Source organism: Paenibacillus glycanilyticus NBRC 16618 (assembly GCF_004000805.1).
GTDB classification, from domain to species: domain Bacteria; phylum Bacillota; class Bacilli; order Paenibacillales; family Paenibacillaceae; genus Pristimantibacillus; species Pristimantibacillus glycanilyticus.
In genome coordinates this window covers 57,672-115,342 of record NZ_BILY01000009.1, presented here as the reverse complement: position 1 = coordinate 115,342, position 57,671 = coordinate 57,672, and the positions used below count along the sequence as shown (strand labels likewise).

Genomic DNA, 57,671 nt, shown 5'->3' with positions numbered 1-57,671 from the left:
TCATAGAGCGTGCTCTGCTTAGGATGCTTAAACCCTTTATTTTTTTTGCGATCGGATAATGTGCCGTATATGGCTCCACGGTCGGATCCATACATTCGTTTAATGTCTTCCGGGGTCCATAAATCTTTGGTAACAATGTTATCACGCAATCCATCCAGCCCCATTTTTTCTAATTTCATCAGCACCAATTCGGCAAAACGCTCATAGTCCTGCTGTGTAAGAGGTTGATCCTGAATATAGGGAATATGGGGCAATACTTTCAAATTTTCATACCCTTCGCGGGTCTGCGCGGGATCCGTTTTATTGACGTTCACCAGATAGATGATCGGGTCATCCGGCAGCTCATGGCGGTGAAATATTTTATTCATTTGCTGCTTCATATTTTCTGCAAAGAAAAAATTGTGATGGGCGAGCTGCGGGTATGTTTTTTTTACGCCGAGGTGCATGATTAGGCCCGAACTTGCCGGTTCATATTTCTTTTTCAATTGATGGATAAAAGGCTTCTCTTCCTGAAGTAGACGCTCATAGAACGGAATGACTTCCATATTGGAAATGTAGTAGTCTGCCGAGAGTTCTGTCCCGTCTTCTAATAAGGCACTGGTGATTTGTCCATCCTTCTTCTTTAGATGGACAATTCGTTTACCCGTATGAATAGCTACGCCTGTTTCTTCTGCCAGCTTCACTAAACCGCTGGCGAGCAAGTGCATCCCGCCAGGAACATACCACAATCCTTGCTTATGCTGCATATAAATCATCATGTTTAGTACGGCCGGCGCATCATAAGGAGAAGAGCCAACGTATTTGATGAAATAAGAAAGCATATCTCGCAGATCGCGATTGCTTATTCGTTTTGCAATAGACTTATGTACCGTGGAGAACAAATCAAAGTTCTTGAGAGCATTAAAGACGCCATTATATTTCGCGATATCTTTGGTATTATCAGCCCCATGCTTGAAGTATCCTTGCTCCGTCATCTCGTACAGCTTTTTGGAGTATCGGAGCAGATTCTCGTACTCGGACATATCATGCTCACTCAGAGTCTGATTCTTCGCTTTCATTTCTTCGATATCTTCATAGAGATCGATGATATTGCCATTCGGAAAAAAAGATCGCCACTGATGGTTCAGCTTTACAGTTGGAACGTAATCCGTCATCTTTTTACCGCTTAATGCAAATAATTTTTCAAAGATGTGCGGCATTGTGAGAATGGAAGGGCCAAGATCAAAGCCGAAACCATCTTGCTCAAGCCGATTCAGTTTACCGCCTATATGATTGTTTTGTTCGTATAAAGAAACGTTATAGCCGCTTTGTCTCAAAGATATGGCAGCGGATAACCCGCCAAGCCCGCCGCCGATAATCAATACGCTTTTTTCATTTGACAATTCAAACAACACCTTTCAGACAATTTGGGAGCGGTTGCCCACGGCAGCGCTAATCATGGTCATTTTTTCCTTCGATACATAGTTGCGCTTGGAGAAACAGTCATAATCATTGCCTCTGACAGCATCCAATATGCCTCTGTACACGCCTACAGACAAAAAGAGAGGCACCCTGCTGTCAGCATCAAATAGATTTATGCTCTTATAGAAATCGTCGTACAAGGAATCGGCATGTTTAGCCAAACTCTCCCACAGATTAACAAAACTCTCGGTAATGAGACCATGTCGTAGATCCGACTGTGTATACCGGAAGCGCTCCATTTCTTCTTCGGGCAAATAAATTCGTTGCTTCTTTTGGAAATCCTCGCCGACATCACGCAAAATATTTGTGATTTGCATGGCGATGCCAAGTTCAATCGCAGATAGACGCAAATCGGCAGAAGCTTTGGAAGCCAAGACTGGCAAAAGCATTAAACCTACCGAGCCGGCAACATAATAACTGTATCTTTCAAGTTCTTCCATCGTTCTAGGGATAGAAAAATTTAAATCCATCCACTGTCCGGTTAACTGGTCGTAGAATGCTTGAATGTCCATCTCATAGTTGGTAAAAACCAGCCTGAGCGCTCGCCACAGGGGATGATCCACCTCTGCCCGATCCCTGAATAAATCGAGTTCTTGTTTTAATTGTTGCAGCGACTCGAGCTTTTCCGAATGTGGTCGATCTGAATCTGCACAATCGTCTGCCGTTCTGCAAAAAGCATAAATAGCATAGACGGCATTGGCTTTTTCCGGCGGCAGCTGCGAAAATGCGTAATAAAAGCTTTTAGAATGTTTTTTAATAATTGATTCGCAATAAGCAAAGTCCGCTCTCATTTGCTCTGAGACCATAAACCTCTCCCCTTCTTACCCTACAGGCACCTAATCGTTTCTTTATGTGCAAGAAACACCGCTCGACGAACAAATATGTCGCATTATTCAGACGATTATTGCTAGATTAGAGCGATCTCGCCATAGATAAGTAAATGGCACAATTATGTATATTTTTTCGTGCTTTTATACCTCACTTATGTAAAAAAGAAGATTGGTACCTCTAAGCTCCAGAATATTCGAGGCACCAATTCCGAACATGTTGTTTCTACTCCAGGTCAACTTGCTCAAAAACAAATCTTATTCCCGCTTTAAAACCTTGCTAAGAACCACTCTCCGATACTGTTGGCTTGCGAGCAAGTAAAAGTCGATCAACCCAGTTTCCCCATTCGCCCTGATTGCCTCCCGGCTGGCACCAGGAGTTATAAGGCTCGTTAACACCTTCGAATCCTCTTCCGCCCAGCGAGAAGGATAGGTTTGCGAACCTCTCTCTTAACTTGTCGATAAGAGCTAACGTATCGGATAAAAGTCGTCGATCGGACAGTGAAATTGCAATAACCTCTATGCGTTGATCCTTGATGATCTGTTCGATTCCGCTTTCCGGCGTATCGGGACCGAGGTACAGCACCTCGACTCCACGTTGCCTGAGAAATAAGGAAAACAGCATTAAACCCAAATGATGCTGCTCTTTAGAAGGACAAAAGGCAAGCACTTTAGGTAGCGTCTCATCAAATGGGAAAAGTTGAAAAAAACCATAGCAGCGCTGGGTAACGAATTGCGTAATAAAATGTTCCTGGGCAACCGACGCGCGTCCGGCTTCCCATTCATCACCGACTTTAATAAGTAAAGGGACCAGCACCTTGATAATCATCGTTTCGTAACCGAACATCGAAAATCCCATATCCAGCAACGCCTTTGCTTGCTGGGATCGGAAAGCGCTTAGGAGGTCATACAGATTCTTAACCGTTTGTTCATGATTATCATGTTTATCACCGGCCACAGTTGAGTCGTACGTCTCAAGCCTGAAAAGATTGCTCTTCCGGCTCTTTTTCAACGTGACAGCCTGACTGATCGACATACCACGTTCCTCTGTCATTGCTTTGAGCCAGCGCAAGTCTTCGACATCCTGTTCGGTAAACAGCCGGTAACCGGTATCCGTTCTGGTCGGGGTTACAGCTCCATATCTCTGTTCCCAAGCACGAAGGGTGACAGCAGGGATATCCAGCATCGCTGAGACTTGCTTAATTGTAAACATGATGGATACTTCCTTTCTGTTCTTAATGCGCCTAAACCTAAGGTAAAACTTTGCTTTAATGTTTTCATAACCTATACAGTCATTATACAAAAATATATAGGGTTTGTCTAAACATTCCTTCCACATCTATAAACGGAACAGCAGCAGTCATAGGCGTGAAAATAAAGTCCTAGACTGCTGCTGTTTTTTAACTAACGTTCTTTTTAGTTTAACTAAATAACGTGATATCCCTCAGATATTAACTGCCAAATTCCTTCTTTAAAGGGGGCATCTTAAAAGTGCCCAAGAATAAAAAAATACGCATCCTGGAATCTGTGTCGGATTCATTTTTACTGCAAACAAAGTGGCTTTAATAGTGGTGCGAATAACTTTATAACCAAAGAGCAAACTGAGATCTAACTTGCTCGGCAATCCACTGATTGACCTCGTTTAGTTCGGCTACCGCTTGCTTTGTAAACGGAAGCTGCGGCATGTAGCCCGGCGGTCCAAACTCAGGCGTGAGTGACATCGAAGCGTTGCCCGCAGCAGCCATTGCTTCCGCGATTTGTCCCCACCAAGTCAGAAACCTCGAGGTTTCATAAGCATACTCCGGCGCTGCGGGATGCGAAACCTGCGGACCCTCCGCGTGGCCTACCCTTCCATGTACATGAGTAGCTCGCTTGATGGCCAACCGCATAGTATCCTCCTGATCCTCCAGCATCGATTCGCATACATTGCACCAATGGCTGAAGTCCGCGGTTATACGAAGCTCGGGAAACTTTTTCAGCAGCCGGGCCGTTGACCAAGGAGAGAACATCGCCCGTGCCCGATGCGTTTCGTGCCCAATAGGGAGCTTGTATTGCTGCTCTACCTTCAAGGCAGCTTCGAAGAAACGGTCTGTTTCGGCCTCCGGCATCCAATCTTTGGCACTATGGGAAACGATAAGCTGGGGATTAAATTCGGTTACCCGTTTCACTTGTTCCGCGAAGGAAGCAATGTGCTCCTCTGCTGTCACGATCTGGGCAATGTAATCCAGCTCGTATGTCTCGAGCAAACCTTTGAACGCTGCTTCATCCGCTACAGGCGGAAGCGGAGCTTCAATCCCGTCATACCCTTCTTCTTTCGCTTGCTGGAGCTGGCTTGCGTACGTACCGGGCATCCCCCATAGTGCTTTATACAGCTTTAACTGCATCGTATACGAATCCCCTTATCGTCTAAATTGGAATTATTCGTTAACAAACAGGCTGCCAGCTATGTTTTTCCCGCGTGCCAGCCAAATTTTGAAGCCAGGATTCTTCTCTGGAATAACGTAAGCTTCTGTGGAGAAATAACGCATCGTGTAGCCGCATCTTCGGAATTCGCTCGTGTTCGCCTTCGCACCGTGAATAATTCTCGAGTCGTGAAGAGAGCATTCGCCTGGCTCCAGCTCGAAATAAACGGCTTTGGACTCATCGATATTTTTAATCTGGCTATTGAAAATATTGCTGTCTTCGCTCACCGATTCGTATTCGGAGAATCCGTTCGTGTGCGTGCCCGGAATAACGCGCATGCAGCCGTTTTCTTGATTGCTTCGGTCGATAGCCAGCCATACGGTAACAATCTTGTCTAACCTGTCCATTCTGCCTTTCCAATAAGCAGAGTCCTCATGCCATGGCGTCTGCTTGCCTACAAGCGGCTCCTTCGCGATGAAATGGCTGGACCACAAGCCGATATTTGGACCAATTAACGGCTCAACTAGATCAAGTACTTCATCGCTGAGCAAAAACTTCAGCAGGCGCTCATCGCGGAAATGCGGGGTATCCAGCTCGCTGTTGAGCTTCTTTCCAACCGCTGCCCACTGTTCTTCGAAGATGCCCGACAACTCTTGCATTTTTTCTGGTGAGAACAATGGTTTCTTCTGAAGTAGAAAACCGTTTTTCTCGTAATGGAATACTTCTTCTTGGGTAAGCTGTTGAGCAGTCATTATAAAATCGCTCCTTAGCGTCGTTTTCTTTACACCTCTATCATAATTTCTATCCAATAATCCCTCTACATTTTGCTTAGGCAAAACCATGCATATCTTCGGATTAGGCAATAAATGATTTATAACCGGATGTCCATAGGGTATTGTAGTAGCAGATACAAAACAGAAGGAAGGGAACGACTTTAATTCCATGATTACGCCTGAACGATTACTAAATGAAAACTATCTTGCCAGCTCCTCCCCCTTTCGGATCTTCCACCATACGATCAATGAGAAAATCGATACGCATTGGCATGAGTTTTTTGAAATTGCTTTTGTTCTCTCCGGATCCGGCGTTCATACGTTGAATGGCGTCCCGACAAGACTTGAACGAGGGATGCTGTTTCTAATGACGCCTGCCGACTTCCATGAGATTATCCCAGATCCTGGCGAAACGATATATCTGTACGATCTCATCTTTCTGGAATCCGTCATTAACAATGAATTGCTGGAGTTAATCTTTGCTGCGGATACGGCGTATATCCATCAATTCCATGGCAAGGAAGCCGATCAACTGGAAGAAATCTGCAAGCGGATATGGGATGAAAGCGTGCATGCTGACGTTGGCTATCGCATTATCATGCAAGGCGCTCTTGAGCGTCTGCTTATTGATCTGGCGAGAGCCTGCAAGCGAGCGGCGAGCTCCGCCCCCCTTGTGAATCATCCGATATCAAACGTCTTGCATCCTTCCGTGCGACGAACGCTCGTCTATATGCATCATCATTTCAGGGAACAGCTGACGCTAGCTAAAGTTGCCAATTATGCAGGCATATCGCCTACGTATTTCAGCGAATGCTTTCATAAGCAGGTTGGCGTTCCATATCAGGTTTATCTGCAGCAGCTGCGGCTGAAATTCGCGCAGTCGCTCCTCGCCTCCACTTCACTTACGATTACGGAGGTATGTTTTGCGGCAGGCTTCAACACGGTGCCCCATTTCGAGAAGATATTCAAGCAAGCCTACCAGCAGACGCCAAGCCAATACCGCAAGACGCAAGGAAATGCTTAATAGCGTGCCTCTAGACACGCACTCAACAAAAAACAGACCTCCTGATGAAAGGAAGCCTGTGTTGGCCAGCCTTGATCCGATGGAATTTAGGAACAAGGCCGCTTAGTACATCATTTTATCGTGCATAGTTACTTAATTTCTTTGTTCACAAGATTAATATGATTCAGACCCGATCCATTCGTACCATCAAAGATGAATTCAAGTTGATATTTGCCACGAACGTAGGTGATTTTCTTCTGTACGGTTTTGCCGGACTTAATCAGGACGGACTCATTGGGAGTACCCCAGTGTTGAGTAAGCATCTTGACGGTAATCCCACCTAGGTTGGTCTCACGCTCAACATTTGTTCCGAAATATCGCATTTCCTTAATTTTACCTAGCTTATAGCTAATTGCATACCCAGGATGCCCCATTTCGGCGTGATAAACATCGAAGCCATCGGAGTCTTTAGCAGGGGATTCAGCTTGTCCAATTGCCTTGATAACAGATGCATGCGTAGTTAAACCAATCGTAAACCCATGGAAATTAGGGAACTGACCGTTAAGGGCCGGCTTATAGAAGCTCATCAGCGTTTGGTAAGCTTTTGTATGTGCGTCGACAGGAGCAGCAGTTTGAGTAGCGGCCGCATGGGATGGGACGGTTGCCACAGCTGTTAAAGCTAAAGTTCCGGCGGCAACTGTAGCCACCGCAATTTTTTTCATGGATTTATAAACTTTCATTATTTTCTACCTCCTTGGGATGTCGGGGGTGCTCCCCGTTCATGTTGCAATAGCTATACGACACAGTCACAACCGAAGTCGCTCAGCAGCTGCTCTATTATCTCCTCGATTTCTGCTTCTGCTGGCCTAACTTGTTGATACTCCGGATACGTTCTATGTATTAATCATGCAAAAAACATGTTTCAAAAGTATATACAAGATGTAATTTATTTGTAACATTAATCTGGTAGCAAGTATGACCTGTTCCGTTTATACCGAACTCAGTATTTGTAGTTAAGAATTGACGTTAGACTGCCCCTTAGAAACGGAACAGCAGCAGTCATGGACGTGAAAATAAAGTCCTAGACTGCTGCTGTTTTTTTAAACTAACGTTCTCCGTCCCCTCACAATCCCCTCTCTTTCAAAATCATACACATAACCTTAATGATGAATATGTTTAATAAGCTTCATTTTTCACCAGCACAAACAAAAGACGGCCGCGAGGGCCGACTCTTGTAACGTTTAATTCCAGCAATTATGAACGTCCATAGCTGAGGTTGTTTGCCCCCGATCCGCTATCTTGCAGCGACTCAAGTAGCTTCGCCAACAACGGGTTTTCTTTCTTCTCCAGTTTGAACGCAGCATAGATGATGTTTTCTACAGAGAGTTCAGGGAACAATACCCGGCATCTTTGGCGGCGGACAGCGTCCTCAATAAGATAGGCAGGCAAAACACTTATCCCCATCCCATGCTCCACGGCTGACAGAATACCTCTTAAGTCAGGTATGATATGCGTTGCTTGCAACTCCGGCCGCTTGCCGAAATGTTCCCGCCAAAACCGTCTGATAATAGGGAGCTCAAGTCCATAGCTTAACCAATTACATGACGCCAGCCAACCTTCGATCCCGCTGATCTCGTCCACATCGACTTCACAATCCGCCGGTGCCGTAACGAAGAACCGCTCAATCTCCAGCCTTGCATATTCAATCCCGGAGATCTGGGGATTTTGCGTAGTAATAATGATATCAAGCTCGTCTTTTTGGAGATCGTCCAAAAGAAACTCCGCGATACCGAAGCGAACAATAAACCGAAGCTCCAACCCGTTTAGCCTCGAAGCGGCCTGATAGGTGAAATACTCTGCCGGAGCGCCGATCCGCACTACAGGTGCCGCCCCTTCAGGTGCGGCATATTTCACTTCCAGCGAGATGCTCTCCAAATTTTCGATATGCGGCACAATTCTGGTATATAATTCCTTACCTTTGTTCGTCGGAATCATTTTGCGTGGAGCTCGGATAAACAGCGGCCCCCCGACATCCGCTTCCAAAGCGGCCAAATGTTGGCTCATAGCAGGCTGGGTCATCATGCGGGCTTGTGCAGCCGCTGAAACAGAACGATGTTTATAAATACTGACAAAACTCCGGTACCACTCGAAATCAATCATCCTTGCAGGTCCAGTTTGCGCAAACGGTGTATTGTGCGTGACTCCAGCAAAGGCTCAATCGTTTTGCGGTATGCCTGATAATGCACACTTTGAAGATGGTCTTGCACGGCTGCCTCATCCTTCCATGTTTCATAGAAGGCGAATTGTCCCGGCAGATCGTGCGATTCGTGCACAATGTACTCAACATTGCCCGCTTCAGCCCTTGAAGGAGCAGCGACCTTTTTAAGCGAGGACCGAAGCTCGTCCTCTTTCCCGGACTTCGCCTTTAGCAGGGCCATAATTGTAACTGCAGACATATAACGCACTCCTCGTCTCCATAACTTATTTGACTTACAGTGACCGGGTTAAGATCTCTCTAACGTCATCTTTTTGCAGAGGTACATAGCCGCCGATCATAGTCGCTACCATAGCACGCTCGGCCATCAGCTCAATCTCTTTGTTGTCGATTCCGTAATCAGATAATGCGGCAGGCGCACCGATTGATGTCCAGAACTTTCTTAAAGCCTGAACCGTTTCGGAAGCCATTTCCGCAGTCGACTTCCCTTCAGCATGCAAACCAAAAACACGGACGCCTAGCTGTGCAGCCTTTTCAGGGTTGCGCTTGGACACATAATCCATCCAGTGCGGGAACAGAATGGCAAGTCCTCCGCCATGCGGAATATCGTGGACCGCAGAAACGGCATGTTCTATCATATGGGTGGCCCAATCAGTTTTTACCCCCATGGATAACGTACCGTTTAATGCAAACGTACCGTTTAGCAGCATGACTTCCCTGTATTCGTAATTGTTCAGGTCATTCACAAGCTTAGGTGCGGTCTCAATGACAGTCCGCAGAATAGATTCGCCGAAACGCTCCTGCAAAGGCGCATTGGAAGAGGCATGAAAATATTGCTCGAACACATGGGACATGATATCGACAATGCCGTATACCGTCTGGTCTCTTGGTACGGAGAACGTCAACTCGGGATCAAGAATACTGAATTTAGGATTCACGTGAATCGAACCAAAGGAACGTTTGTCGTTTTCTTCCCAATTCGTAATAACAGATCCCCCATTCATTTCGGAACCGGTAGCAGCAAGTGTCAACACGGTTCCGATCGGAACCGCCGATGACGGAACCGGGGCCTTCCGGGTTACGATATCCCATACATTTCCTTCATAAGGCACGCCCGCCGCAATAGCCTTGGCGCAGTCAATTACACTACCACCTCCTACGGCTAGAATAAACTCCAGTTTGCGTTTTCGGATGAGCTCAATTCCTTTTTTTACAGTGGTCAGGCGAGGATTTGGTTCAACGCCCCCCAGTTCTGCTACTTCCGCATTCATGCCCTTTAGCAAAGACATAACTTGATCATATAGACCGCTCTTCTTGATGCTGCCTCCTCCATAAAGAAACAGAATTCTAGAGCCGTACGCAGCGATTTCATCAGGCAATGCACTTAGCTGGCCTTTGCCAAACAATAATTTGGTTGGATTATGATATTGAAAACATTCCATGTTTTACACTTCCTGTCTTTTCGAGTTACTTTATTATTTTAGTTTTGTTACGATTTTCCCTTGCACATGCCTCTCTGATAAGGCGGCCAGTGCTTGAGGCACTTCTTCCAGGGATATGATTCTGGATAGCATTGGCGAAAGCTTCTTCTGTTCTAGCAAAGAGAGCATTTCATGACCGATTACTGCCAGATCGGTTTCCGAAATAGGATCATTATGATGATGGGCTGCATTCAATGCAATTTCATGATAGGAAATGGTCTTCGTAAATGGTTTGATTCGAGTATAATCCGGGGTACCGGCTATGTGGGCTATATGCCCGTTATATGCAATCAAGTCCAGTGAGGCGGTTGCATTATCTCTGCCGACCGGATCCACAACCGCATCCACTCCGCGTCCCCGGGTCAGCTCCATAACCCTGTCATATACATTTTCTGTTTGATAATCAATTACATGGTCCGCGCCTAAAGCCTTAACGGCTTCAAAATTTCGCGCGGATGCTGTAGACAACACTGTTAATCCGGCCAGCTTCGCAAGCTGAATCGCAAATCCTCCGACCCCGCCAGCCCCTGCATGAATAAGAATAGTGCGGATGACCTGCAATGGCAGCTTTCGATGCAGCACCTGGTAAGCCGTGTACCCGGCCGTAGGCAGCGCAGCAGCTTCCTCAAAGGAGACCCCTTCTGGAATCCGGGAGACGGTATGTGCTGTAGTCACAGCATATTCGGCATAAGCACCTTTTTTGTTGAGATCCCCATGATAAACGACCCTATCGCCTTTATTCCAACCTGTTACGCCTTCCCCGATTTCATGGATGATACCCGCCGCATCAAGCCCTAATATATGAGGATAACTCCAGTTCGGGTTGCCTCCTGCCGCGGTTTTGTAATCGACCGGGTTTAACCCGGCCGCATGGACCTCCACGACGATTTCCCCTTTTCCAGCTGATGGCAACGGAATCCACTGATTTTTACCGTGCAGCAGTAAAGCTTTCATGTCCTGTTCTCCTCTCTGTAACTCTTAACCCAAATGTCGGATGACTTCTTTAGCAACACTCTCCGTCGATTGAGGGTTCTGCCCGGTAATCAGATTCCCATCTATTTGCACGTTATTGCTCCAATTCGGTGCTGTCACTACATTCGCGCCGAGCTCCCGCAGCCGGCTTTCCAACAGGAACGGCATGTATGGATCCAGCGTCGTTTCTCTTTCTTCTTCATCGGTAAAAGCGGCAACCGTTTTTCCGGCTACCAGAGCAGAGCCGTCCGACAGAGTAACACCGACAAGGCCAGCGGGGCCATGGCATACAGCCGCTACGATTTTACCCGATTCATACAGGCTACGGATCATAAATTGTAGAAGCATGTTGTCAGGCAGGTCAAACATGGTTCCGTGTCCGCCCGGCAAAAAGATGGCGTCATACTTACTAATTTCCTGAACTTGGTCCAGACGGACCGTATCCTTCAAATAGTTCGCCGTGCCCAGCATCTCTTGGGATACCCCATTCAAGCTACGGTCGTCGATAGGCGCCTGTCCGCCAAGAGGGCTTGCTACCGTAACTTCATAGCCTTTATTCATAAACTCAAGATAAGCTTCGCCAAACTCGGACAGCCACAGACCCGTATCTTTATCGTCATTCATTTTGTCTGCGGTTGTAACAACCATCAAAATATGTTTCGTCATCATGAATTTCCTCCTGGTATCTAATAATAAAAATAATAAAAAAAGGTGATTTCCGACCTAATATCGCCTTGCCACGCGGCATTCATACATATCCTCATTAATCATGTGGAGGGATGACCGGTTCATCCACATTTACTTATGGCCGTTAAAGACGAGTATTATGTTACACCCGTTATCATCCATAAACAAATAATGAAATAGTCATCTTCCTATAAAAAAAATTATAGCTCGATGTATTAAAGAAACCGAACAGTTTTATCAGCCGTTCGGTTTGCCACTTTATACTATTAGAAGTATCTTAGCTATACATTGATATTAATTTAACACTGTTATAATGTAGAATCATTTTAAACTCATCAAGTGTTGCTATTTCTTTTGATATTAAAGATAAGTTAGTTACGATTACCGCAGTTATTTTTGATAAATTCTCGTAAATATCACCATAATTATCTTCAGTAAGCAGATGCCAATCAGTTATATGAATACCTAGGAAACTCGCAAAAGCCATGATTCTAAGTCTCTGTTCTTCAATACTCTCGTGACCTGATTCTCTTGTTATAGCCATAGCATTCATTTTATACAAATCCCCTTTTAGAATCCCATGTAATTACTTATAAACCAATGCACCAGGTTTTTATAAGAAAACGGTAGCCCCTAGGGGCTACCGCTTCCGTATTATCGACCGATTCAACAATCTCATCATCCTTTAACAGCTGATCCAACTGTCAATGCATTCTCAACCTGCTCGCTAAATAGTATATAAAGCAATAGTGTGGGCAAGCTAGCTATTGTCATTGCCGCTCCCATTGCGCCCCAGTCTGTAGTAAATTGTCCTTGAAAAAACAATAAGCCAAGCGGAAGCGTTTTTAGTGACTCCTTCGAAATCAGCATCATCGCAATAGGAAATTCGTTCCACGCCGCAAGAAAAACGAAGATGATCATGGTAGCGATAGACGGGCGAATAATCGGCAACATTACGCTGAAAAAAGTACGGTATATTGACGCACCGTCAATGCAGGCCGCTTCTTCCAAATCAACTGGCACTCCTCTAAAGAACCCATAAAATACGAGTGTAGCAAACGATAGATTGAAAGCAATATACGGAACGATTAGTGTCAAATAGGAATTGGCTAAATGAAAGTCTCGCATTAGAATCGCAAGCGGAATCATAATGACTTGCACAGGCACGAACATACCTATAGTCATGTACGTACGCGCCGCACCACTGAACCGCCATCTCATTCGGGCGACTGCATAGGCAAACAGAACGGCCATGCTTAAGCTAAATACGACTGTTACTACGGAGACGATCACACTGTTCATGAAATATTGAGGTACATTAAAGCTGGTCCACGCGGTCTTGTAATTTTCAAAACGAGGGTGCAATGGAAATCCAAAAGGATTGGTAACGAATATTTCATTATTGTTTTTTAGCGAATACGAAATCATCCAAAATAACGGATAGATGGAAAGCAACGCATACAGCCAGATTAATACATTAGTTAGGGGGTGTTTCATTCTAAGCTTCATGGATGTCGGCTCCTTTCCTAGTAGACAATGGGATCACGCGCAATAAGCTTATTTATAATAAGTGTAACCACCAGACATTCAATGACTAGAAATGCCGCCGATGCACTACCGTAACCGAATTCACCAACTCGGAATGCTGAACGAAACATCATATAAGTAAGTGTGTACGTTGTCGTCCCCGGCCCTCCGCTTGTCATAATATACATATTGGCGAAAGCATTTAAGCCACCAGTAAATGCTAATATTAAGCAGAATTTATACGTTTCACCTAGAAGAGGCATCGTAATGCTCAGATGTGCCTTCATCTTACTTGCTCCATCAATACGGGCCGCTTCCATATAACTCTCAGGAATGGATTTAACACCTGCCAGCAACAAAGCGAAATGATATCCCATGTACTGCCAAGCATTAACCGCTGCCAATGCAAAGATTGCCGTATTTTTATTGGACAGCCAATCTTGTCGATAGTGAAGTCCAAGCATTTCAAACAATTTATTTATGAGACCATATTCACCGTTATACATGGCTAGCCATAATTGACAGACTACTGTAATGGAAAGGACAACTGGGATGAATACCGTGATGCGAACGAACTTCCTTCCGCGCATAGCCACTTCGGCAACTGCAAACGCGAGCATCGTACCGATTGTAATCTGAACGATCGCAATAATGACTGCGAACACGGCGCTGTTATATAAAGAAGTATAGAAAATATGATCGTGAAACAGTCTTATATAGTTATCGAAATAAATAAAACTCGCTTCGGACAAACCATCCCAGTCGAAAAAGCTTCTATAAAAAACCTGTACGACTGGATAAAATACAACAACTGTATATAGAAGTAGGGCTGGCAAAATAAAAAGAAGTATTGCCGTCTTGTTCCCCAAGTATTTTCGCATGTTTTCACTTCCTTCTTATGTTGAAAAACACCATTTACAGTCTTAATCATTACTTATAAAAGAAAAAACCCACACCCTTACGAATCGGCATGGGTTTTCCGTTACTCGCAATTCTTTCTATTGTTACTTAGAAGGTATCGCGCTACTGATATCGCTGATGAAGTCATCCGCTGAATAGGTACCTGTCATTAAGCTTTGTGAAGCGTCCTCGATGGCAGCTTTGAATTTCGGATTGCTTAGACCCCATGAAAAGGATGTCGTTTTCATGCTTGGAATATCGGCAGCCAATTGTTCCATTACCGGCGGGAACTTATTAATGATTGGCTTGTCAACCTTAAGCGCTACCATTGGAGTTCCTTTTTGGGTGAACTTGAATTCTGCGTATTTCTCAGCCATAAATGCAGCGACTTTTGCCGCCAGTTCTACATTTTTGCTAGAGGGGTTTACTGCATATCCTCCCGGACCGCCGCCGCCGCTAAAAGTCAGCTTTGCATTCTCATAGGTTGCAGCATCCGGAGCAGGTACGTACATAAAACCAAGTTTCTCACCAAGCGCTTCCGTGGAAGCCGCGATCTCCCATTGGCCATTCAAAAACATAGCCGCTTTCCCTTCATGGAACAAAGCAGCAGCCTGGTCGTAGTTAAGATTTGTAGCGCCTTTTGGAAGCATACCTGCTTTAACAAGCTTTACGATCTCTTCCGCTGCTTGTTTGAATGCCGGATCGCTTGCTTTGGCTTCACCTTTGTCCAGTTTAGTAATGCCAGCTGCATCCGATCGAGAAGCAAACATATCAAAGAGAGCAACAGTAGGCCATTTCTCTTTAGCAAATAAGGCCATTGGCGTTATCCCATTTGCATTAAAGGTTTTGACAGCGGCCATCATCTCGTCATAAGTCGTTGGCACTTTCACGTTATTTTTCTCGAAAATCTCTTTATTGTAGAACAACATAGCAACTTCATTGCCGGCATACTGGAAAGCATAGGTGTGACCATCATCCGTGACGAGTGTATTCATTGCACTTGGCAATACCTTGTCCTTAAAACCTAACTGCTCTACGTAACTGTCAAGTTGCAAAATGTTATTTGATTTCTTGAATGTATTAATTAAATCCAATCCCACTTGAAAAATATCTGGCAAATTCCCTGTCGCCGCATAAGTCTTCAGCTTTTGTCCGTCATCCTGGGCTTGAATGTCCAAATCAAGCTCCACATTAGGCATCTCTTTCTTCAACTCGGCGACTGCATAGTCGTAAGGTCCCTTAGTATCCTCATCTGAGTACTGCGCGTAAATGCGAAGCTTGACTGGTTCTGCACTACTGCCTTTTCCATTATCCGAGGTTCCCTCTGTGGCTTTTTCACCTGAATTTGCCGCACTGCTGTCTTTGTTATTGCTTCCGCACGCGGCTAAACTCATTACCATAGTCGCGGCAATTAGTGCAAGCGCCCACTTTTTCATAATGAATATCCTCCCCTTCATACTTACGTGAGTTATGATTTTTATTATAAGATGCAAATAACAGCCCGATAATGGAAAAAACGATGGCGTTTTGTACTATCCGCGCATCGTTTATTTCATTTTCGCTTGGTTCTCATATTCTTTTGGTGTAAAGCCAAAAAACTTTTTGAAGCTCTTACTGAAATAACTCCCGTCATTATAGCCAATCGTCTCTGCGATGTCAGCAAGCTTACGGTTGCCGCCGCTAAGCAGCTCCTTGGCCTTGTTCATCCGAGTATACGTAATATAATCCGTAACCGTCATTCCAATTTCTTTCTTGAAGACTGCCCGCAAATAGCTAGCATTAATGTAAGCATGCTGCGCCACCATATCAACACCAAGCTCAGGATCGCCGTACTTCCCTTCTATGAAGGCTTTGGCAGATTGAGCAATAATAGAGGATCTCGTTTTTTTATAACGTCGCGTATATTCTACTGATTTCTTATACAAAGACATCATCCATCGCTCTGCCTCGTCAATAGAGGCAAGTTGGCGAATTTCGCTGTAAGGAAAGAAATGTTCACCAAAGCAGTCCTCAATGGGATGGCCCGCTTCCGTCACGTACCCCAGACAAATCGAAACCAAGTTCATGCAGATTACATAGGTATAATCAATCGTTAACTTTTCATCACGAATGTATTGAAATAACTCGCCTAGCTTCTCATTCATTTGTTCATCTTCTTGTGCTCGAAGCAGCCTCTGCAGTTCTTCACCTATTTCTGGGGGATAGCGAGTGTTGCTCCCTCCGGAAACATGTTGCCCATATTCAATGACACGATCGTTGCCAAGAATGAATTTGTTCTGTAACGCAATTAACGCCTCATCATAGGAGTTGCGAATACCATCGACATGATCATACAAATTGCCTATTCCTATTGTAATCGTAAAGTGCAGATACCGTTTTATTAGCAAACATAGCTTTTCGAACGGCTCCAATCGACGAAGAGAGATAGCAGTTTCTCCCGAGGCTCGCTGATCTTGTGCATTTGCATCTAATCTTATTCCGTGCTCTTCGGACTGGCCGTAAAGGCATACAATTCTTCCCTCCGGGCCATTAAAAATGACAGGATTGCCTCCAGATTCCTCCATAGCCTCTACGAGAATATTTGTTACCGCATATTTCCAGAGCAGACGCTCGCTGACCTCGCTCCATTTACGATCCATGTCGTCGATTTCAATACATGCAACTGCATAGGCAGGTGCTTCAAGCCTCAACTGGTAGGAAGCCAGCAGTTTTTTCAGTGAGTCTTCTCGCTCCGCAAGTTCTCCGGTAATAAGACGAAGCAGTAAGCTTTCACGCATAAGCGTCATATGTTGCTGGAGTGTTAACTGTTCTTCCCGCTGCTTCGAATGCTTTTCCTGCAGTTTGAGTAAAGTTAACATCAACTCATCTTTGGAAAATGGTTTCAGGATATAATCCTCTACTCCTATCTTTACTGCTCGCCGTGCATAATCGAACTCGTTATGCCCTGTAATTAGAACAATACTTACATGAGGATGGTCTATCCTCAAACGTTCGGCTAATTCTAATCCATCCATAAATGGCATTGTAATATCCACAAGCGCAATATCTGGCGGTGTAGCTTTAACCAGCTCCAAAGCTTCTACCCCATTTTTTGCTTCTCCACTAATCCGAAAACCATATAATTCCCAGTCAAACACTGTTTTAAGATACTCACGGAATATCCATTCATCATCTGCTATTAATACTTGAAGCATGTCCCTAGACTCCTTTATCTCGTTGTTCAGCTTCATTTATATTTTAGTCTTGTTCCCTTTGCTGTCCCGCATAACTATTCGGTAATCGTACAATGATTTCCGTCCCTTGGGCCTGCTTACTCTTAATTGTAAGGCCATAACTATCGCCGAAATACAACTTGATGCGGCTGTTCACACTACGTAACCCAAACGAGCTTCCACCGCTTTCTGCTTCTGAATTGGAAAAAGACGAATCAATGCCCTGAACCATTTCATCCTGAAGGAGAGATGCGATTCTAGCAGCAGGGATTCCAACTCCGTCATCCCTAACTATAAGAACGAGCTCATCTCCTTGGCATCCTCCAGTTACCGAAAGATGTCCAAATTCACCTTTTGTTTTGAGTCCATGGTATATCGCATTTTCAACCAATGGCTGAAGTATCAGTTTGAGAACCGTACATTTTAATGCTTCTGGTTGAACATCAATGTGGTAATCAAACACATCAGCATACCTGATTCGCTGAATGGCAAGGTAATCGCGTATGCCTTGAAGCTCGTCCTGTAGTATGATTTCTTCTCTTCCCTTACTCAACATAATTCGATAGTAATCAGCCAGTGACTTTGTAGTACGCTGAACATCCTTGATGCGTCCAATCTCCGAGAGAGCATAGATAACATCAAGTGTATTGTATAGGAAATGGGGTTTGATCTGAGATTGAATAAGGGCAAGCTCGTATTCACGTTTCTTCTTTTGCTCAAAACGAACATTATCTAGAAGCTGATTAATCCGTTCGATCATTGTATTAAAACCGGAGGCCAATAAGCCCAGCTCATCATTTGTACGAACAGACAGCCTAAGACTAAGATTTCCCTCCTTAACGAGCTTCATATTCTTGGTCAGTAACACAATCGGCCTTGCTATTAAGCGATTCAAAATACCCGCGCCCATTAAAGCAAATAGAAAGCAAAACAAACCAATAATTGCAATTATCGTTGTAATTTTTCGGCTATCGGCAGTCAACTTCTCAAAAGGTTCTATCGAAATTAATTTCCACCCGAAATTATCCACCTTTGAACTAATTACGAGTTGTTTGTTTCCTTGAAAACGATCGACGACTGAACCGTTCTCAGTCCTGTTGATCCAAGCACGCAAAGAGGGATCTTCAATAGAATGCAGTAGCTGGCTATGATCGGCAGAAGATACGATAGTTCCAGTTTGATCCGCAAGAAAGTAAGTGCTGTCAGCATCTTTTCCGATACGCTTAAAGATGGACGACAGTGCGCTCTCTTTGACATTCAGTACCAATCGGCCAAGTTCTTGACCCGTGTATATGTTGTTAACTCTTTTTCCGACAGTAAGGACAGGATCCGAATTATTGAGAGTTAAAAAGTCCCGACGTTCCATAGGAAACCAGATATTCTGACCACTTGTATTTTCGATTTTTTTAATTATAGGCATCTCTAAAATGTTTCCCACCGTTGAGCTTTGTTCAATGGCAGAGGAGGTTCCATAAATATTTCCATTGTTATCAATAAACGCAGCACTCTCTACATCCGGAAATACTAGGAGAGCGAAGCTAAGCTGATTCGTTATTAATGTCGATAACTCGAGACTCCGCTCGCCGTTATGTTCACTGTCATATTCACTGTCATATTCACTGTTATATTCGCTGTTAGGTTCGTTTTTTTGATAATCCTGAATGACTCGATTCAAATTGATTGTCAAAATGTTTGCACAGCTCTCAGCATTAGTCAAAATACCATTGATGCGCGTGATTATTAGTGAGGAACTATCGGTGACATTGCCAATAGTCTTCTCTACAATAGCATCCGAATAGATACGGTTTGATAAAAATCCGAGCACTAGTAATGGTATGATTATGAGCGGAATATAAATGGCGATAATTTTAGTACGGATTACTTGATGACGAAGCCAATTAAGATACAGCTTGTTCATAATCATTGATGATGAGCCATCCTTTCTAGCTTAGGTGCCTATTTTATGTACTTGTTTTTTTGTAATAGCTCTAATTCAGCAATCATTATAGCATAAGGGGTCACAGTAAGCTGAAATACAATTCGAATAACTCCTTTAGAAAGATCGTTTAGTTTTAATCGACTTCATGTGGGACAATACGAGGTCTCGTGTTCAGATAATCCGTCGTCAACGTATTGCAGAAATCCGTAAGGCTAGCACCGGTATTTTTCTTGAACATTTTCCCAAATGTATGTACATCCGAGTAACCGACATTTCGAGCAATCTCCCCGATTGAGAGATTTGTTTGAATAGCCAGCTCCTTTGCTTTTTGAATACGGACCCAAGTAAGGTACTGCATTGGCGTCATGCCGAATGTATTTTTGAACTTAAGAATAATGGTATTGCGTGAAAGACCTGAAACCTGCTCCAAGTCCATGTGACTAACATCGCTCATATAGTGGTCGACTAAATAATTTTTAACAAGCACCATCTTCGCCAAAATCGGACCAAGCGTTCCACCTTTGGTCTCTACCTCACGCGTTCCGCTCTTAGCTGCCTCAGCAAGAATCTGCATTAATAGCCCTTGGCATTGCATTTGATTACTTAAGCCGGGAACACCATATAATCGGATTAACTGAGTCAGCTTCCTTTCCACTGACTGTCCAGCGAAATTACCTAGCAAGTGCCGTTCTTGAAATAGTTGATCAAACGGAAAAACAGAAGAACCAAAATGAAATACAATTGATAGGCACACATAAGGTTTCCCCTCAATAGTACGAATGGAATGAGGCTCACCTGGCCGATGAAACAGCAAATCGCCTTGAACGGTATTGTATTCTACCCCGGATACCGGATATTCAGCCGCACCGTTCACAACGTATTGGAGTGCATATTGTCTGAGCACTCTATTTTCAATCATCCATCCTAGTGGAGCATTGAAACTATGAGCCATCGTAATATATGGGGGACAATAGTAGTCTTTCATCCACGGTATTGTATCCGTAGGGTTCATCTCTATTAGGTCAATATTTGATATCGAGTCTGTCATATTAAGTCCTCTTTCTTAAGTGATTTTGGCAACCGATTTATAGGTTTCGTCTAAATACTTTTTGTCTATGAACACTTATTATCATACATGAGACAACTTATAAAACGTAGAGGAAGTGCGAATATAATGAATTCTATCAATGCAATGCCCGTAGCTGATGCAAGAACCCAAAAAGTAATTTCTGACGATCAGGCCCAATTTTTTCGGGAGAATGGATTTCTCGTCATCCGTGGTGTCCTTCAAAAAGATGAACTAACAGCCGTTCAGAGGGACATGCAGGCTCTGCTGGAATTAGGAGCTCAAGGCATATCTACAGATAAAGATTTTCAATATGGAAAAGGATCAAAAACAGGTGAAAGCGTGCTTAAGCGAATTGAGTATGTTATTGACAAAAGTGACTCGGCAAAAGCACTTTTAGCCCACCCATTTATCCTCAATTCGGTTGAAAAACTTCAAGGCAATAACTTTATTCCTACATGGGATTCTATGGTTATTAAAATGCCAAATGAAGGTATCATCGTGCCTTGGCACCGCGATGCAGAACGTCCAGTCGGTTGTACTGATGAACGTCCGATATTCAACATGGACTTTTACTTGGATGACGCAGATTTGAAATCTTGCCTGTGGGTCATCCCTGGCAGCAACAGATGGACGGTTGAAGCTTCCAAAGAGCGCTGCAGCCGCGAAGGCTTCAGCACGGAAGATGCCATTCCGGTTCCTCTAGAAGCTGGTGATGCTATTATTCATGACATCACAGTCGTTCACGGCTCACCTAGCGGCGATGGTAATGCACTGCGCCGTACCGTCTATTTCGAGTTCCGTCCTGGCGAAATTGAGCTGGAGTTTGGCCCGCACAACAAGGATTACCTGAAAGCAAAACAGCAAGTACTTCAGGCATGCATCGAGCTTCGTCAACAAGCCCCTTATGCATGTGAAGAAGAACCATTTGTGTATCGTCCAACAGGTGAATTAGAGATTCGTGAAGCTAAAAAACCATCCACTTTCCGTTATCCTCATGAAGACTTTTGGATCGGTTGATCATCATGGCAGATCAATTTAAACTCAGCCCCATTCACCCAAAGCTGGACATTCAACAGTCCTGGTGGGCTATGAGCGGCGTTGGAACAGATGGACGAGAATGGTCATTGGAGGAAAAGTTCGAGAAGCTAGCTGAGGCGGGTTTTACCGGGATCCATGCCGCCATTCCCCCTGAGCAAGAACAAGAAAAATGGCGCAGGCTCCTAGATTACTATGATTTCAGCTTTGGTACAGGTGGGTTTCCAGGCTCTGTTAAAGAACTCGAGGAAGATGCGGATAAGGCAGTTGCATTCGGTGCGACATATATCAGTTCTCAAGTAAGGGATAGCCTTGTTATCGGTGACGAAGCTGTTTCACTTCTTCGAGATATGAATAAAGCTGCTGCTGACATAGGTATTGCCCATTTTGTTGAAACACACCGTGGACGTATAACCCAAGATCTGTTACGAACATCTGGCTATGTCGATGCACTTCCCGAGCTTCGGCTGACAATTGATTTTTCTCACTACGTATTAGCTGGTGAGATGGACGGTTTTTTGCCGGATTATGAATTTAAAGCGCAGATGCATCTGAATAAGCTTCTTAGCAGAACCTCTTGTATCCATGGGCGTATTTCAAACGGACAACAAATTCAAATTGATTCCGAGTATAACGAAGAAGACCCATTGGTGCAACTTTTTGCATCCTGGTGGAGACAGGGAATGGTATATTGGCTATCTTCTGCTGATCCATATGCCTCCCTTCCATTCGTCTGCGAGTTAGGTCCAACCCCATATGGAATCGGTACCCCAAACAATCATGGACCTCGACAAGACGATGCTACTTCAAGGTGGAATCAATCACTTAAGTTAATGAAGCTCGCTAAATATCAGTGGAAAAAAGCCATTGCTAATCAAATCTAAGTATAAGCTTCTAAAAAAAGGGAAGGTGCGCTCTAAGCACCTTCCCTTTTAATATGAGATTCTCCAATTGTCCTAATCAGCTTGAGGCCAAACCGACTTTAACGACCACATACGAAGCGAACGAAATGTAGCCGTACCTTGCTCGGCAAACAACCTTACCCCTCTGCTGTCCGAACGCGGAAAAATACGCGAGGTCATAACTGCTCTTCCGTCATTAATAAATACCTCTATAGATGACTGATCCAAAAAAACTTGTAATTTGAGAACACTTTCGCCATTCTTAACTTTATAGCTGCAACTGTTTTTGTCACCAATACCGGAACGATTTCTCTCTATCTTGATCGTTTCATATTTTGAATCGTATACAAGGATAGTTTCTTCCTGCCCATCTGCCGAGCTCCGGAGATGAACTCCGATCTTCGCCGCAGTAGTTCTTCTTAAATCCAACTCCACTTGCATTTCTAATCTAGTGCTGAGTATTTCCGGAAGTTCGATAGTTTCGGAATTTAATATAAAATCCTCGTATAAACGTGGCGTGTGTCTAAGCTTCTGCAGTTCAATGATCGGTCGAATGCATAATGAATGATCCGGAAACAAAGAAAGCTCTCTCGGTAGCGTCATAGCGCCTGACCATCCATATTGGGCTGAAGGTGCTTTTGCACCCCACATATCCATCCAACCAATTACAATTCTGCGACCTTTGCCATCCAATAAGGTTTGCGCCGCATAATAATCGGTCCCATAATCGAGATCGACCCATTCCTGTTCCATAAATTTTCCGTTCGCCTCATCGTATTCCCCTAATATGGCAATACAACGATTTTTACATCCTTCCATATCCATGGGAGATACAATTAATATCGCTCGATCATTTATAGTAAACAAATCGGGGCATTCCCACATTGTACCCTTCATACCGCTACTCTCCAGGAGAGTTCCTCTGTAATTCCAATCCGTTAAATTGCTTGATCGATAGATAACAACTTTTCCATTCCCCTCAAATGATGTACCGACTATCATGTACCAATATTCTCCCGAGCGCCATACCTTTGGATCTCGAAACTCCTCTGACCCATCGGGTGGAGGGAATGCAATAACCGGATTATTCATCCATTTCTCGAATTTGATGCCATCCGGACTTGATGCAATGCATTGCACCTGTTTAGGTTTGCGGTTCGGAGCATGCCCCGTGTAAACTAAGGTCAGAACCCCATCGTTATCTATTGCGCTTCCTGAGAAGCAACCTCCTTCATCGTAGGTCTCGCTCGGCGCAAGCGCAATTGGAACGTGTTCCCAATGAACTAAATCTTCACTAATCGCATGTCCCCAATGCATTGGCCCCCATATTGCGCTAAAGGGATGATGTTGGTAGAAAAGATGATACTTGTCCTTAAAGTAGATAAAACCATTAGGGTCATTAATCCAGTTTGCTGGAGCCATAAAATGATAATCAAGTCTAAAGGGGTCTTTTCGGTCTTTTTTTTGTCGTTCATCAATAGCCATTAAAAGGGCGGCATTGGCTTGCCTTACCTGTTTATCGTGACGTAGACTTGAATCGTTCATTATCTTTTAACATCCTCCAGATTACTATTTTTCATTTCTTTTAATAGAGATAAAGGCAACGGGATCCGAATTACTACAGTTGTTCCGATACCAAGGCGGCTGAAAATCGAAACTCCCCAACTTTCCCCATATTGGATACGAATCCGTTGATCGACATTTCGAATCCCGTAACCTGAAGAATACTCATTCTCTTCACTTTTTAACTGCTTCAGCTTTTGTTGGACAGCCTGGGTAATGCCGACGCCGTCATCAATAATTTTTAGAACAACTTCATTCTGTTGCCATTCAGCCACAATGCGTATATGTATCCTTTCATCATACCAGGCATGCTTCAGAACATTTTCTACAAAGGGTTGAAGAATTAATTTCGGAATATGTAGTTCTAGCAAATTTGGATCAATGTCATAATTAACACTGAAACGGTCAGCGTACTTGATCTGTTGAATCTCTATATAAGATTTCACTTGCTGGATTTCCTTGCTCAGTGAGATTAGCATATTCCCTTCATTAAGCGTTAATCGATAAAAGCGAGCCAAGCCCGTTACCATTTTTGTTAACCTAGTGATGTCCCCCATACTGGCAAGACTGTTAATTGAAGACAGGGTATTGTATAAGAAATGAGGACTAATCTGTGCCTGCAGGGCGTTAAGTTCTGCTTCTTTTTTCTGGATGTTACGGATAAAGACCTCGCGAATCAGTTCCTCAATATGATTGGCCATCCTGTTAAAATAAATCGAAATCAAACTGAATTCATCTCTGCCTGGAACCTGAATACGGATATCGAAATTTCCTTCTTGGAAATTTTGAATGCGTGTCACAATTCTTTTAACCTTCCGAGCAAAATATTTAGCGACAATAAGACCAATGAGCGCCATGCCCAGAAAACTTAAAGAACAAATGATTAACATCATATTGCGAATCCGTACAGCTTCCTTCTTTAAGTCAGTTCTCGGTACAACTGCTTCAAGCACCCAATTGGTGTTCGGCAAGTCTTCCTGAATCTGGAGCAAAGGTTTTCTTAATAACTTCACTGTTTGATTGGGGGTTGGATCATAGATCGTCTGACCAGTCGTTTTATCAAGAACCCTTACCACCGTTCCTTCGGTTATTTTATAGGATTGTACGGATTGAAAAAGATCCGAGAGCTTAATAGATAAACGTAAATACCCTATTTGCTTTTTAAAATCGTAAAATGAAATAAGCTTGCGAAGCAGCGAAATGTTCCCCCATTCACGATCCGCCTCGACCTGACGCCAAACGTTGTCTTTATTGCTAACCAACATTTCCTGATACCACGTTCTATTTGCTATTCGATTTAAATTAAGTAAGCTATAGGATTTATCTTGAATCTGCTCCGATGCTTTGTCGTAGACCTCTTTCATCATATTGTTATTTGCATATACATAGACATGCAGATTATTGACGGAGAGCGCAGTGGTTGTCTCCAGGACAGGTAATATGCCCGTTAGAGTGACATCCAGCACATGATAGGGATCATCCTTGACCTGAAGCTGCTGTTGAAAGGTTGTGCTGCTGAACAACTGATTGCCAATTCGATTAAAATCGCGCACATTGTAGGAAACATTATCGCGAATTTGCTCGAGCGTGCGCTTCATATTGGTTTGAGTGGATTCCGTTTTTGAGTTAATTAGACTAGTGTAGGAAAAAGTTCCGACTAAGATATCGGTGCACATGACAAGGATCAAATAAGGAATCATGATTTGGTATGCGAAAGGAAAATAAGACTTCCTTCTTAGGCGTTTAAACCAATTGCAACTCCTCATATTTTATGAAGCCTTCGATAATCGGATGGTGTCATACCGTAATGTTCCTTGAATTGACGATTAAAGTAAATAATATTCTTATACCCTATTCGCTCCGTTATTTCGTAGATTTTTATGGCTGGATCAAGCAGAAGCTCACAGGCTCGCTCTAACCGCATACGCACCAGAAATTCGCTGAAGTTTTCCCCTGTTTCCTCTTTAAACATATATCCTAAGTAATTTGGCGAAAACGCAAATACGCGCGAAACATCCCGTAAAGTTGGTTTATGCTCGATTTGAGTTTTTACGTAATTTTTTATTTGATCGATTGTCTTGCGGTTCTGTCTCTGCTTCTTTGCATAAAGTTTCTCTGAAAGCTCAAAGAATCTTCTCCTCAGCCAAGATTGTATATCATCGATCGTTTCAAATTGGAAGAGAACATCCAGATGTTTATAGTCCCAGTGAAGTAAATCGTATAAATTTTCTTCGGCTTGGCGAAATTTTTCTCCCAGCCTGCTAATCAGATGAATAACGAACTGATAGACAGTTACCCGTGACTCCAACCCCGTCATAAACCGAAATAATTGTTGAATAAGATCATCTATTCTAACTAAATTATATTCGGACATAGCGATGAACAAGGACTCAACCTTTAGTTCTAAATCAATTGCTTCTTGGGAAACATTCCCTTTTACACTTTGCTCTTCTAGAATTCTATTCTTACCTAGAAACATTTTATAGCTAAGCAACTTTCTTGCTGTATCGTAACTTTGAGGCAACCCTTCAATGTGCTCCACTTTTTGCCCAAGTGCGATTGTGACGGTTAAGAGGGTCGATTGTTTAACCTGATTAATGGCTTCTGTCAGCGTATCAATAATTGGATCTACCACTTTTGGAACCGGTATAATAACGGTAAAACGATTCGCAGCAGGTTTAATCAGCTTGACTTGTGTATAATTTAGGTTCCCTACCGCTTGATCTATTATGCCGATTACTTTATTCATAAGAGCCTCTTTCTCAGCTACCGAGAGACGGTTCAATTTCCACTCCACATCATCGATCTCAATCATGATGATCATAAATCCACATTCGTTTCGATGACCGTAAAAAGAAGATCTTATATATGCCTCAGCTTCCTCTCTATGTTGAACAAAGGCTCCTTCCAGCCACTGAATAACTTGTTCGCTTTTCAACAAAGGCAATGCTTCAGCCCACTGGCGCTGTTCATTATTTCTGTAATGAGCCGCATTTAAGTGATCAATTGCTTGCTCCAACAACTGCAATAACTCTGAGTCTTGGAATGGTTTTAGCACATATCCGAATGCACTCATTTGAAGAGCTTGTTTTGCATAATCAAACTCTTCATGACCACTAACAAAGATGATGATAAGTTCGGATTGCTGCGCTTTGGCTTTTCGAGCGAGTTCAAGCCCTGACATAATTGGCATATTGATATCTGTAATCAAGATATCTACCGGTTGTTCCGATAGCTTGTTTAATGCGTGAAAACTACTATTAAATTGCGCGGTTACTTGCATTCCCATATTCCCCCAAGGAATACGTCTTTGCAGCCACTCTAAATCGATGCTTTCATCATCTACCAGCATAACTTTGTAAACCATCTGCCTTCACCTCGGGTATAAACGATAGGGTATACTTGTGTAGCAAGTATACCCTATCGTTTTATAGATATGAATGGTAGGCTCGTTGTCTCTACTGAATGCCCAACTGCTTTTTATTTTCAGCCCAAGTTTTATTCTGATATGCCAGAACTTTATCATAGCCAGCTTTGTTGACTTCATCCATATACTTACTGAATTCCGCTTCGAAAGCAGCGTCATCCTTGGCATAGAAGAGTTTCGTATGTTCCTTTAGAGCAATTTGTTTAATTTGCTGGGAAGCAACGCCCGCTTCGGAATTCGGGTCCATTCCCTGGAAGCTATTAAATTGGTCCGTGTTGATTTCTTTCGCTACAAACTGACCATAAAATTTACTAGCTTTACTATCCCATGTTTCTTTGGATGGATCTTGTGCTGTTTTGGCATTTACAATAATTGTATTATACCAAGAACCAAGCGGACGGAAGTTAAACAGTTTCAAGTCTTGCTTCTCTTTATCCGTTATTGTTTTCGCTTTCTCATTGTCTATAGGAGCACCATTTGTATCGACTTGGTCATATAAAAGCCCAGGAGGTCCAAAGTTCATGATACGCTGCCCTTCTTTGCTTGCCCACCAATCTAGGAACTCAAAGATCCGTTCTGGAGATTTTGCCGAAGTCGTAATCACGTCCAGGTTCCACCCTAGCGTGCCAACTCCTGCATTTTTCACTTTGCTCGCGTCAACGCCCGTTTTATGAATAAGCGGAAGAAAATCATAACCATTGTCGCCTAAAATATTGTTTGCTTCTTTTCCGTTGCCTGCCGCATCGTTAATAGCCATAATCGCAATACGCCCGCTATTAATTTTCTCTTTGAATTGCTCCGCTTTCTGCGTAAACGTGTCTTGAGAAAGCAGCTTCTCACGAAATAGTAAATTTAAAAACTTCCACGTTTCCTTATAAGCGGGATCGTCAAAAAGCGATTCGACTTGGCTTGTTTCCAAATTGACGCGCCCGCCTCCTGTGACATTACTTGTTGGCAAAGCATTACGATTATCGCCCATGCCGGCATAGATATAGTCGACAAGCATCGGGTTACCATCCGTTACATTCCCCGTATCAATGGGAACCATATTCGGATATTTTTCTTTAACTTGTTTTAGGAATGCGTACAGATCATCGAAAGTCTCTAATTTGGGCTGTCCAAGTTCCTTATATACTTTACGGTTAACAAGCCATCCATTGCCAAGCGTTTGATTAGGGTTACGCGTACTGTTGAACCAATTCGGGATTCCGTAAATTTTGCCGTCTGGTGAACGAAGCGAGTTAAGGGTTTCTGGATCCAATAATTCTTTCAAGGCAGGGTATTTATTCAAATAATCATCGATTGCCACCAACTTGCCGTTTTCTACAAGGCTGTTGAACTCTTTGGAACCGCGATCAAGTTGAATGACGTCCGGGTATTGGTCACCTGCAACCATCGTACCAAATTTTTGCTGAGCGTTTCCTCCGGAGGATACTTCCTCAATATTGATTTTTTTCGTGTCCTTGAGCCATTTGGTAGTAGGATCGTTGCCGTAGCCAACGGGCGCGTACCAGTCATAGTTTACATAAAAGCTAAATTTCAACTCTTCCTTTCCAAGAGTCGGATACTCGCTGTTTTCAACGACCGGCTGCGTATTCTCCGTTTTAGTGCCGTCAGCGTTACCACCTTTTGTTCCGTTGTTCGTTTCTACATTACTGGTTTCGTTTCTCTTCTCGTTGTTCTGGTTGCCGCTGCATGCGCTAAGCGCCGCTGTCAAACACAGCATAATCGTTATCAGCGCAAACCCTGTTTTTTTTGTCTTCATGTCCTTGAAACCCCTCTCCTGTTTGAATAATTTATTTAAAAGTTTACACTTTTAAACCTTTGTTAGCGATTATGGTTATTCTTTCACCGAACCGATCAATACGCCCTTTACAAAGAATCTCTGAAGAAAAGGATACACAATAATTATTGGAAGGGTCGCCGCAATCAAAGTAGCCATCTGAAGCGAGCGGGACGTAACGCTACTTGGTGCAGACGAACTCGAAACGCCAGTTAAGGCAGCCATTTGAGCAGTTGCTGCGTTGGAGTTCACGAGATTCATCACATAGGTTTGTACGGGAATCCACTTCTCAGTTGTTAAATAAATCCCCGCATAGAACCAGTCGTTCCAAAGAAACACAGCATGGAACAATGATAGAGCAGCTAGTACCGGACCTGAAAGCGGCCCATAGATCTTGAACAAAATACCGAAATGATTTGCGCCATCAAGCTTAGCCGATTCCTCCAAGGCAATAGGAAGCTCTTTAAAAAAAGAACGAAATACAATCATATTAAAAACACTGATCGTAAACGGTATAAATAGGACGGAGAACGTGTTGACCAAGTGAAGCTCTTTGATAACCAAATAAGTAGGAATGAGCCCCCCGCCGAAGTACATCGTAATAATAGCCATCGTCATATACATTTTTTTGCCGATAAGATCACGTTTGGACATTGCATAGGCAAACATAGCTGTGAGGGAGATTGAACTGATGACACCTGCTAAGACCCGTGCTGTAGTCGTCATCAGCGATTTGAAGAACAAATGGTTATGCATCACCACTTCGTAGTTATCTAATGTGAATTGACGAGGCCAGAAGGAAAGTCCGCCGCGTGAAGTATCCATACCGTTGTTGAACGATATTACAACCGTATTCCAAAATGGATAGAACGTAGCAATCGTTAGCAGTGTTAACAGGACGTAAATCACCACTCTCATAATGCGATCATCGGTGCTTATCTTAATGGATGAGTTCATTGTAAATCACTGCCTTTCTATCACGAATTTATCTGCTTTAAAAAAGCGATTCCTGTCTGTATCTGCGAGCCAGATAATTGGCTCCGAGCAGAAGGCCAACATTAATGACGGATTTAAACATCCCAGCCGCAGCAGCATATGAATATTGACTGAATCCTTTAAAGGCCGATTGATATACATAAGTATCGATCACCGTTGAATAATCGGATACTATCGCATTGTTCAAGTTATTGGTCAAGACTAGGATATCCTCAAAGCCTGCATTGAGCAGATTTCCCACCGCCAGGATTAGAAATATTGTAACTACGGGTGCGATACTCGGGATTGTTACTAGGAAAATTTGCTTGAAGCGGCTTGCCCCGTCTACGGATGCTGCTTCATAAAGCTGGGGATTGATTCCGGCGATCGCCGCTAGATATACGATTGAGCCAAAACCAATCTCCTTCCATACGCTTGTCCCGATAAGAATTCCCCAAAAGTACTCCGGGATCGACAGCCAATTAATTGGCTCCTCGATCAGATGTAACTTAATTAGCATGGTATTCACACTTCCACCATCTACAGCAAGCAACGACATCACTAATCCTCCAACAATGACCCAGGACAGAAAGTGAGGCAAATAGGTAATCGTCTGGACAATCCTTTTGAACGCCATTCGATTAACCTCGTTTAGCATGAGAGCAAGTACGATCGGCGCCGGAAATGAAATGAAGAGCTTTAATAAACTAATGCAAATTGTGTTGCGCATAGTTAGAGCAAAATCAGGGTTGTTTAAAAACCGATGAAAATGCTTAAACCCTACAAAGTCGCTATGAAAGTATCCTTTAAACGGGTTATAGTCTTGAAATGCGGATATTAACCCGAACATCGGAAAATAGCTGAATAATAAAATGAGGAGTACGGCCGGTATAACCATGAGTTGCAGGTCCCATTGCCCCTTAAGCTTCCTCCACAATGACGGCTGAGATTTCTTTAAATTCACCTTACTGCGAGCTTGTGCAAGCTCTGTTGCTGTCATGTTATCTACCGCCTTTTCTTATCTAGTACCTTTATTTTATACGAGGTGATCCCTCCCCCCTATGGGGATGATCAACGAAAAGTAATACTTTATCAACGCAATCGTTTTACGTGCTGTCGACCAGATAGATAAAAATATCCCCTCCAATTGCCACTCAAACCATGAAGGTTTTTCAGTGTCTACTTGAAGGGGATATTAACCGTGTTTAAGCTTCAGATACTTGATTATTGAAGCAGCAGTGCATCCAAACGGCTAAGCAAGAGAGCCGCCTCCTCGCGGCTTAATGCTGAAGTTGGACCGAAACTACCATCAGATCGTCCTTTGAACAATCCGGTTGCAGAGAGCTCATGAATCGCCTCACGTGCATAGGCGTCAATACGATCTCTATCTTTGTAATCAATCTTATTTTGGTCCTCGCCGACTCCGTTTGAAGTAGATTTACCAGCAAATTTCAATGCAGCCGCCAGAACAACCGCGATCTCTTGACGGCTGATCGCTCTGCCCGGATCAAACTTTCCTTGCCCGTTGCCTCTTATGAGTCCTGCTTGCTGAAGTGCGGCAACGGACTCTGCATACCAGGAATGTTCGTCTATGTCAGAGAAGTTTCCGCTATCGTCAGCCTTTAATCCCAGTAACCTCGCGAGCATAACGGCAAATTCCGCTCTAGATACGGTCTTTTTAGGGGCAAACACATTTTCTTTTTGTCCTTTCAAGACGCCAAGAAGCGTGAGTTTCTCGATTGCACCACGGGATTCTTCAGATAAAGCTTGAAGATCTGTAAATCCATTCAACGGACCTATTGCACTGACTGCAAAGGATGCTGCAGGGTCTGTCTGAATCGTTAGCTTATGGGTCAATGGATCAAAAACATGCTTTACTGGGATTTCCCTGGCAGTTCCATTTGTTCCGAGTTCGTAAACAACGATTGAATCCATGCTTACATCCGGTCTTAACGAATACGGAACGGTAAACGTAAGCAATGATTTGCTGCTCCATTTCACAAGCTGGCCGTTCTCGGTCTTTACGCGTAATGTCCATGTAGGAAGTAGATGATTCCCCAACTGCTTCTCTGTAGTTACGAAGGAAATCTTGAGCTGTCCTGATTTCTGAAGTTGTTCTGGTGATATCTGATTCGGTAGCAGCTTCACGGTGCCCTCTTTCAAATGAATTTTTACGCCAGCTGGCGCTATTTCCTTCATTTGAAGTACCCAATCAGCTGGGAATGATATTTCGTCTCCAATGATTTCACTTGCATCGACATTAAGGTTTACTAAAGACGCTGAATTGGTTCCCGTAAATGATTGAAGGAAGACTGAAAGTATGGAATAGGCCTCTCTGTATGCCCAAGCCGCTTGATTTAATTGATCTGCTGTAACGTGTCCTTCGTTAGAAACAGTAACCGTTGAGATTGCCGTCAGTTTTAAGGATATTTCCTGCTCAAGCTTGCTCTGCTTCTGTTCTGATGTCAGCGTTTGGCTTGCCAGAAGTTTCTGCAAGTTGTTAATCCCGTTCTGCACCAATATCTTCTGCTCTGCAGTAAACATCGGATTTGATGGGTCTCCGCCTGATGAACCATTGGTGGATCCTCCATTACTACCTCCGTTAGAACCGTTGGTTTCAACGTAAGGATCTCGCAGGGTCAGCAGTGTAACCGAATTGCTAGGAACTAGCATGCTTCCCGCTTCAACAAAAGAAACCTTATTTTCTGAATAGCCGCTATAATCAATGCGAAATTGTTGAAGCTCATTTTGGGCAGGTACCCAGCCATGAAAGTCTGATCCTACGCGCACCGTATGATCACTGCGATTTACGATCATATAAGACCTTTGTCCGACGTTATTGCGAACAGCAAAGGTAACAATCTCATTTTCGTTGCTCGAAGAACTTTGAACCACATTACCGATCATGTAGGTGTTCATCAAATTGTATAAGTAGGCTGATGGACGGAGCGTGTAATCCTCTCCCATTTTACCGTAAATACCATCTTTTTCGTTCCACCCGGCTGTCGCATCTGCTCCGTTGTTATGAGCACTAATCATGACCAATGCGTCAAATACAGCACCTTTGTTGTCTCGCATCCGTGTGTCATCGTTATACCAGCCCCAACTGATATTATATTCATCCAGCCAGATCGGAATATGCCTGTCAGGGCTGATTCGGTTAACGATGTCATATATATCTTTCGTATGTTTAGCCGCAGAGCCAATGGATGGATCAGGATTGATTACACGGTCGTAAATTTGTTTATCCGATTCATTCAAATCCCCGCTTGCATAAAAATGATAGGACAAGAAATCGAGCGTATTAACCGAGGGATTAATTGTTTGATGTACCGTCCCTTCGACATATCTCTCCACCTGTTCGTAGAGATCTGCCCGGGCAAATGCGAGCCCCCCCGTGTGAATGGAGGGATCAACCCCTTTCATCTTGATCGCCGCTTTATTATAAATTTCAATCAATTGATTCAGCCTATCTGTTTGCTGGTTGTTATGCTGCTGCACGTAGTAGACGTCATCTCGTTCATTCGTAATTTCCCAATACTTAACCGAAAAATGGTTTTCCACATTTATTATGCGAACAAGTTCAGCCAGAAAATTTGCATAGGCATCTTCTTGTCCCTGGTCGAGCAAACCATCCCCATCCACATCCATCCAGGAGGGGAAGCCAGGAACATTCATTACCTTCTCTCCTGTTTGCTCGAAATTCCCCAGTGCAAGCTTGATTTTATTGGCATCCCAGGTATGATTCGCTTCATCGATCCAACCCCTCGGATCCGATTTATCCCGTAATACTTCCCATCCATGATATCGAACGAGGCCTGGATTCATGAATTTCATGTTCTCATTATACTTGGCATTTCCGCTCGTATCAGGATCGAAAGCTTTAAAAGCATTTAAGCCGAAGCTTAATGGGCCCGTCTCAGAGGTTGATTTACTCCAATTTACCGAAGCATTGACAATGGTTTCTTGGTCAACATGGGAAAAAATTGCGGTATCTTGTTTGTCATCGTTGCTATTAACAAGCATCCCGATGAACATTGCCTCGTTGCCTGTTCCGACTCTGCTCACCCCGGCTTCTGTCCAATCCGTTCCATTGGCCGAAATAAAGGATTTGATTTCGGCGTCCGCACGAACAAGCTTGACCCAATAAGGGGCACTAGGAGCTTCGTTAATAGCTGAAAAGACAGTTTCTTCATTTGCCTTCGAGCGCTCGGCAATCATTGCCTCCCCATTCAAAGATCCAATGAACGTATAGGAGGCCCCTTCTTCACTCATATTTTCGCGAATAAATAACCCCGCGGCCCCCGCGGCCGGAGCACTATCAATTCTTGCTATAAGTTGGCCATTCTTGACTAACGGCTGAACGGTATAATGAAACGAATCCATTCTCGGGCTTAGTGTACCTGAGCCGTTTAATGTGTAGACATCCCCTGCTACTCTTGATTTCCCTACGGTTGACGGTGTTCCGAGATCTTCAGACAACCAAGGACTTGGCGGCAAAGCCGGCTGGGTAATGGAGATTTGGGCTGACGTCTCCATTCCCATATAGGCCGCTGTCAACATGGCATTCCCTGGCTTCAACCCAGTAATCAAGCCGTCGGACGTAACGCTCGCAATCTGAGGGTTATCTATTGTAAACGATGCCCCATCTAACGGTATCCGATTGCCATTGCCATCAACTTCATTTACAATTGCTTGTGCCGTGCTGCCGGCTTCTATTTGATAATTCACTTTGTCAAAAGCAATTCTAGAACCAGTAGCTAGCTCAAGTGAAAAATCATCTACTAACGGGGCTGCAGGCTGGTTTGTAAAAGATAGATAGACTTTCACATTAGGCACGTCTCCGGTAATAAAGTCAATTGAGCGCTTCCCCCATGCTTGAGCGCTGACGGTTTCTTCTGTCAGCAGATCGCCATTCCCATCTTTCACTCCGATTACGCCAGAGACGGTTGTCCAGCCGCCACTTAGCCAGGTACTGAAGGTATAATGTTGATTCGGCTCAAGTCCCGATACCGATTGAGATAAGGTCGCCGACCCGGTATCCGTCCAGATCCATACGCCTTTATGGCCTGAATGCAAGTCGGTGTCCGTGTTAATTCCGCCTGTCGCACCGCTCGTGCCCTCAATTGACCACGGATCGCTTACTGATTCACTTAATTGGTTCTCGAACCCAGGATCCTGAAGTAAATTCTGAACGGCATACAAACTAAAATCATCAATTAACGGTGCTGCACCTTGGTTCTCGAATTTCACGTAAACAATTATTTTGGAGTTTTCCCCCGAATTGAATGGAAGCTTAATTTGTGTATAGGTACTGCCAGCCGATAAGGGTTCCTCGCGAATAATCGTTCCGTTCTCTGTTCGAACACCTATCCTTCCATTAACTGTCGTCCAGCCTCCGCTAACCCATACTCCAAAGGTATAGCGGGTATCGACTGTTACGTTGACCGTTTGAGATAAGGCAGATGAGCCGCTGTCCGTCCAGATCCAAGCGGCATTGACGCCCGTATGAATTTCGGAATTATTCACTTTATTAATATTTAAACCAGCAATGCCTCCCCCGCTTGATTCCAATACCCATGGTGGGGAAAACGAATTTCCGTCTGATTGCTGTTCGAAACCCGGATCTGCCAATAAATTGGAATCCATTGCATCCGCATGCGCCACCCGAGCATGCAATCCACCAATGGAAGAGAAGCATCCTGCAACTACACATAATGCTAATAACAAGCGAAGTACGACAAACTGTAGATGTTTGTTGTGATTACGTGATTTCATAAACCTCTCCCCTTAAACTGATATATTTACTTCAAGCATACATTTCAACGATTTGCCTACGTTTACTAACACTCCTGGTTGCAGGCTCCGTTAAGTGGATGCTCATTTAAGTCTAATTATATATAGAGCGCTTTCATATTCATTCAAACAACGATAAGTAATACTATTTCAACGTTATGGCTACATTACTGCAGGGCAGAATATAAGACTTGCCTCCTCAATTAAGCAGCCGACGTTCTCGGAGAGCGTCGGCTGTTTGATCGGCAAGTATTGTAATAGACTAGTGAGATCCCATAAGAGCAAACTCATGCCGGATTTTACGAAATACTTCGTATGTCCGATTGGAAACTTCAGAGACCTTTATCGGATCATAGCCAACCAAGTCGGCATAGAAGGTATCGTTTAGAGGGTCGACCCATGAAGCCGGCAATCGCTTTGCACCTAAACATGCACCAAGAATGGATCCCACTGTAGCCCCGTTGCAGTCGGTATCCCAACCGCCAAGAACAGCCGTCGTAATGCCTGCCTCAAAATCACCTTGCGAGAAGATTAGGGAGGCCGCAACAAGGGCGGCGTTATTGTTTGTATGCACCCAGTCATAGTGATTAAAGGAATCCCAGATTAAACGAACCATCTCCAGCTGATCGTTGGTTGAGCGAGCAATCTCAACTGCCTTAAGCACATCCTCCGCTAAGCGTGAAGTCGTTGGAATCTCGCTTAGTCCTGCTTGCACAATTCTCTCCGGATCCGACTCCACGAAAGCTGAAGCTATCATAGCGGCAACAAACATCTCTCCGTAGATTCCGTTCTTCACATGCGAAAATGAAGCATCCCGCCAGGCCAGCTCCGCAGCAAGTTCCGGTTTTCCGGCCGCCCCGTATGCAAAGCCATCTGCACGAATCTGTGCTCCAATCCACTCCCGATAAGGGTTGAGATAAGTTCGTACCCATTCCTTGGCACCCTTGCCATAAGAAGGTCTCTTCCCCCATGAATCCATATGAGAGGTCACATGGGCGTAGTTTAAATAAGCTTGTGTTTCAGCTGTACATACTTGCTTGTAGGTTAAGCGGGAATGCCATAAGTCACCGATGTCCCAGGAGTCCCAGTTCAGCCCTTTCTCTTCCAGCATAATAAGACCAAGAAGCGTGTAACGAACGTCATCGTCACTTTCCATAAACGAGATATGCTCACGAGTGCTCTTAATGCTTCCATGCTGAATTTGTATTCCAGTCTGCTCGGCTCGAGAATGAATCGGCGTATAGCCTCGGATTGGCCAGGCATCTGCACCTTCGAACCATCTTTGCACGTTTCTCCAGCCCGGGTTATTCAAGCTCCCGGTAGTGAAATCATTTGTCTCCAACGGCTTGCCTAGCGCGCAACCAGCGAGGCGGCCAAGCCATGCTCCGTGGAACTTGTCCTTCCAAATGGCTTCGCTATGCTCAACTTTATACTCACGCGAACCCGGCGGTCTCAAAGACCGAATTTCCTCCAACTCCGACGGCTCCCGGTAAGCAAAATCAGGGTGGACCTCCAGTTCCGATAATTGATAATAAATTTTCATGAGCCTGTCATGATCTTCGCCAGCATCTTGCCATTGCTCACGAAATCCAGACGTATCACAGCCTTCTTCAGTGCGCTGATTAATTTCCAATTCAACCAATAACTTTAATTGAGCCCAACCTGGCATCGAAATCCAACTCCTCAGTCTTTAATTATTCTTATCGCTTTGGCAAATAGTTTTTAACTTAATTAACTGTAAATGAATATAATGCTCCCTCATATTGAGTTAAATAACGATAAGTAATACTTTTTCAACTGTTCCTTCAGCTTATACGAAAATATGAAACGTCCCCCGTGTCATTACTTATCCAATCATTGAATCCCAATTACTTTTCGTTGATTAGCGATATAGAAAAGGATTGTCATTCCTACTACACTTTGTTTGAAAGCGCTTTACAAAAAGCGTTCTCCATTATATTCAAGGAGGTTGTTTATGTCATTGGGCAAATCTATTCTCTTTAAGAAAGCTGCTGCACTAACTCTGTCCGCCGTTCTACTTACAGCTGTCATCGCAATTCCTTCCAATGCATTTGCTGCATCTGTCTCGGCAAACGTGAACTGGAACGTTTCGACTGGAAAAACCGCAGGGAATCTTAGTTATGGTATGAATATTTACAAGGCTTTTGAAGGATCGACTGTTGCCGGCGACAGCAGCTACAAAACCAACGTAGCTTATATGAACAACGGTATATTACGCTATCACAGAGCCGATCAAATGGCGGAATCCCGTTCGGGTTATGCGGGTTATAGCCCAGGAGGATGGGTAAATAATCCGGGAGCTGCAAACTATGCATGGGACTATACCAAAATAGACTCCATTTTCTCGAATACCTTCAGCAATTCTCCCATCAGAATGGTAGACTTCGCCAACTGGCCGTCCTATATGGATGACGGTACCGGGAAGTTAAAAACAAACATGTATGATGCCTATGCTGCTTTCTGTGCGGATTTAGTGGACTATCTAAATAATGTGAAACACTACAATATCCAATATTGGGAAGTGTTCAACGAGCTTGAGAACGGACCATCTGGTCCCTATTCCAATAATATGGGCGAATTGGCTGTCATCTATAACAAAGTCGCCACCGCACTCAAACTAAAGGATAGCTCCATAAAAGTAGGAGGACCAGCATTCGCTAGAGCGGACCTCACCGCCCAAGTTGATGCTTTCCTAGCCGGCAGCCACGCCAAATTAGACTTTGTGTCTTACCATTCCTACGCTTCGGGCAATACGGCTTGCGGAGCTACGCCGCTGACAAATCAGCAACTCTTCGACGCTGCCGATGCAGGTTGGGTTACCACCTCGATGAAGACCGAAATTGCCAAGTACACCACTCGAAATATCGAGACCTTTCACGACGAATATAATATAAGCTGGTGTCCGCCGGACAATCGCATGAATAATGAAATCGGCATGATCTTTGACTCGCTCGCAATGATTTCCATGGCAAAAGCGGGAGCTACCGGAACGATGGCATGGAATGAAGCAGACGGCTACTACGGTAAGCTTGAGGGCTGGTCGCCATACAACAAAAGGGCATCCGCGAATCTCTATAATATTTTTAACAGCGATATGAAAGGAGATATTGTAGCCTCAACAGTCAGCGATGGGTCGAAACTCGCTGTCATGGCCGTAAAATCCGGTTCTTGGAGGAAAATAGCGATAGTGAATCGATCCGAAACGGATCAAACAGTGCAGTTGGCAATTTCGGGTGCTTCTTCAAATGTCACGTCCAGCACCTCCTACACTGCCAAGCAAGTACTCTCTTGGGGAGTCAATTACGCGTCGGTAACGCATGGTACATTAACTGGAAGCAGTGGTTACTCGATACCCGCCAACTCTGTGACGGTTCTTGTCATGGATGAGGGGAGTCTCGCTGTCCCGAACAAGGTTTTGAATAATAGCCTTGAAAGTGCATCGGATTGGGGATACTACTACGGTACGAGACAAGCCAGCAATGCCAGAACAGGAACGTATTCGGCGCAAGTCGGTAACGGCGCCTATGTGTGGCAGACGATTACCGGCCTCAGTCCTAATACAACTTATACTTTGAAAGGCTGGGGGAAGAAACAATCGAGTGGAATAACCTCCTACATGTATGTCAGCAATTATGGAGGGGCGCAGATTAATACTCCAATTACCGGAACAAGTTACGGCCTCTATACGATCACGTTTACAACCGGTGCAAGCACAACAAGCGCGGATATCGGAATTTGGCAAGACAGTGGAACCGGATTCACTTGGGGTGATGACTTCGAGCTTAACTAAACATTCGGATTTTAGATCTAACAACAATTAGGAATTAAAAACCACACAGAGATGATCGCGCATTACAACAAAATCATGACAAAAAGCAAAAGGGAAAGTGCTCATAAGCACCTTCCCTTTTTTAAATCAAAATTAAAGAAGTAATTTTAATAGCCTGCAAGGTATTCATTTAACACCAAGTCATTGTAATGATTCAGTAAAATATCCAGGTCTCGCGATTTTTTTAAAACCAGAGGAGACATTCGTCCTAAATGATTGACGGTCTCGTACAGTTCGATACGCAATTCTTCAATTGACTTCATCAACTGCTCTGCTGCAACTGAAGGTTCGCTTTTAAGCAACTTCAACTCTCCCCTCACTCAGCCTCTTTACCTAAACTTCACTCTAACTACTATTACACGCATGAGTTGCTTTTCTAACATCCTCGGCGGTTTACGTTTTTTGCATACGTGCTGCTTCGGTAAGCCGTAACAGGGTCGACCGGCAGCCCACACTCCTCGCGTACAGCTCGCAACAGAGGGGTTACATCATACTCGAAAGCTCTTCTTATGGCAAATTCAGCCCCTAGTACATCACCATTTTGCTGAGCCTGCTTTAACTCTTTTGTGTCTACGAGTAGTGCCTTTGCATACTGTGTTTGTACATTGCCTACTGATCGAATCATGGCTTCTATTTTAGACTCGATGTTGTGCGACTGGTCGATCATATAGGCGATACCTTCCACGGTACTTCGAACGTTAGGATTCGGATCGGTAGAAGCGTTTACTATCTGGTGAAAGATTAAGAATAGTTCATAAGGATTGATTGTCCCAACGATAAGATCATCATCTGCATACTTGCGGCTATTAAAGTGAAAACCGCCAAGGCGCTGCTCATCAATTAAATAGGAAACGATGTGCTCTACGTTCGTACCCGGAGCATGATGACCTAGATCAACCAGTACTTCCGCTTGCTTCCCAAGCTTGTTCGCGAGCTGCAAAGCCATTCCCCAATCTGCGAGATCAGTGTGATAGAATGCCAGAAGCTCTCCGTTAGCACCAATAAATCCAAAATCGACAGCCCAAGAATCGATTCCAAGGGAGTCAATCTCTTCTTTACGAATCTTCATTTTTAGTAGTCCCGATTTAACCTCATGGTACAGTCGCAATATGTCCCAATGCAGCCTGCCATGGACCAACACTGGATCATTCGAGAAGCGGTGCAGTTCCTCGATAACCATTTTTCGGCCAGTCAATCGACCGAGAATGGCTCGGCCGCTACCGGCGCCTAAATCAAAGGCGAGCACGTTTGACATGACATTCACCCCCTTCTTAAAAAGACATTTTGATAGGTTTTTACCACATTAACCTCCACTTACGGATGAAATAAAAATTATAGAGCGAATCAATGACCTTCACCTCAGCGCTATTATAATTAAAAGATGTATGAAATTGCTCTCAAATATGGACAAAACCTTAGGCTATTTACGCCAAAATGCACTGAAAGAAAGGGATGCTTCGGCCGTTGCTGCGTCCGCTTCCTTCGGCGAATGGTGATTATGCGATGGAAGCAATCCGCCAATATTGAATATCCAATTTCTTAAAACAATACTTACAATTTAAGTTTAAATAATTCCAGCCAACCGCAAATGTCACTTTGGATATACATGAAATGTATATAGCTTAAACAGTATGAATTCAACACAAAAAAATCCCGATCAGCAGTGCTGATCGGGATTTTTAATTAACGAAAACATTCTATTTTTTAGATTACTTTTAAAAACCCGCTACGCCAAGAGGAAAAGGCTACTTTAGTCTTGCTTTAATACTGACCTGCTCCGCCATCTACATACAAATCGATTCCATTAACATATGCACTATCGTCCGAAGAAAGAAACTTAACGACTTTCGCAATATCTTCTGCTGTGCCGACTCTACCAAGTGGGGTTTTCTCTGCCATCCCTTCCAAAACAGCTGGTAGTGCTTCTTTACCAAATAAATATTCATATGCAGGCGTATTAATGAATCCTGGGTGAATGACATTTACTCGAATTTGCGTACCCTTCAAGTCCAAAATCCAGCTCCGCACCATTTGTCTGATGGCTGCTTTCGTTCCGCCATATACACTAAATGCTGGGTCGCCATGGGCAGCCGCCAAGGATCCGACAACAATAATTGAACCTACTTCGTTCGGGAATAGCGGCAATGCTTTTTTTACCGTGAAAATGGTTCCCTTTACATTAACATCAAACGTCTTGTAGTAATGTTCCTCTGTAATTTCTTGAAGAGGAACGAGCGAGCCCAAACCTGCATTCGCGAAAAGAAAATCTATATGGCCTTTCTCGCGTTTAACGGTATCAAATAATTTATCGATATCTTCCAACTTAGAAACGTCACCTTGTACACCAGTTGCATTGGGTCCGAGTATTTTTAAAGCTTCTTCGAGCTCTGTCTGTCTTCGTCCAGTAATAAAAACATGCGCACCTTCCTTAACATACATCTGCGCTGCCCCGAGACCAATGCCGCTTGTACCACCAGTTACAACTGCTACTTTGCCATCAAAAATACCCATATCTATTAATCTCCTTTAATCTTAAAACGTTCAGATGGGAACATAAACCACGCTTAGCGAGAGTTTCTGTGCTGTGCAATGGATTCTTGAACCTTTTTCGCCCACTCTACTCGCGGAGCATCCTCACCCTTGAAATCAGGATCTTGGTACACATTTACTCCACTAATGAGATCGCCGTCAAATTCGAAAACGTTACAGAAGCGGCCATGCGAATACGCGTTACTTGGAAAAGCCTCGCCGGAATTTGTGGTACCTTTTACTTGTCCCTCAATTACTACATAATCACCGCTTGGCATAATATTAAAGTTTTTGATGTCGTGTTCCATAGAGGCTACATCTAAAGCCCCGAATCCTTGAGCAAGAAGCCCAATTTCATCTTTGCCGTGTACCATACCTACCTTCGGAAAAAAAATTGTAGCATTATCTTTAAAAAGTGCCATTAAGCGTGGATCCCCGACTTCAACATATCGAAAGTAATTAACTGCCGAATCAATACGTCTTTGTTGCAATTCGGTTTGGTTCATAATAGTGGCTCCTTTGAAATTTTATTTTATCGTGTTGCTCCGTTACCGGATGAAGAAATCATAACGCTAGATGAATTTTTCGACCGTAATCTAAATTACTAAACGGGATGAGCAACCGAAGGAAATTGCTTCCTGCGCTATCAATCATGCCAGTTTAATCAAGACAGTTGGTCAATGTAAATATACATGGTTTGAATTTTATCCCCTTCAAAGAGCATAAAGTCTACACCTGTTACCACTGGAGATTCTTCGGGCTTACCGTACGACCAGTGGAGTCGAACCGCTTGATGATGTATATCGTAAGATTCAATGCGAAAGACGGATTCAGGAAATTGATTTTGTACGTTATCGATTAAGTCCATTAGCCTGCTGTGCCCTTGGAAAGGCTCTTGAAACAGCGGATCGTAAATTAAGCAATTCTCCGCATAAACTTCATCAATAGCTGCTCTTCTCATTTCCCGGTCTGTTTCGCTCCAGACCGAATACATATGTTTTTCAATTATGGCTTGATTCATGTTTTTCATTCCCTTTCTTACGTTTTATTTAAGAAGCAATTTAAGCCAATTGCTCCATTAAGCTTTTCAAATCTCGGCTTCAACTTAGTTTAATACAAGTACCATATAATTTTCTGTAAGTTGCATTACATTATCCCCATAAATTGTTCGGTCTGAAGCCGCTGTTCCACTCATGTCGAAGCATGCCAATAACACAATCGCAAATGACTCATAATCCAAAAACATGAGGTCACCGTATTGGGGGAATGACCATACAATACATGAGCCACCAGATACCGAGGAGTGAATTTGATGTTTAACTTAACCTTAGAAACAGCAAAATATTTGATTGCTGTCGCGGAACAGAAAGCACGACAATTGGGCTTGTCAAGCGATATTGCAGTCGTAGATGAAGGAGCGAATCTAATCGCTTTCCATCGCATGGATGGTGCCAAAATTGCAGGAATCGAAATCTCACAAAATAAGGCTTGGACTAGCGTTGCCATGCAGATGCCGACAGCTAATCTAGCCCAAGCGGCTCAACCTGGGTTTCCATCATTCGGCATTAATACTACGAACCATGGTAAACTTGTCATATTAGGCGGAGGCGTTCCCTTGGTGGTTGATAAAAAAGTTATTGGTGGCATTGGCGTAAGCGGAGGCACAAGTGCTCAAGATATTGAAGTAGCTAATGCCGCCGCTTTAGCCTTCTCGAATTGGCTTGCAGGTGGAGAAACACCGATTGTTAGTGGTCGTAGCGGCTTCTTCCATTATTAAAGAAGGGAAATGAGTCCCAAGCTTTTACGATTGGATCAATTTTGCAAGCCCCGGCTTGCTGGGGCTTTACACTTCGAACCGTCATTATTGAATACTACCCATCGACATCCCTTTTTACGCCTTGCTTGCAAGGAGACTTTTCATAAGGACTTCACTTCTCTTCTCCTCTTAATCAATGTCATAACCAGTAACAAGACCGGAAAGGCAATACAGGGCAATAATGAGGAAAGCGGATAAATCTTTATGCCGTACGTAAAGTGATCCGCAGTGCGAATATAGCTTTTTGAAGTATGTACGAAGCATAGGAGTCCCATTGCTACCACAAACGGTTTCATCTTTGAAATACCGAAAACATGGCCAGCTACAAGCGTAAACACATATTGCATGACTGCCACATAGACCAAGGTAAGGACCGTCCATAGACCCACCAATAGAACTTCAATCCGCTCTAGATACTCTCCGAACTTTACCATTTGAATCGTCGAAAAGAACGGATACGTCGATGTCTGTACATAGTTAAATCCCAGAGAGCTTAAAGTCAAATAAGAAATCATAATTAAATAAATATTTGTCATCAATATTGCGATTGCGCAGGAAGGGAAAATTTTCTTCATATTTTCAACGCGCGACATAAGAAATCCAAACGTAATCACTTGCGAGAATGTAAAGGTAAACAAATGCATGCTTCCGACCAACCTATTCGGCAACGAACTCTTGAGTTGAGGTAGAAAAGGATTGGTTTGGATTTCCGGAATGATAAACAAGCACGTGACAAGAAAACCGAGTAAAAAGAACGGTAAGATGACCAGGTTTGTACGCGCCAAAGTGCCGAGGCCGATGTACACAGCATAGGTTGAACATGCCGCGTACAAAAATATTAGATAATCCGAACTCGTATTTGGCAAAATTACCGTGGTATAAAACATGGATACCGCCCTGAAACCTCCCGATATGGTTTCCAAGTTATTGAGCAGATATACGCAGAGCAGCACTTTGCTGAACCATCTTCCCAGCAGCTTATCGCAAATCTCGGTCAAGTTAAGGTTCGGAAACTGACGTTGAACAAACGAAATAATCCAGAACAACGCAAGCCCGGCTGCAGTATTGAAAAGGTTCGCGATCCATACATCCTGTTTCATCAGCTTGGATTCGGTTAAAAACATGCTTTCGAAACCGGCGATAAATCCGAATAGTAGAAACCCTAATTGAAGATGAGTTATTTTCTCCTTCACAATCATTTGACCCGCCTTTTCACTTATTAAAACTCAATAGATGACTGAAGATGTACCGGGAGAGGGGAGTATATAAGCCGTTGTACAGCTTTTCTACCGTTGGCCACCTTTTCCCGATATATGGAGCGTTATAACCCGCAATGAAACCGCAAAGAAGCAGCATAATTACAGCATCGGATAGCTTTCCTCGTTTGCGCAACAGGACAAAATATACAACGCCATAACAAAGGGAGCCAACAAAAATAGCTATATTAAACATTTACGACTCCTCCTTTATGTATGTAGTCATGCCGGATTTTTCAATCAGAACGGTGACGTGAACTTGGATCGGAATCATGGGGTAAAGAGTCTCCCAATCCTTCTGCATTGTTTTCCATGCTTTCGAGTGATACTGACTGTAATAATCGGAGAATCCAAGAACATCTATTTTCAAATTTTTTTGAAAAAACGCTAAACTCTTATTTATTTTTTCCTCCAAATGACTGGAGGCTGCTTGTTCCATTTGTGAAATAACACTCGCATCACCGACATCGGAATCTTTGTTGATATCCTCCACAGAAGCAGTGTATTTAAGATACACACTCATTTTGGGTCTTCCATTCTGAATATCGCCATGGATGTCCAAATCTTTTTCATGGAATAATGCTGAAAATACCGAACCGTTCTTCGAATGAATGACATCATTGAACTCAATATCTTTCCATACTTTCCTTTTCGATAACGAATTAAGAATCAATACGTCGTTACCATCCACCCATCCTGCAAATTTCTGTTTGTATATAACTGCCCCCCCGGTCACAGTGAGAAACTCTTTTTTATTAGTCTCTGATGTTTTCATCATTATTCTGCCTGCCACGAACCCCCGAGTAGGATTCTCGAATAAATCCACAAAATCTTTAATCGTTAACGCTACATCTTGACCGGACAGCTTATTATTACGGACTTGACCCAGCAAGTCGTTGGATAACATATCACCGGATTCCGTACCGAGCTTAAGTTTATCGGATGCTTGCCCTGGCACAATGATTGGATATGCCGTAAGCCGAAATTCTCTTTTCCTCGACAGGTAGTCCATCACCTCAAAAAGAGAATGTTTTGCCGCGCTCTCGCTGATAATAAAAAATTTATTATGCTGGAAGATTAAATTCTTTCCGACTCGTGACCTCATTTTTCTTGCAGCATCTAATGGCGTTTTACCTGTAGCGCTTGAAACCCATTGGGTGAGTGCCGAAGCCTTTTCCTGGCTTGTATTTGAGGGCATGACGCAAAAGGCGCTAAACGAATATTTATTCGTTTCGACATCGTAATCGATTGCAGCTGCTGTAACCAAAGCAATATCGCTGATTTCGTTTACGTCCGGCGAGCAACCTGTTATCGAAAGCAAGCATAGTGCAACTAAAAAAAAGCCTACTCCTCTTTTTTGACTAATCCCATTCCTTCCCGTGAAAATAATGAGATTGTCTATTGGGTACATCGATTTCACTCCTTTCGCGTTTCAATCTTGCTCTGTAACGGACTGGGGGCAAGAAGATTTTTTTTATTGAATGCTTATAACCTTCTGTACCGATCGGATCAAGATACAGAACGCCACAGAACCGTAGGGAGCAAACGTGGAAAATGACAATAAACATTCCTATGGATAATCCGAACATCCCCGTAAAGGCCGTCAGGAACATTAACGGAAAACGCAACAAGCGAAGTGCGATAGCCGTACTGTAGTAAGGGATTGTAAAGGAAGCAATTCCCGTCATTGCAACGACAATTACCATTGGACGAGAAACTATCCCGGATTGAACGGCTGCTTCCCCGATGATTAGCGCTCCTACGATACTGACGGATTGTCCCATAATGCGAGGCAGACGCATACTCGCTTCCCGCAGCACCTCGAAAGCGACCTCCATGATCAAAGCTTCTATGAAGGTAGGAAATGGAATCCCCGCCTTTGCAGATAGAAACGTCATTAACAAAGGCGTCGGAATCATCTCAAGATGGAACGTAGTCAATGCTATGTAGAATGAAGGACCGATTAATGAAACAATCAAAGTAATGAGTCGGATCGTACGTAAAAAATTGGCAAAGTAAAACCGTTCAAATTGATCCTCGCTGGGATGAAGCATTTCAAAAAACGTGCTCGGGGCAATAAGAGCATTCGGCGTACCATCCGTCATAATGACAATCTTGCCCCTACTCATCGCCTTGACGACCCGATCAGGCCTTTCCGTATTCAGTAATTGCGGGAATGGCGAAAACGTGCTGTCTTGGATCCACTCTTCGATCTGCATGCTATCCGATAGCACGTCTAATTGAATGGCATCAATCCGTTGTCTGAGCTCGTTCAACACTTGGGGATCGGTTCTGTCGGCAAGATAGAGAAGCATCACTTTCGTTTGGCTGTCTTTCCCGATCACATACGATTTCGCTTTCAATTGCGGCGACTTTATCCGCCGCAACACTATGCCCAAGTTTTTTTGCAAGTCCTCGGTGAAGGCTTCGCGCGGGCCGCGAATGTTAAGTTCAACCTGCGGTTCCTCTATGGCCCTCGTCTCGAAGCCCGGCAATTTCATGGCATAAGCCTCGACATGCCCGTTGATGATCAATACGAAATTGGCATCCGCAATATGGTTTATGATTTCTTCGATCCCTTCGAGAATGGTGACTTCGCCAAGTGTATGCAACGAATTCAATAAGACTTCTCCAGCGGGTCCACTGTGTTCACGTAAATCCATATTCATTTTTCGAATAATGAACTGGTTTAATCGTTTTTCATCCACGAGCGAATTCAGATAGATAACAACTGCCTCATCGTAGGCATCTGATTTACCTATATTATGGATCGTGAATAGTTCGTTTCCGGTATAAAGGCGCTTTAGCTCCTGCAAATTTGCGCTGGCTGACGCATGCAAAGATTCCATTTACCATTCTCCCCTTCTTATCCCCCCAGTATGTCCTTAATGTGGAAAATGATTCGCCGCTGAGACAGTGAAAAAACACAAAAACCTGTTCAGTATAACGAACAGGTTCTCCATCAAAATCATTGAAGAATGAGATCAGCACGTATCTCCAATTGCTGAATATCGGAGGATGGTCTGCTTCAGATTTTCTTTATTTTGAAAGCCATGTAGTGTTTCTACTTGGTATCCGTCCTTAAATAGCATGAAAGTCGGAGTGTTCATTACGCCATATGTCGAGGCAAGTTCTCCTTCTTGTTCAATATCAACTTGAACAAGTGTTGCCTGATGTTTTACTTCATCGGCTAGCTCTTCTAAGATAGGAAGCTGTTGTTGGCAGGCCTCACATTCGGATTTAAAAAAGCCCACTAGTGTAATCCCATGGTCGATTTGCACTTGGAAATTTTCTTCTGTTAACGGAAATACCTTCATCAGATCTCCTCCTGTAATGATGCCAGTGACGCTCAAGAGAGCAGCTTGCAATGCAATTTATACAATTCTCATTTCCTTCCGGATATATACGGTCCGTGTTTGGGGGTTCTGAATAATTCTAATGGGCTGGAGGAAATTCTAAAACGGATGTTGTGGAACTTTGCCAGACCTGATTTGTAATTTAGCATACAGACCATTCGTAAAGTTCTCGATATAATCTGAAGTATTCCCGGGAAACAAACAAAATCATCTCTAAAGGAGTAATTATTATGAACGCAAAAGAACAAAGCGTAATTATTGCACGCTTTCAATTAAAGCCGAACTCGGACAAACAAGCCTTTTTTGATAATCTAAAGCCACTGTTTGATACCATGTCAAAAGAACCGACATTTGTAAATGGAATTGTTCATGAGAATGTTGACAATCCGGATGAAATTGTCTTCTATGAAATTTGGAACTGTTCAAAAGAGACTTGGCTGGCAGAAGAGGAATCGAAGGCTTATCGTCAAGGTCCTTATACGAAGGCAGCAAAGTTTTTATTGGGAAGGGAGCTTAGCTTCTACACACCGACAGCTGAGTGGGGAACTACGATTACGGTAGGCAAGCATTTTTCTTGAAACTGTGAAATTGAAGTTATATGAATAATTGATTAAATCCCCTCCAGTTCATGTTGAGTTTACAACGAACTCACCATGAACTGGAGGGGATTTTTGTATGGCTTGCTTTTTCCCGAGTTATGTAAGAATCATCCTCACTGCGAACAGCAGCAAGGTGCCGCACATGATGCGGATCAGCAGCACGCTGCTGATCCGTCGCGATATGCGTGCGCCGATCCAGCCGCCAAGCAGCGCTCCCGGGGCCAGAGACAATACAAGCAACCAGTCCCATTCACCGCGGATCAGATGCATGCCGCTGCCGAACAATGCCGAGACGAAGATAACCGCCATTGAGGTAGCGGTAGCCATATGCGGCGGGAAGCGGAATAAAAGCAGCATGGTCGGAATGAGCAATATACCACCGCCGATGCCGAGCAATCCGGCAATTAAGCCGACGGCCCCCCCAATTAACAATGCTGGTAACACGTTATAACCGTATTCCTGCTCCACTCCAGCGCTATCGGTGTATTTCCGCACATAACGCCAGTTACCGGTATAAGGTTTGATGTGTTTTCGAAACAGAAGCAGCATGACCATGAACAGCATGAAATACCCGAATGCTCGCCGGAATATTTCCGGATCGAACAGCGAGGTCAGGCTTGCGCCCAATACCGATAATGGACCACTCGAGATCGAGAAGAATAAGGCACTGCGAAGGTCAACTTTGCCCTCCTTCACAAACGTTAGCGTGGATGTAAACGATGTAAACACGAGAGCACCAAGCGATACGCCAACTGCCAGCGGCGTGTCTATGTTCTTGCCGAGCATGGACGGACCGAGCAGGAGCAACGCGGGCACGATTACAACCCCACCGCCTAAACCCACAATGGCACCAAATGTCGAAGCGATTAAACCAAGCATGAACATCACTAGCATCGCAGGGACATCCCACGACATTACTATTGGATACACTCACTTGCACCTCGTGTAGCTCTCAATTTTTAATCGAATAACCGTCTTTGGTTTTCTCAAGTCATACAGAATCCATTATTGTGAACGAAGCGGTGCTTTATACGCTACAGCTAAAGATTACAATCATGTCAATTCATTCATTGCCTTTTCAATATGAATCATGATCATTTTTCTGCTGGTTAAGAGTATTCCTTCGTTGGATAGTTCTTGTAAGGTAAGCGATACAGCTTCTCTTGTAGCACCAATCATATTAGCCAGCTCTTGATGTGTTAGCGGTATATCGATCTTTAGGTATCCGTCTTCTTCAATACCAAATTTATTGGAAAGTCTGTTGAGAAAGTAAAGTACTTTTCCTCGAAGATCTCTAAAAACCAGTTTTTCAATTAATTCATCCTGAAGTCGCAATCGCCTGCTTATTTCGGATAAGAAGGGTAAAGAAAGCTCTGGATATTTGGTAATAAGAAGCTCGAATTGTTCATTCGGCATTCTATAGAATGTCGTTCCCTCCAGCGTTTCTGCATAAGTTCCTTTATTCCCTAAAGAGAACGAGTCAACTTCGCCAAACACTCCCCCATCGTCAAGAATGCAAACCGTATATTCTTTACCGGCTGAATTGGTTTTATAGAATCGAACTTTACCGGAAATGATGAAAAACAAACCATTTTTCTCATGACCAGGTGTTTGAATGATGTGGTTTTTCGGCTTCGTAATCAGATTTGAATCATTCATGCCCTGATTCATCTCATCAATTATTGCCGACGAAAGAGATTCGAATAACTTAATTTGCGACATGCTGAATTTAGCTTCCATATGCTCCGTTAGTTCCCGATAAAAAGTTTTTTTTCATTTGAAACCCTCCAGTGCCATCATAGCTTAGCAAGCTGAATCTCATCTGTAATCTAGATTACAAAAGGAACGAAAAGCAGCCCCCGCATTGGGAGCTGCTATGTTTTGCTTTCTTACTTTCTTCACGAGTAGGTAAGTTCGAGTATTTCCGCTACTTTCAAGGGTGAGATGGAAATCGATTTTCTTCCCGTTTGAATAATATTGTTCCTCTCAAGAGTCTTCAATATAACAGAAACCGCTTCGCGAGTAGCGCCTACCATATTCGCTAAATCCTGGTGTGTGATTGGCAAGTCGATTCTTATATTCCCCTCATCTTCGACTCCAAATCGTTCGGATAGCTTGAATAATAAATGAAGTATGCGCTCTCGGACATCACCAAGGGCCAACTTTTCAAGCATCTCATCCTTATCCTTAAGAACCTTACTCAATTCCGTTAACATTTTCATAGCAAGCAAAGGCCGTTCAGCAAGGAATCCTTCAAAATTTTGTTTAGACACCGAACAGATCAACGTTTCATCCATGGTCTCGATGTAATAACCATTCGTTCCAAACGAAAATGTTTCTATTTCACCGAAGATGTTACCCTTACCTAAAATGACCACCGTAAATTGCTTACCTTCCGGAGTAATTCTATATAAACGTACTTTTCCTTCTTTAATAAAATACAATCCGTCTTGAGCAGTATCAGGCTTCTGTATGATAGTCCCTTTAGGGACAGTATTAAAATGTGTCATCGGAGATATATGATCCAGTTCATCTAAGTCATCGGGAGTCAGTACATCAAAAATGCTCATTTGTGATAAGTAATATCGTTTATCTAACATTCCGAGGTGCCCACCTCCTGAATTCTGTATAGATCATCTCAAACCTGAACAATAACACTCAAATTGTGCGAAATCGCAGTTTTACCGCTTTAGTTTTTCCCAAAATAAAATCACTAATCATAACCACTTTGTTGTAATGTATATTACTGTTCTCCTTAGACTCTTCATGGATGACTTTCGCATAGATTAAATGCACAAGGTCGTATGTGTTTTCTACATAAATCAAGCCGGATCGATTATATCGACCCGGCTTGATCCTCAATTCCATAATTAAAATGTCTTCGCAATCTCACGCGCTTTACGGATGGTTTTGTCAATAATCGTCTTTGCTTGATCCGAAGCTGATGCCGTGCCTTCCACAAAGATCCCTTCCAAGCTCGGAACACCAAGAAATTTCATGATTACGTTCAGGTGGCGATGCCCCATCTCGAAAGCGGCAAAGTCAGAACCAGGCGACAATACACTGCCGCTGGCTTGAATATGAACCGCCTTTTTGTGTTCCAATAACCCAACCGGACCTTTGCCTGCGACATACTGGAATGTCTTCCCCGCTACGCAGATAGAATCGATATAGGCCTTCAACACGGGCGGAAAAGAAAAGTTCCATATAGGGTTCACAAAAATATATTTATCGACTTCCACAAATTGATCCACGAGTTCGTTTAAACGATCAATTTTGATTTGTTCTGCAGCGGATAATGGCTTGCCTTCCCCCGCTTTCTTCCAACCGTTCAATACATCGGCATCGATCTCCGGTATGTTCGATTTATACAGATCAAGGTGAATGATTTCGTCGTTAGGGTTTGCTTTTCTATATGTCTCTATAAACGCCGCGCCAACGGACATGCTATATGAAGTGTCTTGATTTTTGGGATGAGCCGTTATATACAACACTTTATGTTTGCGGCCATTGTCATGATTAGAGCTGAAGATTTTTTTTAAAAGTTGGATCAAGTTAATATGGCTCCCTCCACATTAGAATGTTCTTGCAAGTTTCCAAGCTTGTTGAATGGCATTCTCTTTAATTTGACGAGCCTGATCTGCCGCTGCCGCCATGCCTTCTACGAATATAGCGTCAAAGCTAGGAACACCGATGAATTTCATAATGACGTCCAGATGACGGTGCCCAATTTCAAAATCAGCATAATCGGAGCCCGGGGAAAGTACGCTTCCACTAGCTTGAATGTGGATGGCTTTTTTGTTGTCTAGAAGACCTACAGGACCATTTTCCGTATATTTAAACGTTTTTCCAGCGACGCAAATCGAGTCAATGTATGCTTTCAATACTGGAGGATAAGAGAAATTCCAAGTCGGGTTAACGAATACATATTTATCTGCTTCTACGAATTGATCAACCAGCTCGCCGAGTCGAGCGATTTTCGTTTGTTCCGCGATCGTCAGTTCATTGAATGCCGTCCCGGATCCCAACTTCTCCCAAGCGCTAAATACGTCAGCATCGATGCGCGGGATATCCATCTTGAACAGGTCAAGATGAACAATATCGTCATTCGGATTGGCTGCTTGGTATGCTTCAAGAAATTGTTTGCCGACCGCCAAGCTATACGAAGCCTCGGTTTCATTCGGATGTGCGGTGATATACAAAACTGTGGACATAATCTTAATCCTTCTTTCTTTTATTAATCGGAATTTACTCCGTTACGTTTTTGTTGATAAACGCATTTAACACTTATTAAGCTTCTTACTTTTTGTATGTTACTATGTTTTATAAATAAACGTCAAATCCAATTTAACCCTTATCGCTCAACGCAAAAAAAACGGATCGGCTGAACGCCATCCGTTTCATCTGTTTTAATAATTGCTCACTAAAATCCATAAACCCGACGAAAAAATGATTTGATTAATCTAGAAACCGTGAAGCTCTCTTCTTCGAGGACAAAGTGCCCGCCGCATAAAAGCACGAGTTCGACACATGTTAGTTCCCTTGCGAGCGAATATGCCCCCGCCAAGGTGAAAATAAAATCGTTTTTGCCCCAGGCGATCAAGGTTGGAGGCTGATAGGTCCGTAAATACTGCTGCCATTTCGGGTACTGCTCCACGTTATTTCGGTAATCATAGCCTAATGCCAACTGAATAGCGCCATTGCCCGGCCGATCGAGGAAATATTGGTCCATTATATAACCGTCCGGACTAATTCGAAAAAGATCGCACGCACCAAAGGTATATTGTTTCTTGGTGAACTCAGCATCAACAAGCGTGGCAAACTTGTTCTTGTTCTCTAGACTTGGATCTGCCCAAAGCGCCTTGAATAAATCAAATGGTTGTCCAAGCCCTACAGCATGCGCAACTGCGTTCTGGATCACAAAGCCTAATACCCGCTCCGGATGACGGATAGCGAGCCTGAAACCGACAGGGCCACCGTAATCATGACAATATAAAATATACTGAGGAATGCAAAGTCCATTAATCAATTGTTCTATTACCAATGAAAGATGTTCAAACGTATACGAGAACTCATCCACTGAGGGCATGCTGCTGTTTCCATATCCGGGATAGTCTGGTGCAATGACATAATAGCAATCGGCCAGTAGCGGTATCAAATCCCGAAACATATGGGATGAACTCGGAAATCCATGAAGAAGAATAATCGCCGGGTTCCGCGGATTTCCTGCTTCGCGAAAGAAGACTTCTATCCCTTCGATGTTCATTTTCTTATACTGCACAGCCAAGGACATCTATAGCTCCCCCTCCTTGCAAGTTCAACCGTCTTAGTATGAATATGAACAGATCGCCCATCTGAGACCTTGAATAGCGTTTCTTACTGATACTACTCTAGGAAATTGGAAGGCAAATAACGAATATCGCGGCTGCTGCCGATATTTAAGACTCGATCGGTCTCATTGTAATGAAAGTCGCCATCTCCCGAATAAAACCAGGTTTTCTGCTGAAGCCCATTCTCAAGCTCGTCAAATATAAACACATTCAGTTCTTGTCTCCACTTTAGCAACTCAGCTATTTCCGGTTCCAACTCCACAGGAAGATAGACGGTTATCTGCTTTCTGCCTTTATCTAGTTCCTTCACTACAAATTGAATTTGCGGGTTAGCATCAGTATCTACGAACGTCCTCCCGCCTACAGCATGCTTGATCAAAAATCTGGGCATTATGGCTCCTCCTTAAGGCAAGTCTATCAACATAAAGAACGTTTCATCTGCTTCTTGTACTCCTTCAAGCTTCAAATCGGTTTCATTCACGAGGCGCGCGGAATCCCGTCTGGACAGCAGCGTCCTTGCATCGTTCGTGCCGGTTACCTCTAGCCGTCCTTCAATGACGAACAAAAATACCCTTCTTCCCGGTTGTTGTTGAAATGACACCGTTGAGCCAGCTTGCAGCTTACTTAGATAAACAGTCATATCCTGATGCAATTTTGCAACCGAATGTTCAACCGAATTGCTGGAAGCGATCGGCAGCAACCGTCCGGGGAGCAAACTCGGATCATACTTCGTTGTCTCATAAGACGGCGCTAATCCTCTTCTTTCTGGCTCGAACCAGAGCTGAAGCAGCGTGACATCTTCGGTATCCGAAGGATTATGTTCGGTATGCACCACTCCAGTACCAGCAGACATTCGCTGAACGCCACCAAATGTCGTCACCATCACGTTTCCTAAGCTGTCCTCGTGACGGAGCGCTCCATCAAGAACAATTGAAAGAATCTCCATGTCGCTATGCGGATGTGCGCCAAAACCACGTTTTGGAGAAATCGTATCATCGTTCAGGACCCTTAACGGGCCAAACGCGGTATTCTCCTCATCGAAGTAATTACCGAATGAAAAGCTATGGCTGCCTTTCAGCCAACCCAGATCGAAGGAATGTCTCGATTCTGCGGGGTATACGTTAATCATTACGCTCTCTCCTTGTGTTTACATTTTTACTGAATCGAAATGGAACAGGATCATTCCTCTACAACAGGTGCCGATCCTCCGTACGCCGGGATATGAAAATCAGGCAGGGAGCTGTAATTAGTCTCCTCTGCCTGAACTGAAAAACGATTACCCGTATGATTACGCGTTTGTGATTTGACTTCCCCATTCACCCTTAGGTTCTAGCCAACTAACATTTCTATCAACGATTAAATCGCTTAGAGTTCCTTCGTAGTTCTTACGATATGGCTTGGTGAATTCCTCTGCAATCCAGCTGTCTCTTGTGCCATGCCATGTTTCATAAATGACTAAATCATCGGGCTGATCCAGATCATCGGAGACGATAGCACTGATGAATGATTTCTCGGATGACATTTCTTCGATAAGGGAAGATAACGCCTTGCGGAATTCTTCCTTTTTCCCTGGTTTAGCTTTGAAGCGAATATTTAGTTGAACTTGTTGATTGGACACAATGACTCCCCCTATTCCTGTTCCATCGTTTTTTGTTTATTGATCTTTTGAAGGTGAATCCAACTTACTCAGATATTCCCTAATTTGAGCTGGAGTTTTTGCAAACTTGCTGTGCAAGTGATCCAATTTCTCACCATTCTTGAATACAAGCAAGCTTGGTATTCCTCTAACGTCATACTTTTCTGCGAGCGTCTCGAATTGTTCCGAATCGACGGCGAAGAAGGTTTTGTCGCTATTTTCACTGATGATATCTCCGATAAAACGATCAAGATTTTTACAATCCGGACACCAGGTTGCGTCGAACTTCATGATGGTATAGCTATCTTGACCGATTTGTTCTTGGAATTGCGCTTCATTTTCAATTCTATTCATTGTGCATCCCTCCTTGTTATGTGCTCATCTTAGCGCAGCATACGACATATTTCTGTAATCTAAGTTACAGAAGTTCGATATCATAAATCCAACCGATGTTCAAACATTCCCCAGTCTCCACCGGTCAGTGCGAAATCATTTGAAATAGATCATTCAAGGATTCGCTCATCGAAGGATGGGTAAAAATATGATCCCTTAAGAAGGTATAGGGCTGTCCGGTTACCATTGCGATTTGAACGATATTTATCATCTCGTGAGAGTCGGCACAAAACAACGTACAGCCTAGGATTCGATCCGTTTGCGCATCGACGACCGCTTTTAAGAGTCCCTCCGTCTCTTCGCTCAATTTAGCTCGAGGTATGGCTGCGGCCGGCAAGAGCGCAATTTTCACTTCATGTCCAGATGCGACAGCTTCTTGTTCCGTTAATCCTACACGAGACAACGGCGGGTCGATAAAGACGGAATAAGGAACGAATTGCCGGTCTTGAGTTGTCCGACGTTTGTTTCCATACAAATGGTCCATAATGATCCGTTGGTCATCCAACGAAATGTATGTGAACTGTAGCCCGCCTACTACATCACCCATCGCAAAGATGTGAGGGACAGTTGTTTGCAAACGCTCGTTCACTTGGATTGCCCCCCGGTCGGTAATCGCAATTCCTGCGTTAGAAAGTTGCAAACCTTCAATATTCGGTTTCCTACCCGTTGCAACCAAGACAACATCCGTTGTTTCTTGCCGCTTTTGATCGGCTTCTGCATATGTAACGATTGCGGCATGTTCCACATCTCTCACGGATTCGATAGTTGCGTTATGAAATGTCACTCCTTTTTTCTCTAATGAGCTTTGTACGGCTTGCGCGATATCTCGATCTTCCCTTTCGAGCAAGTTGCGATGCGAATCCAGAACGATAACCTCGGAGCCAAAACCGGCATACATGGAAGCAAATTCCAATCCTATGTAACCGGCACCAATAATAACGAGTCGTTTTGGAAGG

Annotated in this window: 51 protein-coding genes and 1 pseudogene (2 of these 52 cut by a window edge); 6 read left to right on the top strand and 46 right to left on the bottom strand. The window is 43.7% G+C overall.

Features of this window, described 5'->3' with window-relative positions:
* The 5 genes from PGL01S_RS09290 to PGL01S_RS09270 all read right to left on the bottom strand — a co-directional run.
* Positions 1–1,382, bottom strand: partial view of a phytoene desaturase family protein gene (locus tag PGL01S_RS09290; RefSeq protein WP_127493768.1) — the 5' portion only. 115 nt of this gene lie to the left of the window's left edge; the window shows 1,382 of its 1,497 coding nt (coding positions 1–1,382); its start codon is at positions 1,380–1,382; its stop codon lies beyond the left edge, outside the window.
* Positions 1,383–1,397: 15 nt separating this feature from the next.
* Positions 1,398–2,267: a phytoene/squalene synthase family protein gene (locus tag PGL01S_RS09285; protein WP_127493766.1), complete on the bottom strand. Its 870-nt coding sequence runs from the start codon at positions 2,265–2,267 to the stop codon at positions 1,398–1,400.
* Positions 2,268–2,568: 301 nt separating this feature from the next.
* Complete coding sequence (locus tag PGL01S_RS09280) at positions 2,569–3,501, bottom strand: MerR family transcriptional regulator (RefSeq protein ID WP_164775424.1); 933 nt, start codon at positions 3,499–3,501, stop codon at positions 2,569–2,571.
* Positions 3,502–3,871: 370 nt separating this feature from the next.
* Positions 3,872–4,672 carry a sugar phosphate isomerase/epimerase family protein gene (locus tag PGL01S_RS09275; protein WP_127493762.1) on the bottom strand — a complete coding sequence of 267 codons (801 nt, stop codon included), beginning with the start codon at positions 4,670–4,672 and terminating at the stop codon, positions 3,872–3,874.
* Between the two features lie 33 nt (positions 4,673–4,705).
* Positions 4,706–5,443 carry a phytanoyl-CoA dioxygenase family protein gene (locus PGL01S_RS09270; protein WP_164775423.1) on the bottom strand — a complete coding sequence of 246 codons (738 nt, stop codon included), beginning with the start codon at positions 5,441–5,443 and terminating at the stop codon, positions 4,706–4,708.
* A 190-nt stretch (positions 5,444–5,633) separates the two neighbouring features.
* Here PGL01S_RS09270 and PGL01S_RS09265 point away from each other — a divergent pair, with 190 nt between their 5' ends.
* A complete protein-coding gene (locus tag PGL01S_RS09265; protein WP_127493759.1) occupies positions 5,634–6,488 on the top strand; it encodes a helix-turn-helix domain-containing protein in 855 nt (284 codons plus the stop codon).
* 128 nt (positions 6,489–6,616) lie between these two features.
* Here the strand turns inward: PGL01S_RS09265 and PGL01S_RS09260 are convergent, their stop codons facing one another.
* The 13 genes from PGL01S_RS09260 to PGL01S_RS09200 all read right to left on the bottom strand — a co-directional run bounded on the left by PGL01S_RS09260 (position 6,617) and on the right by PGL01S_RS09200 (position 20,448).
* Positions 6,617–7,207, bottom strand: a complete 591-nt coding sequence (locus PGL01S_RS09260) for a YjgB family protein (protein WP_127493757.1) — start codon at positions 7,205–7,207, stop codon at positions 6,617–6,619.
* A gap of 514 nt (positions 7,208–7,721) precedes the next feature.
* Positions 7,722–8,627 carry a LysR family transcriptional regulator gene (locus PGL01S_RS09255; protein ID WP_127493755.1) on the bottom strand — a complete coding sequence of 302 codons (906 nt, stop codon included), beginning with the start codon at positions 8,625–8,627 and terminating at the stop codon, positions 7,722–7,724.
* Positions 8,624–8,923 (bottom strand): putative quinol monooxygenase, encoded by a 300-nt coding sequence (locus PGL01S_RS09250; protein ID WP_127493753.1) that lies wholly within the window; start codon positions 8,921–8,923, stop codon positions 8,624–8,626. The genes PGL01S_RS09255 and PGL01S_RS09250 overlap by 4 nt, the downstream gene beginning before the upstream one ends.
* 34 nt (positions 8,924–8,957) lie before the next feature.
* Entirely contained in the window at positions 8,958–10,124 is a 1,167-nt protein-coding gene (locus PGL01S_RS09245; RefSeq protein WP_127493751.1) for an iron-containing alcohol dehydrogenase, read from the bottom strand.
* 33 nt (positions 10,125–10,157) lie between these two features.
* Positions 10,158–11,117 carry a zinc-binding dehydrogenase gene (locus PGL01S_RS09240; protein ID WP_127493749.1) on the bottom strand — a complete coding sequence of 320 codons (960 nt, stop codon included), beginning with the start codon at positions 11,115–11,117 and terminating at the stop codon, positions 10,158–10,160.
* A gap of 24 nt (positions 11,118–11,141) precedes the next feature.
* Complete coding sequence (locus PGL01S_RS09235) at positions 11,142–11,801, bottom strand: type 1 glutamine amidotransferase domain-containing protein (protein WP_127493986.1); 660 nt, start codon at positions 11,799–11,801, stop codon at positions 11,142–11,144.
* Between the two features lie 298 nt (positions 11,802–12,099).
* Positions 12,100–12,375, bottom strand: a complete 276-nt coding sequence (locus PGL01S_RS09230; protein WP_127493747.1) for a hypothetical protein — start codon at positions 12,373–12,375, stop codon at positions 12,100–12,102.
* A 125-nt stretch (positions 12,376–12,500) separates the two neighbouring features.
* Positions 12,501–13,331 carry a carbohydrate ABC transporter permease gene (locus tag PGL01S_RS09225; protein WP_127493745.1) on the bottom strand — a complete coding sequence of 277 codons (831 nt, stop codon included), beginning with the start codon at positions 13,329–13,331 and terminating at the stop codon, positions 12,501–12,503.
* A 17-nt stretch (positions 13,332–13,348) separates the two neighbouring features.
* Complete coding sequence (locus PGL01S_RS09220; RefSeq protein WP_127493743.1) at positions 13,349–14,230, bottom strand: carbohydrate ABC transporter permease; 882 nt, start codon at positions 14,228–14,230, stop codon at positions 13,349–13,351.
* A gap of 123 nt (positions 14,231–14,353) precedes the next feature.
* Positions 14,354–15,685 carry an ABC transporter substrate-binding protein gene (locus PGL01S_RS09215; RefSeq protein ID WP_164775422.1) on the bottom strand — a complete coding sequence of 444 codons (1,332 nt, stop codon included), beginning with the start codon at positions 15,683–15,685 and terminating at the stop codon, positions 14,354–14,356.
* 111 nt (positions 15,686–15,796) lie between these two features.
* Positions 15,797–17,443, bottom strand: a complete 1,647-nt coding sequence (locus PGL01S_RS09210; RefSeq protein ID WP_164775421.1) for a response regulator — start codon at positions 17,441–17,443, stop codon at positions 15,797–15,799.
* Between the two features lie 43 nt (positions 17,444–17,486).
* Positions 17,487–19,385, bottom strand: coding sequence for a sensor histidine kinase (locus PGL01S_RS09205; RefSeq protein WP_127493736.1), 1,899 nt, complete (start codon positions 19,383–19,385; stop codon positions 17,487–17,489).
* A 148-nt stretch (positions 19,386–19,533) separates the two neighbouring features.
* Positions 19,534–20,448 (bottom strand): AraC family transcriptional regulator, encoded by a 915-nt coding sequence (locus PGL01S_RS09200; protein WP_244935552.1) that lies wholly within the window; start codon positions 20,446–20,448, stop codon positions 19,534–19,536.
* 126 nt (positions 20,449–20,574) lie between these two features.
* On the opposite strand from PGL01S_RS09200, the gene PGL01S_RS09195 reads away from it, so the two are divergent.
* Both PGL01S_RS09195 and PGL01S_RS09190 read left to right on the top strand, forming a co-directional pair.
* Positions 20,575–21,486, top strand: coding sequence for a phytanoyl-CoA dioxygenase family protein (locus tag PGL01S_RS09195; protein WP_127493734.1), 912 nt, complete (start codon positions 20,575–20,577; stop codon positions 21,484–21,486).
* Between the two features lie 5 nt (positions 21,487–21,491).
* Complete coding sequence (locus PGL01S_RS09190) at positions 21,492–22,388, top strand: sugar phosphate isomerase/epimerase family protein (protein WP_127493733.1); 897 nt, start codon at positions 21,492–21,494, stop codon at positions 22,386–22,388.
* 72 nt (positions 22,389–22,460) lie between these two features.
* On the opposite strand, the gene PGL01S_RS09185 is transcribed toward PGL01S_RS09190, so the two are convergent.
* The 8 genes from PGL01S_RS09185 to PGL01S_RS09150 all read right to left on the bottom strand — a co-directional run bounded on the left by PGL01S_RS09185 (position 22,461) and on the right by PGL01S_RS09150 (position 37,619).
* Positions 22,461–23,951: a glycoside hydrolase family 32 protein gene (locus tag PGL01S_RS09185; RefSeq protein ID WP_127493731.1), complete on the bottom strand. Its 1,491-nt coding sequence runs from the start codon at positions 23,949–23,951 to the stop codon at positions 22,461–22,463.
* Positions 23,951–25,669, bottom strand: a complete 1,719-nt coding sequence (locus PGL01S_RS09180) for a sensor histidine kinase (RefSeq protein WP_164775420.1) — start codon at positions 25,667–25,669, stop codon at positions 23,951–23,953. Before PGL01S_RS09180 ends, PGL01S_RS09185 begins: the two co-directional genes overlap by 1 nt.
* A 62-nt stretch (positions 25,670–25,731) precedes the next feature.
* Positions 25,732–27,336 carry a response regulator gene (locus PGL01S_RS09175; RefSeq protein ID WP_127493727.1) on the bottom strand — a complete coding sequence of 535 codons (1,605 nt, stop codon included), beginning with the start codon at positions 27,334–27,336 and terminating at the stop codon, positions 25,732–25,734.
* A 91-nt stretch (positions 27,337–27,427) separates the two neighbouring features.
* On the bottom strand, positions 27,428–29,161 hold the full coding sequence (locus PGL01S_RS09170) for a type 2 periplasmic-binding domain-containing protein (RefSeq protein WP_127493725.1): 1,734 nt from the start codon (positions 29,159–29,161) through the stop codon (positions 27,428–27,430).
* Positions 29,162–29,236: 75 nt separating this feature from the next.
* Positions 29,237–30,136, bottom strand: a complete 900-nt coding sequence (locus tag PGL01S_RS09165; RefSeq protein ID WP_127493723.1) for a carbohydrate ABC transporter permease — start codon at positions 30,134–30,136, stop codon at positions 29,237–29,239.
* Positions 30,137–30,173: 37 nt separating this feature from the next.
* Positions 30,174–31,154, bottom strand: coding sequence for an ABC transporter permease (locus PGL01S_RS09160; protein WP_127493721.1), 981 nt, complete (start codon positions 31,152–31,154; stop codon positions 30,174–30,176).
* Between the two features lie 224 nt (positions 31,155–31,378).
* Positions 31,379–35,932 (bottom strand): S-layer homology domain-containing protein, encoded by a 4,554-nt coding sequence (locus PGL01S_RS09155; RefSeq protein WP_127493719.1) that lies wholly within the window; start codon positions 35,930–35,932, stop codon positions 31,379–31,381.
* Positions 35,933–36,212: 280 nt separating this feature from the next.
* Positions 36,213–37,619 (bottom strand): ADP-ribosylglycohydrolase family protein, encoded by a 1,407-nt coding sequence (locus PGL01S_RS09150; RefSeq protein WP_127493717.1) that lies wholly within the window; start codon positions 37,617–37,619, stop codon positions 36,213–36,215.
* 306 nt (positions 37,620–37,925) lie between these two features.
* Here PGL01S_RS09150 and PGL01S_RS09145 point away from each other — a divergent pair, with 306 nt between their 5' ends.
* Positions 37,926–39,761, top strand: a complete 1,836-nt coding sequence (locus PGL01S_RS09145; protein ID WP_127493715.1) for a GH39 family glycosyl hydrolase — start codon at positions 37,926–37,928, stop codon at positions 39,759–39,761.
* Between the two features lie 146 nt (positions 39,762–39,907).
* On the opposite strand, the gene PGL01S_RS09140 is transcribed toward PGL01S_RS09145, so the two are convergent.
* The 5 genes and pseudogenes from PGL01S_RS09140 to PGL01S_RS09120 form a co-directional block, all read right to left on the bottom strand.
* Positions 39,908–40,102, bottom strand: a complete 195-nt coding sequence (locus PGL01S_RS09140) for an aspartyl-phosphate phosphatase Spo0E family protein (protein ID WP_127493712.1) — start codon at positions 40,100–40,102, stop codon at positions 39,908–39,910.
* A 74-nt stretch (positions 40,103–40,176) separates the two neighbouring features.
* A pseudogene (locus PGL01S_RS09135) lies at positions 40,177–40,779 on the bottom strand (sugar isomerase); the annotation flags it as partial.
* A gap of 782 nt (positions 40,780–41,561) precedes the next feature.
* Entirely contained in the window at positions 41,562–42,311 is a 750-nt protein-coding gene (locus PGL01S_RS09130) for an SDR family NAD(P)-dependent oxidoreductase (protein ID WP_127493709.1), read from the bottom strand.
* A 53-nt stretch (positions 42,312–42,364) separates the two neighbouring features.
* The gene (locus tag PGL01S_RS09125) at positions 42,365–42,835 is read right to left on the bottom strand and encodes a nuclear transport factor 2 family protein (RefSeq protein ID WP_127493706.1); all 471 of its coding nucleotides are present in this window, start codon (positions 42,833–42,835) and stop codon (positions 42,365–42,367) included.
* Positions 42,836–42,993: 158 nt separating this feature from the next.
* Positions 42,994–43,350: a nuclear transport factor 2 family protein gene (locus PGL01S_RS09120; protein ID WP_164775419.1), complete on the bottom strand. Its 357-nt coding sequence runs from the start codon at positions 43,348–43,350 to the stop codon at positions 42,994–42,996.
* A gap of 291 nt (positions 43,351–43,641) precedes the next feature.
* Between PGL01S_RS09120 and PGL01S_RS09115 the strand changes: the two genes are divergently transcribed.
* A complete protein-coding gene (locus tag PGL01S_RS09115; RefSeq protein WP_127493701.1) occupies positions 43,642–44,106 on the top strand; it encodes a GlcG/HbpS family heme-binding protein in 465 nt (154 codons plus the stop codon).
* Between the two features lie 140 nt (positions 44,107–44,246).
* Here the strand turns inward: PGL01S_RS09115 and PGL01S_RS09110 are convergent, their stop codons facing one another.
* The 4 genes from PGL01S_RS09110 to PGL01S_RS09095 form a co-directional block, all read right to left on the bottom strand.
* The gene (locus tag PGL01S_RS09110; RefSeq protein WP_127493698.1) at positions 44,247–45,344 is read right to left on the bottom strand and encodes a GerAB/ArcD/ProY family transporter; all 1,098 of its coding nucleotides are present in this window, start codon (positions 45,342–45,344) and stop codon (positions 44,247–44,249) included.
* A gap of 253 nt (positions 45,345–45,597) precedes the next feature.
* Positions 45,598–46,812 carry a Ger(x)C family spore germination protein gene (locus PGL01S_RS09105; RefSeq protein WP_127493696.1) on the bottom strand — a complete coding sequence of 405 codons (1,215 nt, stop codon included), beginning with the start codon at positions 46,810–46,812 and terminating at the stop codon, positions 45,598–45,600.
* A complete protein-coding gene (locus PGL01S_RS09100) occupies positions 46,763–48,250 on the bottom strand; it encodes a spore germination protein (protein WP_127493694.1) in 1,488 nt (495 codons plus the stop codon). Before PGL01S_RS09100 ends, PGL01S_RS09105 begins: the two co-directional genes overlap by 50 nt.
* 135 nt (positions 48,251–48,385) lie before the next feature.
* The gene (locus PGL01S_RS09095; protein WP_127493692.1) at positions 48,386–48,718 is read right to left on the bottom strand and encodes a thioredoxin family protein; all 333 of its coding nucleotides are present in this window, start codon (positions 48,716–48,718) and stop codon (positions 48,386–48,388) included.
* A gap of 269 nt (positions 48,719–48,987) precedes the next feature.
* Here PGL01S_RS09095 and PGL01S_RS09090 point away from each other — a divergent pair, with 269 nt between their 5' ends.
* The gene (locus tag PGL01S_RS09090; RefSeq protein ID WP_127493690.1) at positions 48,988–49,335 is read left to right on the top strand and encodes a putative quinol monooxygenase; all 348 of its coding nucleotides are present in this window, start codon (positions 48,988–48,990) and stop codon (positions 49,333–49,335) included.
* A gap of 117 nt (positions 49,336–49,452) precedes the next feature.
* On the opposite strand, the gene PGL01S_RS09085 is transcribed toward PGL01S_RS09090, so the two are convergent.
* From PGL01S_RS09085 to PGL01S_RS09035, 11 genes are all read right to left on the bottom strand, one after another.
* A complete protein-coding gene (locus PGL01S_RS09085) occupies positions 49,453–50,286 on the bottom strand; it encodes a sulfite exporter TauE/SafE family protein (RefSeq protein WP_244935551.1) in 834 nt (277 codons plus the stop codon).
* Between the two features lie 123 nt (positions 50,287–50,409).
* Complete coding sequence (locus tag PGL01S_RS09080) at positions 50,410–51,096, bottom strand: Crp/Fnr family transcriptional regulator (RefSeq protein ID WP_127493688.1); 687 nt, start codon at positions 51,094–51,096, stop codon at positions 50,410–50,412.
* A gap of 158 nt (positions 51,097–51,254) precedes the next feature.
* A complete protein-coding gene (locus tag PGL01S_RS09075; RefSeq protein ID WP_127493686.1) occupies positions 51,255–51,956 on the bottom strand; it encodes a Crp/Fnr family transcriptional regulator in 702 nt (233 codons plus the stop codon).
* A 270-nt stretch (positions 51,957–52,226) separates the two neighbouring features.
* On the bottom strand, positions 52,227–52,910 hold the full coding sequence (locus PGL01S_RS09070) for an NAD(P)H-dependent oxidoreductase (RefSeq protein WP_280525704.1): 684 nt from the start codon (positions 52,908–52,910) through the stop codon (positions 52,227–52,229).
* Between the two features lie 21 nt (positions 52,911–52,931).
* The gene (locus PGL01S_RS09065) at positions 52,932–53,570 is read right to left on the bottom strand and encodes an NAD(P)H-dependent oxidoreductase (RefSeq protein WP_127493684.1); all 639 of its coding nucleotides are present in this window, start codon (positions 53,568–53,570) and stop codon (positions 52,932–52,934) included.
* Between the two features lie 209 nt (positions 53,571–53,779).
* Positions 53,780–54,649, bottom strand: a complete 870-nt coding sequence (locus PGL01S_RS09060; RefSeq protein ID WP_127493682.1) for an alpha/beta fold hydrolase — start codon at positions 54,647–54,649, stop codon at positions 53,780–53,782.
* A 92-nt stretch (positions 54,650–54,741) separates the two neighbouring features.
* The gene (locus tag PGL01S_RS09055) at positions 54,742–55,077 is read right to left on the bottom strand and encodes a hypothetical protein (RefSeq protein WP_127493680.1); all 336 of its coding nucleotides are present in this window, start codon (positions 55,075–55,077) and stop codon (positions 54,742–54,744) included.
* A gap of 12 nt (positions 55,078–55,089) precedes the next feature.
* On the bottom strand, positions 55,090–55,815 hold the full coding sequence (locus tag PGL01S_RS09050) for a pirin family protein (RefSeq protein ID WP_127493678.1): 726 nt from the start codon (positions 55,813–55,815) through the stop codon (positions 55,090–55,092).
* 159 nt (positions 55,816–55,974) lie between these two features.
* Entirely contained in the window at positions 55,975–56,304 is a 330-nt protein-coding gene (locus PGL01S_RS09045; RefSeq protein WP_127493676.1) for a putative quinol monooxygenase, read from the bottom strand.
* A gap of 36 nt (positions 56,305–56,340) precedes the next feature.
* A complete protein-coding gene (locus PGL01S_RS09040; RefSeq protein WP_127493674.1) occupies positions 56,341–56,676 on the bottom strand; it encodes a thioredoxin family protein in 336 nt (111 codons plus the stop codon).
* 124 nt (positions 56,677–56,800) lie between these two features.
* Positions 56,801–57,671: the 3' portion of an FAD-dependent oxidoreductase gene (locus PGL01S_RS09035; protein ID WP_127493672.1), read on the bottom strand. Its footprint extends 503 nt past the window's final position; the window shows 871 of its 1,374 coding nt (coding positions 504–1,374); its start codon lies beyond the right edge, outside the window; its stop codon occupies positions 56,801–56,803.

Coding starts and splice junctions, on each gene's coding strand:
- PGL01S_RS09285 (WP_127493766.1), bottom strand. CDS start 2,267: ATGGTCTCAGAGCAAATGAGAGCGGACTTTGCTTATTGCGAATCAATT.
- PGL01S_RS09280 (WP_164775424.1), bottom strand. CDS start 3,501: ATGTTTACAATTAAGCAAGTCTCAGCGATGCTGGATATCCCTGCTGTC.
- PGL01S_RS09275 (WP_127493762.1), bottom strand. CDS start 4,672: ATGCAGTTAAAGCTGTATAAAGCACTATGGGGGATGCCCGGTACGTAC.
- PGL01S_RS09270 (WP_164775423.1), bottom strand. CDS start 5,443: ATGACTGCTCAACAGCTTACCCAAGAAGAAGTATTCCATTACGAGAAA.
- PGL01S_RS09265 (WP_127493759.1), top strand. CDS start 5,634: ATGATTACGCCTGAACGATTACTAAATGAAAACTATCTTGCCAGCTCC.
- PGL01S_RS09260 (WP_127493757.1), bottom strand. CDS start 7,207: ATGAAAGTTTATAAATCCATGAAAAAAATTGCGGTGGCTACAGTTGCC.
- PGL01S_RS09255 (WP_127493755.1), bottom strand. CDS start 8,627: ATGATTGATTTCGAGTGGTACCGGAGTTTTGTCAGTATTTATAAACAT.
- PGL01S_RS09250 (WP_127493753.1), bottom strand. CDS start 8,923: ATGTCTGCAGTTACAATTATGGCCCTGCTAAAGGCGAAGTCCGGGAAA.
- PGL01S_RS09245 (WP_127493751.1), bottom strand. CDS start 10,124: ATGGAATGTTTTCAATATCATAATCCAACCAAATTATTGTTTGGCAAA.
- PGL01S_RS09240 (WP_127493749.1), bottom strand. CDS start 11,117: ATGAAAGCTTTACTGCTGCACGGTAAAAATCAGTGGATTCCGTTGCCA.
- PGL01S_RS09235 (WP_127493986.1), bottom strand. CDS start 11,801: ATGACGAAACATATTTTGATGGTTGTTACAACCGCAGACAAAATGAAT.
- PGL01S_RS09230 (WP_127493747.1), bottom strand. CDS start 12,375: ATGAATGCTATGGCTATAACAAGAGAATCAGGTCACGAGAGTATTGAA.
- PGL01S_RS09225 (WP_127493745.1), bottom strand. CDS start 13,331: ATGAAGCTTAGAATGAAACACCCCCTAACTAATGTATTAATCTGGCTG.
- PGL01S_RS09220 (WP_127493743.1), bottom strand. CDS start 14,230: ATGCGAAAATACTTGGGGAACAAGACGGCAATACTTCTTTTTATTTTG.
- PGL01S_RS09215 (WP_164775422.1), bottom strand. CDS start 15,685: ATGAAAAAGTGGGCGCTTGCACTAATTGCCGCGACTATGGTAATGAGT.
- PGL01S_RS09210 (WP_164775421.1), bottom strand. CDS start 17,443: ATGCTTCAAGTATTAATAGCAGATGATGAATGGATATTCCGTGAGTAT.
- PGL01S_RS09205 (WP_127493736.1), bottom strand. CDS start 19,385: ATGATTATGAACAAGCTGTATCTTAATTGGCTTCGTCATCAAGTAATC.
- PGL01S_RS09200 (WP_244935552.1), bottom strand. CDS start 20,448: ATGACAGACTCGATATCAAATATTGACCTAATAGAGATGAACCCTACG.
- PGL01S_RS09195 (WP_127493734.1), top strand. CDS start 20,575: ATGAATTCTATCAATGCAATGCCCGTAGCTGATGCAAGAACCCAAAAA.
- PGL01S_RS09190 (WP_127493733.1), top strand. CDS start 21,492: ATGGCAGATCAATTTAAACTCAGCCCCATTCACCCAAAGCTGGACATT.
- PGL01S_RS09185 (WP_127493731.1), bottom strand. CDS start 23,951: ATGAACGATTCAAGTCTACGTCACGATAAACAGGTAAGGCAAGCCAAT.
- PGL01S_RS09180 (WP_164775420.1), bottom strand. CDS start 25,669: ATGATTCCTTATTTGATCCTTGTCATGTGCACCGATATCTTAGTCGGA.
- PGL01S_RS09175 (WP_127493727.1), bottom strand. CDS start 27,336: ATGGTTTACAAAGTTATGCTGGTAGATGATGAAAGCATCGATTTAGAG.
- PGL01S_RS09170 (WP_127493725.1), bottom strand. CDS start 29,161: ATGAAGACAAAAAAAACAGGGTTTGCGCTGATAACGATTATGCTGTGT.
- PGL01S_RS09165 (WP_127493723.1), bottom strand. CDS start 30,136: ATGAACTCATCCATTAAGATAAGCACCGATGATCGCATTATGAGAGTG.
- PGL01S_RS09160 (WP_127493721.1), bottom strand. CDS start 31,154: ATGACAGCAACAGAGCTTGCACAAGCTCGCAGTAAGGTGAATTTAAAG.
- PGL01S_RS09155 (WP_127493719.1), bottom strand. CDS start 35,932: ATGAAATCACGTAATCACAACAAACATCTACAGTTTGTCGTACTTCGC.
- PGL01S_RS09150 (WP_127493717.1), bottom strand. CDS start 37,619: ATGCCAGGTTGGGCTCAATTAAAGTTATTGGTTGAATTGGAAATTAAT.
- PGL01S_RS09145 (WP_127493715.1), top strand. CDS start 37,926: ATGTCATTGGGCAAATCTATTCTCTTTAAGAAAGCTGCTGCACTAACT.
- PGL01S_RS09130 (WP_127493709.1), bottom strand. CDS start 42,311: ATGGGTATTTTTGATGGCAAAGTAGCAGTTGTAACTGGTGGTACAAGC.
- PGL01S_RS09125 (WP_127493706.1), bottom strand. CDS start 42,835: ATGAACCAAACCGAATTGCAACAAAGACGTATTGATTCGGCAGTTAAT.
- PGL01S_RS09120 (WP_164775419.1), bottom strand. CDS start 43,350: ATGAATCAAGCCATAATTGAAAAACATATGTATTCGGTCTGGAGCGAA.
- PGL01S_RS09115 (WP_127493701.1), top strand. CDS start 43,642: ATGTTTAACTTAACCTTAGAAACAGCAAAATATTTGATTGCTGTCGCG.
- PGL01S_RS09110 (WP_127493698.1), bottom strand. CDS start 45,344: ATGATTGTGAAGGAGAAAATAACTCATCTTCAATTAGGGTTTCTACTA.
- PGL01S_RS09105 (WP_127493696.1), bottom strand. CDS start 46,812: ATGTACCCAATAGACAATCTCATTATTTTCACGGGAAGGAATGGGATT.
- PGL01S_RS09100 (WP_127493694.1), bottom strand. CDS start 48,250: ATGGAATCTTTGCATGCGTCAGCCAGCGCAAATTTGCAGGAGCTAAAG.
- PGL01S_RS09095 (WP_127493692.1), bottom strand. CDS start 48,718: ATGAAGGTATTTCCGTTAACAGAAGAAAATTTCCAAGTGCAAATCGAC.
- PGL01S_RS09090 (WP_127493690.1), top strand. CDS start 48,988: ATGAACGCAAAAGAACAAAGCGTAATTATTGCACGCTTTCAATTAAAG.
- PGL01S_RS09080 (WP_127493688.1), bottom strand. CDS start 51,096: ATGGAAGCTAAATTCAGCATGTCGCAAATTAAGTTATTCGAATCTCTT.
- PGL01S_RS09075 (WP_127493686.1), bottom strand. CDS start 51,956: ATGTTAGATAAACGATATTACTTATCACAAATGAGCATTTTTGATGTA.
- PGL01S_RS09065 (WP_127493684.1), bottom strand. CDS start 53,570: ATGTCCACAGTTTTGTATATCACCGCACATCCGAATGAAACCGAGGCT.
- PGL01S_RS09060 (WP_127493682.1), bottom strand. CDS start 54,649: ATGTCCTTGGCTGTGCAGTATAAGAAAATGAACATCGAAGGGATAGAA.
- PGL01S_RS09055 (WP_127493680.1), bottom strand. CDS start 55,077: ATGCCCAGATTTTTGATCAAGCATGCTGTAGGCGGGAGGACGTTCGTA.
- PGL01S_RS09050 (WP_127493678.1), bottom strand. CDS start 55,815: ATGATTAACGTATACCCCGCAGAATCGAGACATTCCTTCGATCTGGGT.
- PGL01S_RS09040 (WP_127493674.1), bottom strand. CDS start 56,676: ATGAATAGAATTGAAAATGAAGCGCAATTCCAAGAACAAATCGGTCAA.